32 protein-coding genes and 1 pseudogene (1 of these 33 only partly in view) are annotated in these 57,671 nt (G+C 75.0%); 13 read left to right on the top strand and 20 right to left on the bottom strand.

Features of this window, described 5'->3' with window-relative positions:
• Positions 1 to 128: 128 nt before the first annotated feature.
• Positions 129 to 1,196, bottom strand: a complete 1,068-nt coding sequence (locus ACZ7IF_RS32985; protein WP_470979148.1) for an aldo/keto reductase — start codon at positions 1,194 to 1,196, stop codon at positions 129 to 131.
• 86 nt (positions 1,197 to 1,282) lie between these two features.
• On the opposite strand from ACZ7IF_RS32985, the gene ACZ7IF_RS32990 reads away from it, so the two are divergent.
• Positions 1,283 to 2,869, top strand: coding sequence for an FAD-dependent monooxygenase (locus tag ACZ7IF_RS32990; protein ID WP_470979150.1), 1,587 nt, complete (start codon positions 1,283 to 1,285; stop codon positions 2,867 to 2,869).
• A 69-nt stretch (positions 2,870 to 2,938) separates the two neighbouring features.
• On the opposite strand, the gene ACZ7IF_RS32995 is transcribed toward ACZ7IF_RS32990, so the two are convergent.
• From ACZ7IF_RS32995 to ACZ7IF_RS33005, 3 genes are all read right to left on the bottom strand, one after another.
• Positions 2,939 to 3,949 carry a glutathione S-transferase family protein gene (locus tag ACZ7IF_RS32995; RefSeq protein WP_470979153.1) on the bottom strand — a complete coding sequence of 337 codons (1,011 nt, stop codon included), beginning with the start codon at positions 3,947 to 3,949 and terminating at the stop codon, positions 2,939 to 2,941.
• Between the two features lie 127 nt (positions 3,950 to 4,076).
• Entirely contained in the window at positions 4,077 to 4,925 is an 849-nt protein-coding gene (locus ACZ7IF_RS33000) for a zinc-binding dehydrogenase (RefSeq protein ID WP_470979155.1), read from the bottom strand.
• Between the two features lie 121 nt (positions 4,926 to 5,046).
• On the bottom strand, positions 5,047 to 6,201 hold the full coding sequence (locus ACZ7IF_RS33005) for a hypothetical protein (protein WP_470979158.1): 1,155 nt from the start codon (positions 6,199 to 6,201) through the stop codon (positions 5,047 to 5,049).
• Between the two features lie 354 nt (positions 6,202 to 6,555).
• Here ACZ7IF_RS33005 and ACZ7IF_RS33010 point away from each other — a divergent pair, with 354 nt between their 5' ends.
• Positions 6,556 to 10,464, top strand: coding sequence for a type I polyketide synthase (locus tag ACZ7IF_RS33010; RefSeq protein ID WP_470979160.1), 3,909 nt, complete (start codon positions 6,556 to 6,558; stop codon positions 10,462 to 10,464).
• Between the two features lie 124 nt (positions 10,465 to 10,588).
• Positions 10,589 to 11,215 (top strand): TetR/AcrR family transcriptional regulator, encoded by a 627-nt coding sequence (locus ACZ7IF_RS33015; RefSeq protein ID WP_470979162.1) that lies wholly within the window; start codon positions 10,589 to 10,591, stop codon positions 11,213 to 11,215.
• Between the two features lie 70 nt (positions 11,216 to 11,285).
• On the opposite strand, the gene ACZ7IF_RS33020 is transcribed toward ACZ7IF_RS33015, so the two are convergent.
• The 3 genes from ACZ7IF_RS33020 to ACZ7IF_RS33030 all read right to left on the bottom strand — a co-directional run bounded on the left by ACZ7IF_RS33020 (position 11,286) and on the right by ACZ7IF_RS33030 (position 13,398).
• The gene (locus tag ACZ7IF_RS33020) at positions 11,286 to 11,510 is read right to left on the bottom strand and encodes a DUF5988 family protein (RefSeq protein WP_470979164.1); all 225 of its coding nucleotides are present in this window, start codon (positions 11,508 to 11,510) and stop codon (positions 11,286 to 11,288) included.
• Between the two features lie 107 nt (positions 11,511 to 11,617).
• Positions 11,618 to 11,824 (bottom strand): acyl-CoA carboxylase epsilon subunit, encoded by a 207-nt coding sequence (locus ACZ7IF_RS33025; protein ID WP_470979166.1) that lies wholly within the window; start codon positions 11,822 to 11,824, stop codon positions 11,618 to 11,620.
• Positions 11,821 to 13,398, bottom strand: a complete 1,578-nt coding sequence (locus ACZ7IF_RS33030; RefSeq protein ID WP_470979168.1) for an acyl-CoA carboxylase subunit beta — start codon at positions 13,396 to 13,398, stop codon at positions 11,821 to 11,823. The genes ACZ7IF_RS33025 and ACZ7IF_RS33030 overlap by 4 nt, the downstream gene beginning before the upstream one ends.
• Before the next feature lie 235 nt (positions 13,399 to 13,633).
• Here ACZ7IF_RS33030 and ccrA point away from each other — a divergent pair, with 235 nt between their 5' ends.
• Together ccrA and ACZ7IF_RS33040 are read left to right on the top strand one after the other, a co-directional pair.
• On the top strand, positions 13,634 to 15,016 hold the full coding sequence (gene ccrA, locus ACZ7IF_RS33035; RefSeq protein WP_470979171.1) for a crotonyl-CoA carboxylase/reductase: 1,383 nt from the start codon (positions 13,634 to 13,636) through the stop codon (positions 15,014 to 15,016).
• Positions 15,013 to 16,032 (top strand): AIR synthase-related protein, encoded by a 1,020-nt coding sequence (locus ACZ7IF_RS33040; protein WP_470979174.1) that lies wholly within the window; start codon positions 15,013 to 15,015, stop codon positions 16,030 to 16,032. Before ccrA ends, ACZ7IF_RS33040 begins: the two co-directional genes overlap by 4 nt.
• On the opposite strand, the gene ACZ7IF_RS33045 is transcribed toward ACZ7IF_RS33040, so the two are convergent.
• Positions 15,995 to 17,431: an MFS transporter gene (locus ACZ7IF_RS33045; RefSeq protein WP_470979177.1), complete on the bottom strand. Its 1,437-nt coding sequence runs from the start codon at positions 17,429 to 17,431 to the stop codon at positions 15,995 to 15,997. The genes ACZ7IF_RS33040 and ACZ7IF_RS33045 overlap by 38 nt on opposite strands.
• Before the next feature lie 250 nt (positions 17,432 to 17,681).
• Here ACZ7IF_RS33045 and ACZ7IF_RS33050 point away from each other — a divergent pair, with 250 nt between their 5' ends.
• On the top strand, positions 17,682 to 19,964 hold the full coding sequence (locus tag ACZ7IF_RS33050; RefSeq protein WP_470979180.1) for a helix-turn-helix transcriptional regulator: 2,283 nt from the start codon (positions 17,682 to 17,684) through the stop codon (positions 19,962 to 19,964).
• A 196-nt stretch (positions 19,965 to 20,160) separates the two neighbouring features.
• On the opposite strand, the gene ACZ7IF_RS33055 is transcribed toward ACZ7IF_RS33050, so the two are convergent.
• Positions 20,161 to 20,367 (bottom strand): hypothetical protein, encoded by a 207-nt coding sequence (locus tag ACZ7IF_RS33055; protein ID WP_470979183.1) that lies wholly within the window; start codon positions 20,365 to 20,367, stop codon positions 20,161 to 20,163.
• 214 nt (positions 20,368 to 20,581) lie between these two features.
• On the opposite strand from ACZ7IF_RS33055, the gene ACZ7IF_RS33060 reads away from it, so the two are divergent.
• The gene (locus ACZ7IF_RS33060; RefSeq protein ID WP_470979186.1) at positions 20,582 to 21,571 is read left to right on the top strand and encodes a helix-turn-helix transcriptional regulator; all 990 of its coding nucleotides are present in this window, start codon (positions 20,582 to 20,584) and stop codon (positions 21,569 to 21,571) included.
• A gap of 105 nt (positions 21,572 to 21,676) precedes the next feature.
• Entirely contained in the window at positions 21,677 to 22,669 is a 993-nt protein-coding gene (locus ACZ7IF_RS33065) for an AfsA-related hotdog domain-containing protein (protein WP_470979189.1), read from the top strand.
• Between the two features lie 30 nt (positions 22,670 to 22,699).
• On the opposite strand, the gene ACZ7IF_RS33070 is transcribed toward ACZ7IF_RS33065, so the two are convergent.
• The 8 genes from ACZ7IF_RS33070 to ACZ7IF_RS33105 are packed head-to-tail and all read right to left on the bottom strand — an operon-like array spanning position 22,700 to position 33,737.
• Positions 22,700 to 23,548, bottom strand: coding sequence for a 4'-phosphopantetheinyl transferase family protein (locus ACZ7IF_RS33070; RefSeq protein WP_470979192.1), 849 nt, complete (start codon positions 23,546 to 23,548; stop codon positions 22,700 to 22,702).
• Positions 23,545 to 23,826 carry an acyl carrier protein gene (locus ACZ7IF_RS33075; RefSeq protein WP_470979195.1) on the bottom strand — a complete coding sequence of 94 codons (282 nt, stop codon included), beginning with the start codon at positions 23,824 to 23,826 and terminating at the stop codon, positions 23,545 to 23,547. Before ACZ7IF_RS33075 ends, ACZ7IF_RS33070 begins: the two co-directional genes overlap by 4 nt.
• The gene (locus ACZ7IF_RS33080; protein WP_470979198.1) at positions 23,801 to 25,777 is read right to left on the bottom strand and encodes an HAD-IIIC family phosphatase; all 1,977 of its coding nucleotides are present in this window, start codon (positions 25,775 to 25,777) and stop codon (positions 23,801 to 23,803) included. The genes ACZ7IF_RS33075 and ACZ7IF_RS33080 overlap by 26 nt, the downstream gene beginning before the upstream one ends.
• The gene (locus ACZ7IF_RS33085; RefSeq protein ID WP_470979201.1) at positions 25,774 to 26,814 is read right to left on the bottom strand and encodes a 3-oxoacyl-ACP synthase III family protein; all 1,041 of its coding nucleotides are present in this window, start codon (positions 26,812 to 26,814) and stop codon (positions 25,774 to 25,776) included. Before ACZ7IF_RS33085 ends, ACZ7IF_RS33080 begins: the two co-directional genes overlap by 4 nt.
• Positions 26,815 to 26,819: 5 nt before the next feature.
• Positions 26,820 to 29,807 carry a type I polyketide synthase gene (locus tag ACZ7IF_RS33090; RefSeq protein WP_470979204.1) on the bottom strand — a complete coding sequence of 996 codons (2,988 nt, stop codon included), beginning with the start codon at positions 29,805 to 29,807 and terminating at the stop codon, positions 26,820 to 26,822.
• Positions 29,804 to 30,091 carry an acyl carrier protein gene (locus tag ACZ7IF_RS33095; protein WP_470979207.1) on the bottom strand — a complete coding sequence of 96 codons (288 nt, stop codon included), beginning with the start codon at positions 30,089 to 30,091 and terminating at the stop codon, positions 29,804 to 29,806. The genes ACZ7IF_RS33090 and ACZ7IF_RS33095 overlap by 4 nt, the downstream gene beginning before the upstream one ends.
• A gap of 56 nt (positions 30,092 to 30,147) precedes the next feature.
• Positions 30,148 to 31,935, bottom strand: a complete 1,788-nt coding sequence (locus ACZ7IF_RS33100) for an acyl-CoA dehydrogenase (RefSeq protein WP_470979210.1) — start codon at positions 31,933 to 31,935, stop codon at positions 30,148 to 30,150.
• Positions 31,932 to 33,737: a fatty acyl-AMP ligase gene (locus tag ACZ7IF_RS33105; protein ID WP_470979213.1), complete on the bottom strand. Its 1,806-nt coding sequence runs from the start codon at positions 33,735 to 33,737 to the stop codon at positions 31,932 to 31,934. The genes ACZ7IF_RS33100 and ACZ7IF_RS33105 overlap by 4 nt, the downstream gene beginning before the upstream one ends.
• A 249-nt stretch (positions 33,738 to 33,986) precedes the next feature.
• On the opposite strand from ACZ7IF_RS33105, the gene ACZ7IF_RS33110 reads away from it, so the two are divergent.
• Positions 33,987 to 36,614: an AfsR/SARP family transcriptional regulator gene (locus ACZ7IF_RS33110; protein WP_470979215.1), complete on the top strand. Its 2,628-nt coding sequence runs from the start codon at positions 33,987 to 33,989 to the stop codon at positions 36,612 to 36,614.
• A gap of 77 nt (positions 36,615 to 36,691) precedes the next feature.
• Positions 36,692 to 38,026 carry an AMP-binding protein gene (locus ACZ7IF_RS33115; RefSeq protein WP_470979218.1) on the top strand — a complete coding sequence of 445 codons (1,335 nt, stop codon included), beginning with the start codon at positions 36,692 to 36,694 and terminating at the stop codon, positions 38,024 to 38,026.
• 19 nt (positions 38,027 to 38,045) lie between these two features.
• On the opposite strand, the gene ACZ7IF_RS33120 is transcribed toward ACZ7IF_RS33115, so the two are convergent.
• Entirely contained in the window at positions 38,046 to 38,966 is a 921-nt protein-coding gene (locus tag ACZ7IF_RS33120; protein ID WP_470979221.1) for an ABC transporter ATP-binding protein, read from the bottom strand.
• An 81-nt stretch (positions 38,967 to 39,047) separates the two neighbouring features.
• On the opposite strand from ACZ7IF_RS33120, the gene ACZ7IF_RS33125 reads away from it, so the two are divergent.
• Positions 39,048 to 39,533, top strand: a complete 486-nt coding sequence (locus ACZ7IF_RS33125) for a GbsR/MarR family transcriptional regulator (RefSeq protein WP_470979224.1) — start codon at positions 39,048 to 39,050, stop codon at positions 39,531 to 39,533.
• Between the two features lie 137 nt (positions 39,534 to 39,670).
• On the opposite strand, the gene ACZ7IF_RS33130 is transcribed toward ACZ7IF_RS33125, so the two are convergent.
• Positions 39,671 to 41,437 (bottom strand): 3-hydroxyacyl-CoA dehydrogenase family protein, encoded by a 1,767-nt coding sequence (locus ACZ7IF_RS33130; protein ID WP_470979227.1) that lies wholly within the window; start codon positions 41,435 to 41,437, stop codon positions 39,671 to 39,673.
• A complete protein-coding gene (locus ACZ7IF_RS33135) occupies positions 41,434 to 42,465 on the bottom strand; it encodes a 3-oxoacyl-ACP synthase III family protein (protein ID WP_470979230.1) in 1,032 nt (343 codons plus the stop codon). The genes ACZ7IF_RS33130 and ACZ7IF_RS33135 overlap by 4 nt, the downstream gene beginning before the upstream one ends.
• 312 nt (positions 42,466 to 42,777) lie before the next feature.
• Between ACZ7IF_RS33135 and ACZ7IF_RS33140 the strand changes: the two genes are divergently transcribed.
• On the top strand, positions 42,778 to 57,582 hold the full coding sequence (locus tag ACZ7IF_RS33140; RefSeq protein ID WP_470979232.1) for an SDR family NAD(P)-dependent oxidoreductase: 14,805 nt from the start codon (positions 42,778 to 42,780) through the stop codon (positions 57,580 to 57,582).
• 77 nt (positions 57,583 to 57,659) lie between these two features.
• A pseudogene (locus tag ACZ7IF_RS33145) lies at positions 57,660 to 57,671 on the top strand (SDR family NAD(P)-dependent oxidoreductase); its annotated part runs 11,739 nt beyond the window's last position; the annotation flags it as partial.

Raw genomic sequence — 57,671 nt, forward strand, 5'->3', positions numbered from 1 at the left:
CTTTTTCCTCCCCCCCCCTCCCTCCCCTCCCCCCCCCCTCCCCCCCCCCCCCCCCCCCCCCCCCCCCCCCCCCCCCCCCCCCCCCCCGCGCCGGTCCCGCCGGCGGGGGAGGCGGCGGGGCGGCGGGTTCAGGCCGGGTAGACGTCGCCCGGCAGCTTGCGGTCGGCGCCGACCGTGCCGATGTGCCAGTACGGGTAGGGCGCCGGGGTCTCGCTGACCTTGTCGAGGCGGGCCAGCTCGTCCTCGGTGAGGGACCACTCCATGGCCCGGAGGTTGTCCGCCAGCTGGTGCGGCTTGGTCGCGCCGACCACCGCCGAGGCGATCGCGGGCTTGGCCAGCACCCAGTTGAGCGCGACCTGCGCCACGGTGGCCCCGCGGTCCTCCGCGATCTGCGCCATGGCGTCGACGATGTCGTACGCCTGGTCGGGGTCGGTCAGCGGCGCCGACTCGGCGGCCGTGCGCTGCGAGAGCCGGCTGCCCTCGGGACGGCCCTCGCCCCGGCGGTACTTGCCGGTGAGGAAGCCCCCGGCCAGCGGCGACCAGGCGGTGATGCCGACGTTCTGGTCGACGGCGAGCGGGATGATCTCGCGCTCCAGGTCGCGGGCGGCGATGTTGTAGTAGCCCTGGTAGCAGACGAAGCGGCCCAGGTTGCGGCGCTCGGAGACCGACAGCGCCTTCATCAGCTGCCAGCCGGCGAAGTTGGAGACGCCGATGTAGCGGACCTTGCCGGAGCGGACCAGGTCGTCGAGCACGCGCAGCGTCTCGTCCAGCGAGGTCCGCGGGTCGAAGCCGTGGATGTGGTAGAGGTCGATGTAGTCGGTGTCCAGCCGCCGCAGGCTGGCCTCGACCGCCGCGATCAGGTGGTGGCGGGTGGCGCCGACGTCGTTCGGGTCGTCGGTGATGCGCCAGCGGCCCTTGGTGCCGATGACGACGCGGTCGCGGACCTTCTTCAGGGTGCGGCCGAAGAACTCCTCGCCCATGCCGTTCTTGTAGACGTCCGCGGTGTCGAAGAAGTTGATGCCGGCGTCGAGGGCCTGGTCCATCATCGCCAGCACGTTGGAGTCGTCGACGGTGCCGAACTCGGACCAGTTGCGGTCCTCGGCCCCCAGGAAGCTCGCCGCGCCGCCGAAGGTCATGGCGCCGAAGCACAGTTCGGACACGGACAGGCCGGTGTCGCCCAGGTAGCGGTAGCGCATCTTCTCTTCTCCTGCGATCGGTGTATAAGATTGCGATGAACCATAAGACATCTGATAGTAGTCGTCAATGAGATGGAGGAGCGTTCATGTCCACCACCCCGCCCCCGGAGCCCGAGCCCTACGACGTGCTGGTCGTCGGCGCCGGACCGACCGGGATGACGGCCGCCTGCGAACTCCTGCGCCGCGGCGTACGCGTACGCGTCGTCGACCGGGCCCCCGAGCCCTCACCGCTCCCCAAGGCCCTGCTGGTGTGGCCGCGCAGCCTCGACCTCTTCGAGGACCTCGGCATCCTGGACGACCTGCGCGCCGCCGGCCTCCAGATCAACGCGTTCAGCTACTTCTCCGACCGCAGGCGCCTGGCCACCTTCGACTTCCCCCAGCACCTCGCCCCGCTCTGCCTCCCGCAGAACGAGACCGAGGCGATCCTGCGCCGCCGCATGCTCGCCCTCGGCGGCAAGGTCGAGCACGGCGTACGGCTGCTCACCCTGGAGGACCTCGACTTCGCCGGCCGCATCGACGGGACCGGCCCCGTCACCGCCGTACTGGAACACGCCGACGGCCGCATCGAGCGCACCCGCGCCCCCTTCGTCATAGGCACCGACGGAGCCTCCAGCGCGGTCCGCGCCCAGCTGGGCAGCGGATTCGACGGCAGCACGTACGAGAGCGCCTTCGCCCTCGTCGACGCCCGGATCGAGGGCACCCTCCCGCCCGACCAGGCCCTCTACTACCAGTCGCCCGCCGGAGCCCTCGTCATCGTCGCCCTCCCCGACGGGGTCTACCGGTTCTTCTCCAGCCTCGCCCCCGGCGAGAGCGCGGGCCTGGAGCGGATGCAGCAGATCGTCGACGAACGCGGCCCGCGCGGCGTCCGCCTCGTCGAACCCCTCTGGGAGACCGTCTTCCGCATCCACGCCCGGCACGCGGGCACCTACCAGCTCGGCCGCGTCTTCATCGCCGGCGACGCCGCCCACGTGCACAGCCCGGCCGGCGGCCAGGGCATGAACACCGGGATGCAGGACGCCCACAACCTCGCCTGGAAGATCGCCGCCGTGCTGCGCGGCGAGGCCCCCTCCGGCCTGCTCCAGGGCTACGGAGCCGAACGCTCCGCGGTGGTGCGCCGGGTGGTCCGCGACACCGACATCCAGACCCGCGGCTGGCTGGTCCGCGGCCGGCTCGCCGTCGCCGCCCGCGACGCCGCCTTCCGCGCCGCCGAACGCACCGGCGCCTTCAGGCTCTACGCCCCCGTCATGGCCGGCCGCCGCCTCTCCTACCCCGCGCAGCGCCCCACCCAGCTGCCCGCCGGCCGCGGCGGCTGCGCCGCCCGCGCGAAGCTGCCGGGAGCGCTGGAGGCGGGCGCCGTCTTCCCGCGCGAGCTGGCCCTCGCCCACGGCATCGCGGGCCCGGGCGCACAAGCCCCGAACTGGACCCTCGCCGTCGTCTGCCGGGGCGCGGCCGCCGCCTGGCGCACCCAGCTCCGCGCACTCGCAGCCCCCTGGCCCCAGGTGCGCACCGTGGACCTGGCCGCCGGCTCCGCCCGCCGCCCGACCGGCTGCGGCCGGGCCGGCTACTACCTGATCCGGCCCGACGGGCACATCGCCGCGCACGGCCACGAGCGCGACACCGGGCACCTGCTGGAGGAACTCGCCGAATGGCTGGGCCCGGCCGCGCGGGACTGACACCCCGCGGACGGCACGGAGGGGGCGGCCGCGGGGCCGCCCCCTCCGTACGGTGCCCGGGCCGCCGCCTCAGGTGCGCGACGGCGCGCCCAGGGGCGGGACGGCCTCGGCGGGGGAGGGCGGTCCGGGCGGGGTGCCGTCCCCGAACGGGCGCCCGCCCAGCGCCTCCCGGCCGTGCGGTTCGAGCCAGCCCGACGGGTCGGGGCCGGCGGGAACGATCCCGGACGGGTTGATGTGGCTGTGCACGATGTAGAAGTGCTGCTTGATGTGGTCGAAGTCGACCGTGTCCCCGAAGCCGGGCGTCTGGAACAGGTCCCGGGCGTAGGCCCACAGCACCGGCATGTCCGAGAGCCGCTGCCGGTTGCACTTGAAGTGGCCGTGGTAGACGGCGTCGAAGCGCACCAGCGAGGTGAACAGCCGGATGTCCGCTTCGGTGATCGTCTCGCCGACGAGGTAGCGGGACCGCTCCAGCCGCTCCGAGAACCGGTCGAGACGGTCGAAGAGCGCCGCGTACGCCTCCTCGTACGCCTCCTGGGACTTGGCGAACCCGGCGCGGTAGACACCGTTGTTCACGTCCGTGTAGATCTCCTCGTTGACCGCGTCGATCTCCGCCCGCAGCGCGGCCGGGTACAGCTCCGGCGCCCCGTCGCGGTGGTACGCCGTCCACTCCAGCGACATGTCCAGGGTGATCTGCGCGTAGTCGTTGGTGACCACCTCGCCGCTCGGCACGTCCACGATCGCCGGCACGGTGATGCCCCGGTCGTAGCCGGGGTAGCGGGCGAAGTACGCCTCCTGGAGCCGCTCTATCCCGAGCACCGGGTCGCGGCCGTCCGGGTCGAGGTCGAAGGTCCAGCTGCGCTTGTCGTGCGTCGGCCCGGCGACGGCCAGGGGCAGGGCCTTCTCCAGCCCGAGGAGCCGGCGGACGATCGTGGCGCGGTGCGCCCAGGGGCAGGCGCGGCTCACCACGAGACGGTAGCGGCCGGGCTCCACCGGGAAGCCGTCGCGTCCGTCGGCGGTGATCCGGGTGGTGATGTATCGGCTGTCCCGCGTGTATCCCTTGTCGGGGCGTACGTTGCTCATCCCCGGGGCCTACCCAGGAACCGCGGCGGTGAGCGGCCGCTCCAGCGGCGCTCCATCCTCCCTCGTCCGGACGCCGTCGAGCCCTCCCGCCGCGACCGCGCGCGGCAGGAGGGCTCGGGGACACCCGCTATGCGCTGATCCGCCGGTCCCCGACGGCGGCGGGCCGTCCGAAGGAGAGCTCACCCGTGGTCAGCAGGTCCAGCAGCTGCGCCAGTTCGCGGTCCTCGGGCGTCGCGGTACGGAAGACGAAGTGCCGCAGCCCCGCCTGCTCGGGTCCGCCGAAGAACCGGAAGAAGCCGATGTCGGCGCCCTGCGGGGCGAAGCTCTCGTACAGGAACACCGTCCCGCCGTCGGCGGTCAGCCCCCGCCCGGCGGCGATCAGATCGCCCGCGGCGGCCTCGTACACGATGTCGAAGGAGCCCTCGAAGGCCTCGGACACCGTGTCCGCGGTCACCACCCGGCGGGCGCCCAGCCCCACCAGCTCGGCGGCCTCCCCGGCGTCCCGCACCACGGCGGTCACCTCGGCGTTCAACGCGGCCGCCAGTTCCACCAGCAGCCGGCCGATGCCCCGGCCCGCGCCGGTGACCAGCACCCGGCGGCCGGCCACCGAACCGGCGCCCCGCACCAGGCGCAGCGCGGTCAGCACCGCCACCCGCAGCGCGGCGGCCTGCTCGAAGCTCACGTGGTCGGGCAGGACCACGGCGTACTCGGAGGGCAGGGTCATGTACGAACCCCACTCCGTACCCGTGGCCACGCCCACCACCCGGTCGCCGGGCTGCGGGCTGAACCCCTCGGGGGCGGCCTTGAGGACGACCCCGGCGACGTCCCAGCCCGGCAGCCAGCCCTCGGGGAGCGGCTCGGCCCGGATCATCTCGTCGATCTCGGGGGCCACCGCGCGCACGGCGATCAGGATCTCGTCCTCGGCCTGCTCGGCGGCGCCCTGGGGGGAAGGGAGGGTGTGGGACTGGTAGGACATGGAAGTTCCTCTCGTACCTGGTGGTGTTTCCTCGTACGGCTCGTGATCCGGCGTGTGGTGGGGCGGGTCGGAACTCGGCGGCGGGTCAGAACTCATCGGCGGGTCAGAGCTCATCGACGGGTCAGAACTCCTCGGCTGTCAGGAGCGGGGCCCCGTCCAGGCGGTCCACCGCGACCACGTCGAAGACGTCCGGCTGGTCCAGGACGAAGGACGGCAGGCTCAGCCGGCTCTCCAGCACCTGGTACCTGATCCAGTCGTGGGTGTAGTGGTCGTCCGGCACCCCGGGGGCCAGCACCACCCGAAGCTGCACCCGCTGCCCCCGGCTCACGGCCACCTGGGCGGCCGTCACCTCGCCGGTGGCCAGGGCGGAATCGACCAGTTCCCGGGCCGAGACCCCGCGCCCGTGCAGGCGGAAGTACGGGTCGGCGGGACCGAACAGCCGGACGGCCGGCCCCTCGGCGCCGCAGACGCAGTACGCGTACTCGCCTCGCTCCTCCGTCGCGTACCGGATCAGCGGCGGATCGCGGCGGGCGTCGAGGGTGGTGACCAGCACCTGTCCGTCGACGACCTCGACCAGCTGGTGCGGCAGCGGGTGGTAGAGCCCGGCCAGGCAGTGCGGCCCGTGCCGGGCCACGACCCCGGTGGCCGGGGACCCGTACAGACGCCAGACCCGGGTGTACGGGAAGCGGTCGGCGAGCAGGGCGTCGGCGGTGGTGTCGTGCATGGTCCCGCCCAGCAGCAGGGTGCGCAGCCAGGGCAGGGGCCGTCCGGCGCCGGCGGCGCCCGCGAGCCGGGCGACCGTTTCGGGCGGGGCGCTCAGGGCGGTCACCCCGGTACGGGCGAAGAAGTCCAGCCACGCGTCCTGCGCGCCGTCCGGCAGCGGGCCGAGCGGCAGGCAGGCGGCGCCCGAAGCGGCGGCGAAGCGGTTGAAGAAGTGGTGGTCGGGGCGCAGCCGTTCGCAGGAGTGCAGGTTCGTCAGCACGTCGGAGGGGCCCAGCGGGCTCCACGCGCCGCGCACCCGCTCGGCGAACATGTCGTCCGGCAGCAGGCTTAGCGCGGGCGTGCGGACCGTCCCGCCGTCCGCCCAGATCAGCGAGGCGGGCGCCTGGGTCCCGGAGGCCAGTACCTCCTCCGTCGCCAGCGCCAGCTCCTGCCGGGTCAGTACCGGAAGGTCCGTCAGGCGTACCGGACCGGTGGTCGGGAGAGGGGCGTACTTCGCCCGGAGCGCGGGGATCCGCACCGCCCGGCGCAGCAGGTCCGGCAGTTCGCCGGGCACGTCCGGACCGTCCGGCACGCCGGGTCCGCCGGGACCGTCCGGTGCTCCTGCCCCTGCCTCTGCGCCTGTCCCTGGTAACGCCGTTTGCTGTGACATTCGCGGAGTCAATGGAGTTCACCCCTTCTCGCTCACAGGTCCGACTGGAGTTCATTCTTGGGCTTGGGTCTAACTTTCTACTACAGCCCAACGAGTTTGGGAAGCGGGGTGGGGGCGGGGCAGTTGTGGAGGGATGGAATCCGGATATGGCCCCCGATCCATCATTGTCCTGGGGTACAGACTTGAACTACGCTCGAGGCGCGGTGGAGCTGCGGGGAGGCGGCTCCCTGCGCACTCACACCCATCGAGGGGGCTCTCGTGGCAGCGTGGAACGAAGAGACGACCGTCGCGGTCGTCGGCATGGGATGCAGGTTCCCCCAGGCCAACAGCATCGGGCAGTTCTGGGACAACCTGGTCGCGGGCACCGACTCGGTGACCGCCGTACCGGCGGACCGCTTCGACATCGACGCGTACTACGCGCCCGAGCCGGGCGTCCCCGGCAAGACCGACTCCCGCTACGGCGGCTTCCTGGACGACCCCTTCGGCTTCGACACGGAGTTCTTCGGGATCTCCCCCGCCGACGCCGCCGCCATGGACCCGCAGCACCGGCTCCTGCTGCTCGTCTTACGCGAGGCGCTGGACGAGGCCGGCATCCGGCCCTCGTCGCTCGCCGGCACCCAGGCCGGGGTGTTCATCGGCCAGGCCACCGCCGAGTACACCCGCGGCGAGGACCTCGGCGCCCACACCCTCAGGGAGGTCGCGGGCAGCGGCGTACGCGCCATGGCCGCCGGCCGCATCTCCTACGACCTCGACCTGCGCGGCCCCAGCGTCACCCTCGACGCCGCCTGCTCCTCGTCCCTGGTGGCCGTGCACATGGCCCGCCAGAGCCTGCTGACCGGCGAGAGCGACCTCGCCGTCGCCGGCGGGGCCAACGTCATCCTGTCCCCCCACGAAGCCGTCGCCTACTCGCAGGCCGCGATGCTCTCGCCCGCCGGCCGCTGCCGGTTCGGCGACACCGCCGCCGACGGCTTCGTCCGCAGTGAGGGCGTCGCCGTCGTCGTCCTCAAGCGGCTGCGCGACGCCCTCGCCGCCGGCGACCCGGTCCTCGCCCTGCTCCCCGGCAGCGCCGTCACCAACGACGGCCGGGCCAGCGGCTCCCTGATCCGCCCCGCCGTCCAGGGCCAGACCGCGATGATCCGCAACGCCTGGCGCAGCGCCGGGGCGGACCCCGCCCGGCTGGACTACGTCGAGGCCCACGGCACCGGCACCCCCACCGGCGACGAGGTCGAACTCCTCGCGCTCGCCGAGGCCGTGCGCGGCCACCGCCCCGCCGGCCGGCCGCTGCGGATCGGCTCGGTCAAGACCAACATCGGGCACGCCGAAGCCGCGGCGGGCATCGCCGGCCTCGTCAAGACCGTGCTGATCGTCCGGCACGGCACCGTCCCCGCCTCGCTGCACGCGAGCAGCCCGCACCCGTTGCTCGAAGGGCCCGACGCCCCGCTGCGGCTCGTCACCGCCAACGAGCCCGCCGCCGGCGATCCGGCCGCCCCCGGGGATCCCGCCGCCCCCGTCGTGGCCGGCGTCAGCTCCTTCGGCCTCTCCGGAACCAACGCCCACGTCGTCGTCGCCTCGCCCGCGCCCCGGCCCGCCGAACTCCCGCACGGCCCCGCCGAACTGCCCCCGGCCCGCCCCACCCACCTGCTGGTCCTCAGCGCGCACTCGCCCGCCGCCCTGCGCCGCCTCGCCCTCGCCCACGCCGCCCACCTCGCCCCCGGCGGAGCGGGCCGCGACCACCCCCTGTGGGACCTCTGCGCCACCGCCGCCCTCCGCCGCGACGCCCACCCCCACCGCCTCTGGGCGACCGGCGCCGACCACGACGAACTCGCCCTCACCCTGCGGGCCCTCGCCGAGGACCGCCCCACCCCGGCCGGCGGTACGGGCGAAGCCGGCTTCGCGGGCCCCCGCCGCCCCGTGTTCGTCTTCCCCGGCCAGGGCGCCCAGTGGCCCGGCATGGGCCGCTCGCTGCTGGCCTCCTCACCGGCCTTCCGCGCCGCCCTGGACGCCTGCGACACCGCCGTCCGCGCCGAGACGGGCCGGTCCGTACGCGAGCTCGTGGCCGCGGCCCCCGACACCGACGAATTCCCCGACCGGGTCGACACGCTCCAGCCGCTGCTGTGGTCCGTACAGACGGCACTCGCCGCGCACTGGCGCGACATGGGCGTCGACCCCGAGGTCTGCGTCGGCCACAGCATGGGCGAACCGGCGGCCGCGGCCACCACCGGAGCCCTCTCCCTCGCCGACGCCGCCGCCGTCATCTGCCGCCGGAGCGCCCTCCTCCAGCGCACCACCGGCCAGAACGCCATGCTGGCCGTGGAGCTCCTGCCCCAGCGGGCCCAGGACCTCATCGCGGACGAGCCGGGCGTCTGCGTGGCCGCCGAGAACGCCCCCACCAGCACCGTGCTGGCCGGCGACCGCGCCGCCCTGCGCCGCATCGCCCGCCGCCTGGAGCAGCAGGGCGTCTTCCACCGCCTCGTGCGGACCAACGTCGCCTCCCACTGCCCGGCCGTGGACCCCCTGCGCGAGGACCTGCTCGGCCTGCTCGCCCACCTCGCCCCCCGCCCGGCCGGCACCCCGATGCACTCCACCGTCCGCACCGCCTACCTCGACGGCGGCGAACTCGACGCCGGCTACTGGGCGGACAACCTCCGCCGCCCCGTCCGCTTCGCCGACTCCGTCCGCCACCTGGCCAAGGAGGGCGAGAACGTCTTCGTCGAGATCAGCCCCCACCCCCTGCTGAGCGGCGCCGTCGAGGAGACCCTCCAGGAGCTGGGCGCCCCCGCCGCCGTCGTCACCTCCACCAGCCGCCGCGACCCCGAGGACGAGGCCATGACCCTCGCCCGGTCCCTGGGCGCCTACTTCGCCCTCGGCGGCACCGTCCACTGGGAGCGCTGGTTCCGCGACCGCGCACGCCCCGCCCCGCTCCCCGCCTACCCCTGGGAGACCGAGACCCTGCGCCGCCCCCAGGCCGTCGCGCCCTCCGGCGCCCCCGCCGGCCGGAGCCACGCCGCGGAGATCGCGTACGACCACCGGATCGCCGGGATCCGGCTGCGCGGCCTGACCCCCGTCCCTCCGGTCGCCCACCTCGCCCACCTCCACGACCTGGCCCGCACCGCCGCCCGCGCCGAAACCGTCACCATCACCCGCGCCCTCGTCGGCGAGGAACTCGTCGAAGCCCCCGGCGAGGGCGGGACCCGCACCGTACGGATCCGGCTCGATCCCGCCCGGCCCGGCTCCTTCACCGCCCGCGTCGACACCGCCGGCCCCTCGCCCCTCCCGTGCCTGCGCGCCGACGTCCACACCACCCCCGCCGAGCCCTCCCGCTACCGCCCCGCCGACTTCGACGCCGCCCTGGCCCGCTGCCGCCGCCACCTGACGCCACGGGAGTTCCTCGCCGGCGCGGGCCGCCGCGGGTACGAGGTCCTGCCCGCCCTGCGCACCCTGCGCCACCTGTGGCTGCGCGGCGGCGAAGCCATCGCCCAGATGTCCCGGCCCGGCCCCGGCGTACCCGAACACGGGGCCTGGGAAGCCTGCTTCCTCCCGCTGCTCGCCGCCCTGCCCCACACCCCCGGCGACCACCGCGCCTACACCGCCGAGTCCTTCGGACGGGTCCGCTTCCACGCCGGCCTCACCGAGGAGTTCTGGGTCCACGCCACCGTCACCCCGCTCCTGCGCGGGGACGCGGCCCGGGCCGCCGTCCACGTCATCGGCCCGGACGGCCGGGTGCTCGCCGAGTTCCACGACATCCTCGTGCGCCGCGTCGGCGCGGCCCCCTCCGTGTCGGCCCGGCTGCGTTCCGCCCTCGGGATCGAGCCCCGGCGGCCGCGCCCCGCCCCCGTAGGGCCACCGTACGGAACCGGTCCGGGGCAGGAGGAGTCGTACACGCGGGAGGAGGGAGGGGAGGAGGAGCGCGAGAGACGGCCGGCGGACCGCACCGTCCAGTTCGTCGCCCGCGCGGCGCGGGTGCTGGGCATGACCCCCGAGCGCATCGACGTGCGCCGTTCCCTGCGCGACTACGGGATCGACTCCCTGACGGCCACCCAGCTGAGCCGGGACCTGCGCTCCAGCCTGGACTGGGAGATTCCGGTCCGGCTGCTCCTCGACGACCTGAGCATTCGAGCCATAACCGCAGGTCCGGCTCTGTCATCGGCCGTGGAAGCTGTACTGTGATGCATAAATTGATCGTGATACAAAAGGTATAGGCGCCGGTGCGGAGGCCCATCTCCCACCGCTGACGAGGTCAGTGAGGCCAGCGGCCCTGCGCGCCGGCGGTTGCGCGACAGGAGACCCCCACATGACCAGCAGCAACATCACCGCAGATCCGCCACAAGGCCGCCGTGAGCGCAACAAGCAGCGGGTCCGCGACAGCATCTACTACGCCGCCATCGAGCTCTTCGCGGACCAGGGGTACGACCAGACCACCGTCGACGAGATCGCCGAGAAGGCCGACGTGGCGCGCGGCACCTTCTTCAACCACTTCCAGAAGAAGGAGGACCTCATCACGGAGTGGGGCGCCAAGCGCCGCGACGTGCTGCGCGAGGGCCTCGCCGCCGCCACGGAGACCGACCCCCGCCGGGCCCTCCTGGAGTGCATGGGCCTGCTCGCCGACATCAGCCTGCGCGACCCCGCCCTGACCCGCGCCCTCACCACGGCCTGGGTCAAGGCGGGCTACATCCTCCATGAGGAGCCCTACCTCAGCGACATGCTGGGCGACTTCGTCGTCGAGGCCCGGCGGCGCGGCCAGGTCCCCGACTCCGTGGACCCGCGCCTCGCCGGCCTCCTGCTGCGCGACGTCTACTTCGGCACCGTCTTCCGCTGGGTGCAGCGCCCCGAGGGGGAGAGCGACCTGGCGGCCGACCTGCACACCGCCTGCGAGACCGTCCTCGACGGCATCATGCCGCTCACGGCCGACGGCCCCTGACGACGAGAGCCGCCCGGGCGCTCCGCGCGCCCGGGCGGCTCTCCGCGTCTTCCCGCGTGACCGCTTCCGGCTACTCGGCGATGTAGGTGTGGCCGCTGTAGGCGTACACCAGGAGTTCGAGTTCGAGCTCCGGGTCCACCACGGTGCCCCCGGTGGGCTCGAAGTGTTCGTACCGGTTCCCGTTGAGGACCTTCACCTTCGCGCTCGTGTCCTCCACGTAGCGGATGCGGTCCAGCTCTTCGACAGTGGACACGGGTCCGCCGCTGAGTATGACGTTCGGGCTCTGCGCTGTCATGGTCGTCGTCTCCTTCGGCCGGGTGCGGAGGCAGCAGCCTCACTGCCTGCCCGCACAGAATGGGGGATACCGCTAAAGCCGGTCTTAAAGCGGAGGATCCGCACGCCCTACGACGCCCACGAGCCCGGGGTGCGGAAGTCCCCGTCCCCTGCGGGCCAATGGGCGCGGAGCGGCCGCGGATCGGGCGGGGCGATCTCGGAGCCCACCATCCGGGCGGTGAGCAGGAGCGCGATGGCTGCGACCTCCTCCAGCGTGGGGGACCCGCCGACCACGTGGAAGGCCGCCTGCTGGAGCTGGGCCTCGGCGGGGCTCACAGGGGGAGGTTCCCGTGCTTGCGGCTGGGGCGCGGCGCGTGTTTGCCGCGCAGCATCTCCAGCGCGTCGATGAGCCGGGACCTGGTCTCGGCGGGGTCGATGACGTCGTCCACAAGGCCTCGTTCCGCGGCGTAGTAGGGGTGCATGAGCTCGGTCTGGTATTCCTTGATCTTCATCTGGCGCACCGTGTCGGGATCGTCGGAGGCGGCGATCTCGCGGCGGAAGATGACGTTCGCGGCGCCCTCGGCGCCCATCACGGCGATCTCGTTGGACGGCCAGGCCAGTGCGATGTCCGCGCCGATGGAGCGGGAGTCCATGACGATGTACGCGCCGCCGTAGGCCTTGCGCAGGATCAGCGAGATCCGCGGCACGGTGGCGTTGCAGTACGCGTACAGCAGCTTGGCCCCGTGCCGGATCACCCCGCCGTGCTCCTGGCCCACGCCCGGCAGGAAGCCGGGTACGTCGACCAGCGTCACCAGCGGGATGCTGAAGGCGTCGCAGAACTGCACGAAGCGCGCGGCCTTCTCGCTCGCCTGGATGTCGAGGACGCCCGCCATGCAGGAGGGCTGGTTGGCGACGATGCCGACGGTCTGCCCGCCGAGCCGGGCCAGGGTGCAGACGACGTTCTGCGCCCACCCGGCGTGGATCTCGAAGTGCTCCCCGTGGTCGACGACCTCCTCGATCAGCTCGCGGATGTCGTACGCCTGGTTGGGCCGCGACGGCACCAGGTCGGCCAGCCGCTCGCAGCGCCGGCCGGGCGGGTCGTCGGTGTCGCCGGCCGGCGGCAGCTCGCGGTTGTTGGCGGGCAGCAGCGACAGCAGGTAGCGCACGTCCTCCAGCGCGCTCTCCTCGTCGTCGTACGCGAAGTGCGCGACGCCGGAGGTCCCCGCGTGGCTGTCGGCCCCGCCGAGGGTCTCGCTGGTGACGGCCTCGCCGGTGACCGCCTGGACCACGTCGGGTCCCGTGATGAACATCTGCGAGGTCCCGCGGACCATGAAGACGAAGTCGGTCAGCGCCGGGGAGTACGCGGCCCCGCCGGCGCACGGGCCCATGACCACGGAGATCTGCGGGATCACCCCGGAGCTGCGCACGTTGCGGGTGAAGATGCCGCCGTAGCCGGCGAGCGCGGTGACGCCCTCCTGGATGCGGGCGCCGGCGCCGTCGCACAGGCCCACCAGGGGCGCCCCGGTGGTCTCGGCGAGGTCCATCAGCTTGTGGATCTTCTGTGCGTGGGCCTCGCCCAGTGCGCCGCCGAAGATCCGGAAGTCGTGGGCGTACGCGAAGGCGGTCCGGCCGTGGACCAGTCCCCACCCCGTGATGACGCCGTCGGTGTGCGGCTTCCTGTACTCCAGGCCGAAGCCGGTGGCACGGTGCCGGCGCAGCCCTTCGATCTCGGTGAACGTCCCCTCATCGAAGAGGAGTTCGAGGCGTTCGCGGGCGGTCAGCTTCCCCTTGGAGTGCTGGGCCTCGGTCGCCTTCTCGCTCGGACCCCGTACCACCTCCTCCCGCAGGACGGCGAGCTCCGCCGTGCGCTCCCGCAGTGACGCGTACCGGATCTCCTCCTGGGTGCTCATGAGGGCCCCTTTCGACGCAGACGCGCCGGTCCGGCCGGTGCGCGGCGACGAGCGTCCGGCGGAGGGCTAAAGCCGGGCTTGCACGCGGCCGCCCGGACACCGCCGCCCACCGGCCCCGGAACCCGGGGCACCCCTACCTCGCCCGTGCGGACCCCACTGCATGCGCCGCGCCCGGGACTTCGGGGGCCGGGATGCGTATCAGTGGAACGTCACGTCCGAACCGCCGGAGGCCTCTGTGAAGGAAATCCTCGACGCGATCGCCGCGTCGACCGCATCTGGCAGCGGTTCTCCCGCTGTCACCGCCGCCGACTTCGCGGCCCTGCCGCTGCCCGAGTCGTACCGCGCGGTGACCGTGCACAAGTCGGAGACGGACATGTTCGCGGGCATCGCGACCCGCGACCGCGACTCCCGCAAGTCCCTGCACGTCGAGCGGGTACCGCTGCCCGAGCTCGGGCCCGGCGAGGCCCTGGTGGCCGTCATGGCCTCCTCGGTCAACTACAACACCGTCTGGAGCTCGATCTTCGAGCCGCTGCCGACCTTCGGCTTCCTGGAGCGCTACGGCAGGATGTCCCCGCTCGCCGCGCGCCACGACCTGCCGTACCACATCCTCGGCTCCGACCTGGCGGGCGTCGTGCTGCGCACCGGCCCCGGCGTCAACCGCTGGCACCCCGGCGACGAGGTCGTCGCGCACTGTCTGTCGGTGGAGCTGGAATCGGCCGACGGGCACAACGACACGATGCTCGACCCCGAGCAGCGGATCTGGGGCTTCGAGACCAACTTCGGCGGCCTCGCCGAGATCGCCCTGGTCAAGTCCAACCAGCTGATGCCCAAGGCGCGCCACCTCACCTGGGAGGAGGCCGCGTCCCCCGGTCTGGTCAACTCGACCGCGTACCGCCAGCTGGTCTCCCGCAACGGCGCCGGCATGAAGCAGGGCGACAACGTCCTGATCTGGGGCGCGAGCGGCGGCCTCGGCTCGTACGCCACCCAGCTGGCCCTGGCCGGCGGCGCCAACCCGATCTGCGTCGTCTCCAGCCCCGAGAAGGCCGACATCTGCCGGGCCATGGGCGCCGAGGCGGTCATCGACCGCAACGCCGAGGGCTACAAGTTCTGGAAGGACGAGCGCACCCAGGACCCGCGCGAGTGGAAGCGCTTCGGCAAGCGGATCCGCGAGCTGACCGGCGGCGAGGACGTGGACATCGTCTTCGAGCACCCGGGCCGCGAGACCTTCGGCGCCTCGGTGTACGTCACCCGCAAGGGCGGCACCATCGTCACCTGCGCCTCCACCTCCGGCTTCATGCACGAGTACGACAACCGCTACCTGTGGATGTCCCTCAAGAGGATCATCGGCTCGCACTTCGCCAACTACCGCGAGGCGTGGGAGGCCAACCGCCTGATCGCCAAGGGCAGGATCCACCCCACCCTCTCGAAGGTCTACCCGCTGGAGGAGACCGGCCAGGCCGCCTACGACGTCCACCGCAACCTCCACCAGGGCAAGGTCGGCGTCCTCGCCCTCGCCCCGGAAGAGGGACTGGGCGTCCGCGACCACGAACTGCGCGCGCGGCACCTCGACGCCATCAACCGCTTCCGCGACGGCCGTACGCTGCCGGAAACAGGATGACGGGGACGAGAGCCGCCGGGGCCGCCCTCCCCGGCGGCCAGGTGGCCCTCGCGCACGACGACGAGCTCCCCCCGGGCGGTGAGCTGCGCGCCCTGCTGGAGGACGTCCTCGCGGAGGTGCGCGGCACCTGCCCGCCCCTCGGCCAGCACCCGCCCGCAGTGGTGAGCGGCGCCCACGTCGTCGACCCGCCGTTCTACGGCAGCGGCGACATAGGGCGGGTCGCCGTCTGCGCCGCCGTCAACGAAATCGCCGCCGCCGGCGCCCGGCCCCTTGCCCTGACCCTGTCGGCGGTCGTCGAGGCGGGCCTGCCGCTGGAGCGACTGCACCGGCTGGCCCGCTCCGTGCGCGACGCGGCCCGCGAGGCCGACGTGGTGATCGCCGACGTGGACGTCCGGGTCGTCCGGGCCGGCGAGGCGGACCAGGTCTACCTGCACACCACCGGGATCGGCGCCTTCCACGGCGCCCCGCTGCGCACCCGCGACGCCCGCCCCGGGGACCGCGTCCTGCTGAGCGCCCCGCTCGGCGGACACGGCGCCCACATCCTGTCGGTGCGCCGGGGACTCGGGTTCGAGAGCCTGGTCCCCAGCGGCTGCGCGCCGCTGGCCGGACTGCTGGAGCGGGCCCGCGCGGCCGGGTCCGGCGACGGGATCCGGGCCGTACGGACCGTGGCGCGCGGCGGCCTCGCCGCCGCGCTGCACGCGTACGCCCGCGAACTGGGCCACACCCTGCGCGTCGAGGAGAGCATGCTGCCCGTGCAGTACGAGGCCCGGATGGCCCTGGAGGCCATGGCCGTCGACCCGCTGCACGCCTCCAGCGAGAGCTGCCTGTGCCTGCTCGTCGCGCCGGACGCCGCGGCCGGTGTCCTGGCCGCGCTGCGCACCCACCCCTACGGGCGTTTCGCGGCCGAGATCGGCACGGTCGTCGAGGACGGCGCCTCCCCGGTCGAGCTGGTGCGCTACCAGGGCGGCGCGGTGCCCGTCACACCCGAACCGGCGGCCTTCCCCCGGCTGGCGTGAGCCCCGCCGGGGCCGCCGGAGCGGCAGCCGCGGCGGCGGCCGCCGCCTTCGCCGGACCGGCGGGGGCCGCCGGGGCCGCGGGCCGGAAGCCGCGCAGCAGAACCAGCCCGGCCGCCGTGGCCAGCGCCGGGAGCAGCCCCATCCCCGCCAGGACGCCCCACGTGGCGCCGGAGCTCTGGCCGGTGGCGTGCCCGGTGTCGGAGGAGACGTAGCCGGACGACTGCAGCACCAGCCCCATCAGGAACGGCCCGACGGCCATGCCCAGCGCCTCCCCGGCGCTGAACAGACCCGACATCGCACCGGCCCGGCTGCGCCCGGTGCGGACGGCGTCCCCGGCCGCGCACTCGGCGAGCATCGCGTACAGGAACAGCAGCTGCCCCGCGTGCCCGGTGCCGACGACGAGGAGCGCCACCGGGGCCCAGAACAGCGGCAGCACGGGCGCGGCCGGCAGCAGCAGGGCGCCCCCGGCGAACAGGGCGCAGGAGAGACCGAGCACCCGCCGGTGACCGTACCGGGCGCCCACGCGGGACCACAGGGCCGTGGTGAACAGGTTCGGCAGGACGAACGCGGCGACCAGCACCCCGGTCATCCCGGGCCGCTCCAGGACGTGTTCGGCGTAGTAGGGGCAGCCCGCGAGCAGCACCCCGGTGCCGACGACGAGGACGGTCGCCCCGCGCAGCAGCGCGGCGAAGTGCGCGTTGCCGCGCAGCACGGCGAACCACGCGCGGGGCCCGGCGCTGCCCGGCTTCCCCGCGTCCCGCGGCACGTCCCGCGGGGCGTCCTGCCGGGCGCCGGACGCGGTGGCCCGGGAGGTCCCGAAGAAGACGCCGAGCGTCCCGACGGCGACCACCAAAGCGCCGAACAGCCCGGCCCAGCGGTGCCCGGGCAGGCCCCCGCCGCCCGCCTCGACGACGGCGGGCGCGGCCGCTCCGGCGACCAGGGCGGCGACGGCGATGCCGGCCACCCGGGCCCCCACCAGCCGCACCCGGTCCCGCGCGCTCGTGGCGATCTCGGCGGGCAGCGCGGCGTACGCCACCTGGAAGAACGCGAACGCGCTCGCGGTGAGCAGGAAGCCCGCGGCTGCCCACAGCGCCCCCGCCGACCCCCGCGCGGCACCCGCGAACATCAGGGCGAAGGCGGCGGCCACACCGAGGCCCCCGCCCAGGACGTGGCCCCGCCGCGGGCCCCACCGCCCGTGGGTCCGGTCGCTGATCCGCCCCGCGTACGGGGTGAGCAGCACGTCCCAGACCTTGGGCACGAGGACGACGGCCCCCGCCACGGCGGCGCCGACGCCGAGGGTGTCGGTGAGGTAGGGCAGCAGGAGCAGACCGGGCAGCGTGTTGAAGGCTCCGGTGACCAGGGAGCCGGAGGCGTAACCGAGACGCGTACGGGCGGACATGCCCCGATCGTCGCCGTGCCGGGCCGGGCCCGCCAGTCGGTGCTTCTCCCCTTTTCCGCAGGTCGCGGCGGTCCCCGGGCCGCTGCCCCGGACGGTCCGTCAGGGAACACCCCGACACCCGGCGCCCGGTGCGCCGGTAGCCCTCCGCAGTAACTGACATGCAGGTAGTGACGGTCCGGCGGGGCTGTGCGCGGGGACGCAGGTCGGCGAGGCTGCCCGGAGGGGGAACGCGCACACGAGGGGGATTCCCGTGCTTGACCAGCAGCATCCGTTGACGGCGGCCCGGACGCGGGACCTCGCGGTCCTCTGCCGCGAGCTGCGGCTGGCCGGTGAGGGTCCCCGGTTCGTCCGGCTGACCGGCGAGCCGTGGAGCGGCAAGAGCCGGCTGCTGCGGCAACTGGCCGCCACCGCGCACAAGGAGGGGTGGACGGTGGCGTCCGGGCGGGTGCCCAGGGCGGGCCGGACGCGCCCCTTCGAGGTGGTGGCCGACGCCCTGGACGACCATCTCGCCCGCGCCGACGGCACGTTGTTCGAGCGGCTCGGCGAGGCGCGCACGCGCGCGCTCGCACCCGTCCTCCCCGCCCTCGCCACCCTGCCGGGAGCCGGGGAACCGCCCGACGCCGGTGCGGCGGTCCGCGCCCTGCGCGTCCTGCTGGGGCTGCTGGGGGAGCGCGGGACGCTGTTCGTCCTGGACGACGTGCACCGGGCCGGCCCCGAGGTCCTCGACCTGCTCGACCACCTCGTCCGGCACCCCCCGCAGGGCGCCGTGCTGACCGTCTTCGCGCACCGCGCCGTACCGGGGGGCCGCCACCTGTCGGCCGTGCCCTACGACGCGCCCGGGGTCCGCCACCTGGCCCTGGGCCCGCTGCCCGCGGCCGACGCCCGCGCCCTGCTGCCGGCCGGGACGCCGCCGCTCGCCGCCGAGCTGGTGCTGCGCGACGCGGCCGGGGTGCCGGGGCTGCTGCACGCCCTGGCCCGGGGCGTCACGTCCGGCCCGTCCTTCCACGCGACGGCCGAACTGGCCACGGGCGTACCGCCGGTGCTCGCACCCGACTCGATCGACCTGCACACCCTGTCGTCCCTCGGCTGGCGCTGCGCGTGCGCCGCCGCCCTGCTCGGCGACCCGTTCACCGCCGCCGCGCTCGCGCACACCGCGGGCGTGCCCCTGGAGCACGCGCTGGCCGGACTCGACGAACTGCACGGCGAGGGGCTGGTCCGGCCCGAGGGCACGGCCGGTACGCGGTTCTGCTTCGTCCGCCCGGCGGTACGGGCTCTGATCCACCACGCCTCGGGGGCCGGCTGGCGCAGTGCGGCGCTGGGGCGCGCCCTGGAGGCGCTGAGGGCCGCGGCCGGTACGGGGGCCGGTCCGCAGGACGGCCCGGAGGACGGCGACGCCGACGCCCGCCGGACCCTGGCCGCGCACCTCGAACACGCCGCCACGATCGGCCTGGAGGACGTCCGCGCCCTGGCGCTCAGTGCCCGCGGGGGCCTGTACACCCGGCCCGCCCGCTCCGCCGCCGCCCTGCGCCGGGTGATGGCGACCGGCCCGGTACCGGTGGAGGTCCGCCTCCTGCTCAACAAGGCGCTGCTGCTGTCGGGCCGCCTGGAGGAGGCGGTACGCGGCTACGAGGAGACCGGACCCCGCTCGCACGAGGACCGGCTGCCCGGCGGCCGGACCGACACGGCGGTGTGGCAGGCCCGCGCCCTGCGCTGGAGCGGCCGCCACGCGCAGGCCCGGTCCGTGCTGGACGGGGACGGCGGCCTGCCCCCGTCAGGCGCCGCCGCCGACGCGGAACGGGCGGCGCTGGCGCTGGAGCCGGGGGCGGGGGCGGACCCGGAGGAAGCCCGCGCCGCGGCCGAGCAGGCCCTGCGGACGGCCCCGGCGGACGATCCCGGGGCGCGGGCGCACGCGTACGCGCTGCTGGCCGCCGCCTGTGCGGCGGCCGGTGACGGTGAGTCGGCCAGGGCGGCGGCGGACGGGGCGCACGCGCTGCTGGCGCGGACCGGGGAGCCGGAGCGGGCCGCGCACCTGGAGGCACTGCGCTGGCTGGGGGCGGCCGAGACCGGGCTGGGTGAGCCGGAACGGGCCGGCCGGCACGTCGAGCGGGGCCTGGCGGCGGCCTTGGAGCACGGGCAGGCGCATCTGGCGGGGCTGCTGGCCCTGGGCCTGTCGGAGGTCGCGCTGGCCGTCGGCGACACCGCGGGGGCACGGGCGCGCATCCGGCTGGCGGCCGCGCTCGCGGAACATACCGCCGTGCCCGCTCTCGCCGCCGCCGCGCGGGAGGCGGAGCTCCGCACAGGGGCGAACGCGGGCGGATCCCCCGACGTGAGCCGGCTGTCCCTGCTCAGCGAGCGGGAGCGCATCGTCACCGGGCTGGTGGGAGAAGGCCGTACGAATCAGCAGATTGCGGCCCGGCTGGACATCAGCGTGAAGACGGTGGAGACGTATATGAGCCGGATCTTCAAGAAGCTCGGGATGAATTCCCGCACACAGGTGGCACACGTCGTGGGGTTGAGCGCCAATATCCGCTGACTACTGCGGGACGCAAGTGCCGCGGGCGGTATGTTTCACAGATTTCTCCCGCCTATTCATGCCGAAGCCCCGTTGGTTTTCGGAAAAACTTTTCCGAAAACCAACGGGGCGAACGGCCCGGCTCTACCGGCGGGGGATCCGGGAGCCCGTGCCCCGGATCATGCCCCCGCGCGCTTGTGGCCTGCTAAAGGCCGGGTCACGGGCAGGTGAGCTCCCAGCGGTCGTCCATCGGGCAGTTGACGACCGCCTCGCTCACGCGCAGCTCGGCGAGGTTCTTCGGGGCGGTCACCGTGATCTTGGTAACGGCCTCGGACGCCTGGGCGACATTGGTCCAGGCCATTCCCCACAGGCCGAAGGCGAGAACGATGGCGGTTGTGGCATTTCGGATGGAAGCGCTGTTCATGTCTAACCCCCGTGTCGACAACTTTTGTTTGCAGGGACATCCTGACCAGCGGACACGGCCACTCCAAGCCAAAACGGCAGGCGTAAAGTTGCCTGGCAGCAAGTCCTGTCAGCACATGGGGGTGTCAAACGGGATGTCGGGGAGTTCCCTACACGGGTCCGAGTTCGGCGAGTTGGACGACGCGAGTGCGTCCGCCTATCAACACGCAGTCCTGTTGGGACGTTTCGTCCGTGCTGAGATCGCGTCCGCCCTGCGCATGACGGCGCAGGAGGCCGGGCGGGTGGAGGAGGTGCTCACCACGCTCCGCCTGCTCCGCCCGATGCCCGGCCGCCCGGACGAGCTGGTCCCGATGAGCCCGGACGCGGCGGCGGCGGACCTGGTGGGCCCGGCGGAGGCCGAGATCCGCGAGATGCAGCAAGCGGTGAGCAGCGTGAAGACGCAGATGCTGGGACTGCTGCCCGCCTACTTCGAGACACGCCGCAGGCGCAATCAGGCGGAGGCCTTCGACGTCATCAGTGATGTGGGAGTGCTCCAGTCGATGCTGGACGAATGGGGTACGCGCTGCCGCAGCGAGCTGCTGACCTCCCAGCCCGGGGGCTCCCGCCGGCCCGGCGCCATGGAGACGGCCCTGCCCCTGACCCTGGACCGGCTGCACCGCGGCGTGCACGTCCGGCACCTGTACCAGCACACCGTCCGCAGCGACCTGGCGACGACCGACTACGTCCGCGCGATCACGGCCGAGGGCGCGGACGTGCGCACCACGGACGAACTGGTCGACCGGATGCTCATCTACGACCGCGAGGTCGCCTTCCTGCCCGAGCAGCACGTGGAGGGCCGCTCCCCGGGCGCGATCGTGGTCCGCGAGCCGACGCTCGTCGCCTTCCTGTGCAAGGTCTACGACCACATGTGGGCGGGGGCCGCGCCGTTCACCCCCGGGGAGGAGGACACCGCCGACATCGCCGACGACCTCAAGCGGTCGATCATCCGGCTCATGGCGCAGGGCCACAAGGACGAGATGGTGGCCCGCCGGCTCGGCATGTCGGTGCGCACCTGCCGCCGCCACATCGCCCGGATCATGGAGGAGATGGAGTCCACCAGCAGGTTCCAGACGGGTGTCAACGTCGCGCTCTACGGGCTCCTCGGCGCCGACTTCTCCCCCTCGGGCACGGGTGCGGGGGAGACCGCCGGGGCGGGTACTAGCTGACGGACAGCAACCTGCCAGGTTCCACGGCTGGTTCCCTCCGCCGGACCCCCGGCAGCCTGGTGCGTGCGGCCTCAGCACCCGGTGGGGCCGGAGGGAGGGCCAGCCATGGACACCGCCGTCATCGCCGCGGGACCGACTACCGCCAGGGCTGCCGCACGGCACCTGGTGCACCGTCCGCAGCCCTGGGAGCGGCACAGCGGTGCCGCCGCGCCGCCCGTGGCGGAGGAGTTCGTCCTGCTGGGCGACCTGACGTCCGCCCACCCGCTGTTCGACGACGGCCCGGGGCACTTCCACGACGTGGTGGCGGCGGCCGACATGGTCCGGGAGGTCGGCGAGTTCATCGGCCGCACCCACTTCCGGGTGCCCGCGAAGCGCACGGGGATCTTCTACCAGGTGGGCATCGAGGTGAGCGACATAGGACTGTGGCGCACCCGGCCCGGGGCCGCCCCCGGGCGGCTGGCCACCACGATGAGCGTCCGCCCCGACAAGGTCATCGACGGGGTGCCGCGCGCGCTGGAGTTCCGTACCGCGCTGGAGATCGACGACGTGCCCTGCGGCACGGGCACGGCGAACCTGGTCTTCCTCGCCCCGATGGTGCACCGCAGCCACCGCGAGCACAGCAGGCTGGCCGCGCTCTGCTCGACGGCCGGACAGGACCGCCCGGCGCCCGTCGGCGCCCCGGTCGGCGCAGAGGAGGTGGGGCGCCGCGATCCGGCCAACGTCCTGCTGCACGGCCCCTCCGGACCCCGGGACGGCCGCCTGTCCGTCGGGGTGGCCGTGCCCCCGCACTGGCTCGGCGAGGACGCCGCGCGGGACGGGCACGTGCCCGCGCCGGCACTGCTGGAATCCCTGCGCCAGACGTCCCTGCTGACCGTGGGGCGCGGCCACTGCTTCGAACCCGGGCGCAGTGCCCTCGCCTCGCTCCAGGTCCACGTCCGCGGATACGCCGAGGCCGACCTGCCGCTGCGCTGCGCCGCGGTGACCGGCAGGCCGGGGCGGGACGCCGCGGGCCGGCGTACGGCGCCCCTCACCCTGACGCTCACCCAGGCGGGCCGTACCGTCCTGGAGGCGACCACCGTGGTCGTGGAGGACCACTGACGGGGCCGTCCGCGGCCGCCGAGGGGGCGCTCAGCCGGCGGCGGCCCGCAGCGCCCGCCCCAGGGCCTCGACGGCCTCGGAGTCGAGCATCGTGGTGACCTCGGTGTCCAGCGTGCGGCCCAGCCCCGCGTCGTACACGGCCGCGCTGACGCAGAACGCGACGCCGCCGACGTCGAGGCCGTACGTGCGGAAGGCCCACTCGGCGCCCGCGCCGGGGGTGCCGTCCGGCCGGTGCACGCGGGCCGGACGGTCGTCCGGCCCGAAGCCGAACTCGGTGAACCGGAACTGCATGCCCTGTCCGATGGCCTTGCTGTAGGCCTCCTTCAGGGTCCACAGCCGCACCAGCCGCGGATTGCGCTGCGCCGGGTCCAGCCCGGTGAGGTGCAGGCGCTCGGCCGGGGTGCAGATGTGCCGGTCCAGGCCCTTGCTGTAGATCTGGCGGTCCGCGAGCTCCGCGTCGACGCCGACGAGCCCGCGCGTGGTCAGGCCCACCAGCAGCAGGTCGCCCGTGTGGCTGAGGCTGATGTCGATCTGGTCGCAGCCGCGCAGGTACGGGCGCCCGGTGGGCCCGTAGGTGAGTTCGAGGTCCGCCGCGTCCGCGTGCAGGGCCGCCGCGGCCGCGTGCTTGAGCAGCCTGCGCGAGGCCGCGTACCGCTCCCGGATGTCCTCGTGCGCGATGCCGCTGTAGCGGGCCCAGTCGCGGCCCAGCACGGCGCGCAGCGCGGGCCCGTCGGCGTCCCGGGGGCGCCAGTCCGCGAGGGTGCCGTGCACCAGGGCCGTCCCGTAGGTGCGCAGGTCCGCGCGGACCGCCTCCCAGTCGGCGCCGTCGGCGCGCACCGCGATCGGCTCGCCCGGCGACACGGACGCGGGAGCGTTCACAGCGCACCGCCCCGGGCCGCGGGCAGGGCGCCGGAGGCGGCCAGGACCTCGGTGTGGATCTGCGCGATGCTGCGGGCCCGCAGCACGGCGGAGACGGACACGCGCCGGCCCGTCTCCTGCTCGATCAGCATGACCAGCCGGAGCAGGTGCAGGGAGTCCCAGGACGGCAGGGCGTCCAGGTCGGCGCGGGCCTGCTCCTCGGTCAGCTCCAGTCCGAGTTCGTCGCTGATCAGGGCGAGGAAGCCCGGGAGATCAGCGGGTGGTTCCGGCAGGCTCATCGTCGTCCCCTCCGAGGCGTGGATCTGTGGTCAGGTGGTCGGGTACGGGGGGCAGTTGTGCCAGGTCGTGGCGGTAGTGCAGCGAGCCGTCGGGGTCTGTGGCGGTCTCGGTGAAGCCCAGTGAGGGGTAGAAGCCGGCCGCCCTGGCGTTCTTCGCGGTCGGCCGGTGGCGGGCGTGCACGGCCGGCAGGCCGCGGCTCGCCGCGTGCGCCAGCAGGGTCGCGAGGACGGCCTGCTCGACCCCGCGCGCGAACACCCGGCAGCTGAGCCAGAAGCCGTCCAGGTGCAGCCCGTCGTCCGCGTACCGGCCCAGGACCGCGCCGGCCAGGCCGCTGTCGCCGAACCGGTCGCCGACGTGCACCCCGAGCAGCAGGCCCGCGCGGTCGGCGGCGAGCGCGGCGACGCGGTCCGCGCCGATCCGTTCGCCGGTGAGGTTGAACTGGTTCGTGCGCAGCGACAGCTGGGCGATCCGGTCGCGTTCGTGCGGCTGCGGCGGCGCGATCCGGACGCGGACGCCCAGACCGCGCAGGTACTCCTCGTACGATCCGCTGCCGTGCTCCAGCTCCGCGCGGGCGGCCGCCTCGTGGTAGCGGGCGGTGCGGGCGAGGTCGTCGCCGGTCAGCCGGGGGGTGTCGAACCAGCCGTCGGCCAGCAGCCGGGTGACGTGCAGGGCCGGTTCGGTGCCCAGCGGCACCACGGCGGCGGCGGGGAGCCGGGCCCGCACCAGGGCGCGCTCGGCGGGGGAGTCGTCGGCGAAGACCAGCGCGTCGGTGCCGATGCCGAGGGCGGCGGCGATGTCCCGCAGATTGCCGTCCTTGGGCTCCCAGTTGGCGTGGACGCGTACGAAGTCCCGCTCGCGCAGCACCATGTCCGGGTGGTCGCGGAGCACGCCGAGGACCGGAGCGGCATCGTTCTTGCTGCTGACCGCGAGCAGGACCCCCTGGGCGGCGAGCTGCCTCGCGGTGCGTTGCAGGGCCGCGTGCGGCTCCCCGGCCAGGGTGCCGGCGGCGGCCGTGATCCCCTCGGGGCCGTCGTCGCCGAGGATCCCCGCCCACAGGGTGTCGTCGAGGTCCAGGACCAGGCACTTGCGGGTCATGCCCCGGTGGGCGCGCAGCACGTGCACGGCCTCCCGGGCGTAGGCGGCGAGCAGTTGCTCCGTGTAAGGGGCGTGCGTGTACAGGGCCAGGCGCGGGTCGGAGGCCGGGCCGCCGTCGGCGATCAGCGGCTCCAGGTCGACCACGGCGACCGTCGGGTGCTCGTCGGCCAGCCGCAGCAGCCGGGCGTTGAACTCCCGCCACACCGCTCCGAGCAGGGCCCGCTCCCGCTGCCCGACGAGCTGCTGGAGGCGGATCCGGGGCAGGGGCAGGGTGTTCAGGACGAGCGGACCCGCCGCGTCCGCGGCGTGGGCGGCGGTGGCCGCGCGCAGCCGCTCCAGCAGCCGGGCGCAGCCGGCCTCCACGTCCTGCCAGGTCCACGGATCCGGGAGCGCGTCGAAGACGGCGCCCGCGTCGAGCACGCACAGGGTCAGGCCGGGCCGGTGGCGGCGCAGTTCGCCGCCGCCGTCGAGCAGGTCGCGCAGGTAGGCGCCGTGGTCCCCGGACAGCACCCGGGAGAGCAGCCCGTGCCGGGCCAGCTCGGCGACCAGCGGGTCGGTGAGCTGGGCCAGGGTGGAGTGTCCGGTGACGGCCACCGTGACCAGGGGGGTGTCCGGGTGGCGGGCGAGGACCTCCGCCGCCGGGAGCGCGGCCAGGACCCGGCCGGCCCGCACCAGGTCGGTGCGGACGGCCTCCGGCTCCCGGTCCCCGTGGTCGGTCAGCTCGGCCAGCAGCGGGGCGACGCGGGGCCATTCCCCGGCGAGCCGGCCCGCGCGGTGCAGGGCGCGCAGCTCCCGCACCGGGTCGGGGGGAGCCGCGGGACCGGCGGGTGCGGTCGGGGAGACGGGGGCGGTCATCCGGCGCCGTCCGTTTCCGGGACCCGCTCCAGCGCCAGCCCGCCCTTGATCCACTTGCTGGACTCGACCACCACGGCCAGGGCCCGCTCGCCGTCGCCCAGCTCCTCGGCGAGCCGGTCGAGTTGGATCAGGGGCAGGGCGTTGCCGGTGTTCCCGGTGTCGGACACGCAGGACACCTCACGCAGCTCCGGTACGTCCATGTGCTCGGTGATGCGGGCCGTCATCCGGCCCGAGAGCTGCGGGGGCAGGACGTAGTCGAGGTCCTCGCGGCCCCAGCCGGCGGCGGCCAGCAGCTCCCAGAAGATCTCCGAGGCCATGGCGGGAACGCTCTCCTCGATGGCCTTGTAGTCCTCGAACAGCATCTGCCGGCCGGCGGTGTGGCGGGCCACGCCCTGCCAGTCGACGATCTGGCCGGGGGCGCGGCCCCGCCCGGTGAAACGGTGCAGCAGGCTCCGTACGGCGATGGCCTCGCCGACGGGCTCCGCGGCCACCACGGCCGCTCCCGCCCCGTCGCCGAACAGCACGTAGTTGACGAGCTCCTCGGTGGGCAGGCTGACCGCCTCGCGGCCCGGGTCGAGGAACCGGTCGGTGACGTCCCCGCCGACGACGAGGCCCGCACGGTGGCCGCCCGCGAGCAGCGCGCGGGCCACGTCCAGCGCCTGCACGGCGCCCGAACAGCCCGCCTGGAGCTGGAAGGCGGGCAGGTGGCTGAGGCCCAGCCGGTCGGCCACCACGGTCGCGGTGGTGGGCAGCAGGGTGTCGGGCGTGGCGGTGGCCAGGATCAGGAAGTCGAGGTCGGCGGGGGCGAGCCCGGAGCCCGCCAGGGCACGCCCGGCGGCCTCGGCGCACAGGTCGGCGAGGCTGTGGGTGAGGGTGCCGGTGCCCAGGTCCCAGCAGAAGTGCCGGCTACGGGTCCCCACGAAGAGGTCGATCCACTCCTCGCTGATCCCGAACACCTTGCCCAGCGTGGTGTTGTCCACCGGGTCGCCGGGCAGGGCGGTGCCCGTGCCCACGACGTACAGGGCGGTCTCGGTCACAGGTGTCACGGTCGTACCCCCACACTGATCCACTCGCCGACGAAGTCGGCCAGGGTGCCCACCGAGCGCAGCGCGGGCAGCAGTTGCTGCACCGCGATGCCGCCGGCCTGCGGCAGCGAGGTCTCGATCCGGTCCTTGAGTTGCATGATCATTACAGAGTCGAAGCCGAGGTCCTCATAGAACCTGGAGACCCGGTCGACTCGTTCGGGCGCGTAGCCGCCCACCTCCACCACGGCACGCACGACGGCGGCCAGCACCGGGTCCTCGGACCCGCCGCGCTCGCCCCCGTCCGCGGCGGCCGCGGCCGCGACGGCCGTCGCGGCCGCCGTCGCCTGACCGGAGACGGCCGCGGGCGCGGGCGCGGGCGCGGCCGGGGCCGCGGGGGCCTGCGCGCGGGCGGTCGCCGTGTGCCAGAAGCGGTGCTCGGTGGAGAAGGCGTACGGGGGCAGCCGCTCGGTGGTGCGCCAGGCGGGCTCGTACAGCTCGTCCCACTGCGGCTCCAGCCCCGAGCGGTACAGGGCGGCGACGGTCTCGGCCAGGTCGCGGGCCGCCCCGTCCCGGCCCGGCGCCGGATGCAGCAGCCGGATCCCGTCGGCCAGCCCGGACCGGCCCACCAGCTGGATCAGCTGCGGCGCCGGGCCGATCTCCACGAGCGCGGTCGGGGCGGTCCGTGCCACCAGGTCGGCCAGCGCGTCCGCGAACAGCACCGGCCCGGCCGCCTGCCCGGCCCAGTAGGCGCCGTCCATCGGCTCGTCGGCCAGCAGCCGCCCGTACCGGGTGGAGGCGACGGGGATGCGCGGCGCGGCGGGCGTGATCCCCGCCGCGGCGGCGGCCAGCGGCTCCAGGACGGGATCCATCAGCGGCGAGTGGAAGGCGTGCGAGACGCTGACCGCACGGCAGTGCGTGCCGCGCCCGCGCAGCACGCCGGCGACCCGCTCCAGCGCCGCGAGCCCGCCCGACAGGACGGTGTTCCCCGGGCCGTTGACCGCGGCGAGGGACACTCCCGGACCGGTGGTGAGGAACTCCTCGACCGCTTCGCGCCCCGCCCGCACCGACAGCATGCCGCCGCCCTCGGGCAGCGCGTCCATCAGCCGTGCCCGCTCCGCGACCAGCCGGGCCGCCTCGTCCAGCGTGAGCACCCCGGCGGTCACGGCGGCCGCGAACTCCCCGACGCTGTGCCCGAGCACGACGTGCGGCCCGGCGCCGAGCCCGCTCAGCGTGGCCGCCAGCGCATGGCCGACGGCGAACAGGGCGGGCTGCGCCCAGCGGGTGCGGTGCAGGGCCGGATCCCCGCCGAGGATCAGGTCGCGCACCGAGCCGCCCAGGTGCGGGGCGAGCGCCGCGTCGGCCTCGTCGAGCCGCCGCCGGTACAGCGGCGACTGCCGGTACAGGGCGGCCGTCATCCCGGGCTCCTGGACGCCCTGGCCGGTGAAGAGGAACCCGATGACCGGCGGACGCCAGGCCCGGTCGGCGATCCCGGCGGCGAGCCGCCCGTCCTCGGCCGCCGCCCGCAGCGCCGCCGCCAGCTCGACGGTGTCGGTGGCGGTGAACGCCGCCCGGTAGGGCAGCCCGGTCTTGACCCGGTTGCTGGTCCAGCACAGCGCGGCGGCGTCCCCGCGCGGGCGGGCGGCCACCGCCTCCGCCTGCGCGGCGAGGTTGCGGCGCAGCGCCTCCGGGGTGTCGGCCGAGAGCGTGAACACCCCGGCCGGCGCGGCCGCCGCCCGGCGGCGCCCGGTGCGGGCCGTACGGGGCGCGGCGGCGAGCACCGCGTGCGCGTTGGTCCCGCCCATGCCGAAGCTGCTCACGCCCGCCACGACCTCACCGGCGGGCAGCCGCACGGGGACCTTCAGCAGGGCCAGCCCCCGTTCGGCGAGCCGCAGCTGAGGGTTCTCGCGGTCCGCGAACCGGCTCGCGGGCACGATCCGGTGGTGCAGCGCGAGCGCCACCTTGATCAGCCCGGCGATGCCCGAGGCCCCCTCCGTGTGCCCGAGATTGCCCTTGACGGAGCCGATCGCGCACGGCTCCTCGCGCGGTACGTCGTGCACCTCGCCCAGGGCCCCGCACTCGATGATGTCGCCGAGCGCCGTGCCCGTGCCGTGGGCCTCGACGAACCGCACCTGGTCGGGGGTGACCCCGGCCCGGCGGTACGCGGCCGCGACGACCTCCCGCTGGGAGTGCCGGTTCGGCGCGGTGACGCCGTTGCTGCGCCCGTCCTGGTTGACGGCGGTGCCCCGGATGACGGCGTAGACCCGCTGCCCGTCGGCGAGCGCGTCCTCCAGCCGCCGCAGCACCACCACCCCGACGCCGTCACTGCGCGCGATGCCGTTCGCGTCGGCGCTGAACGGCCTGCACCGGCCGTCCGGCGAGGCCAGCCCCATCTGCGCGTACACCAGCCCGAGCGCCGGGGTCAGGATCAGGTTGACCCCGCCGGCCAGCGCCGTCCCGCACTCCCCGGACAGCAGCGAGTTGACCGCCAGGTGCACGGCGACCAGCGAGGAGGAGCAGGCCGTGTCCACGGACAGGCTCGGCCCCTTCAGGTCGAGGTGGTACGAGATGCGGTTCGCGGCCATGCCGGCACTGGACCCGGCGCCCAGCTGCGGGGTCACGCGCCCGTAGTCGCCCAGGTGCAGCTGGCCCCACTCGCTGCCCATCATGCCGACGAACACCCCGGTGTCGCCGCCCGCCAGGGACCGCGGGGAGCGCCCCGAGTCCTCCAGGGCCCGCCACGCGCACTGGAGCAGCAGCCGCTGCTGCGGGTCCATCGCCGCGGCCTCGCGCGGCGAGACGGTGAAGAAATCGTTGTCGAACACGTCGGCGTCGTCGATGAAACCGCCGCGCACCGGCGTCTCGTACCCCGGCCCGAACCTGCGCGGGCCGGGCTGCTCCCCGGTCGCGTCGCCGCCGCGCATCAGCAGGTCCCAGTAGGCGTCGGGGCCCGGCGCGCCCGGGAAGACGCAGTCGAGCCCGACCAGGGCGACCGAGGCGGAGGTCACCGCGAGACCCCCGCGGCCGGAACCGTCACGCCCCGGGCGCCGAGGTGGGCGACCAGCGCGACGACGGTCGGGTGGTCCCAGGCCAGCGACGGGTCCACGGCGATGTGGAACGTGTCCTCGATGTCCCCGCACAGGCTCAGCGCCCCCACCGAGTCCATGCCGTACTCGGCGAGCGGCACGGTGGGGTCGATGCTGTCCGGCAGCCGGTCGAGGTAGACGGCGAGGCGGTCGGTCAGCCAGTGGTGCAGCGGGGCCGCGCTGTGCGGCGACACGGGCAGGGACATCCCTGGACTCCTTGCGTGCGGGCTAAGGGGGAAGCGGTGGTCGGGGCCGTCGCCCGTCAGCCGGGAAGCGGGGTGTTGTGCAGGTCGTAGCTGCGCCGGTCCCCGAAGCGGGCCAGGACCTCCTGGTGGACGCGCGCCAGGCATTCGGGGGGCAGCTCCACGGGAGCGGTGCCCAGTCTGCACGTGATGCGGTGCAGGGCGGCCGCCGCCCAGGCCGGATCGGCCAGGAACGGGTCGAGGCCGTGGCGGTTGTGGCGGCGGACGCCCAGCACGGCCGCGGCCGCCAGGACCAGGACGTAGCGGTCCGTCAGCGCGAACCAGGCCGGTCCCACCGGCGTCCCGCCGTCCAGCGGCGGCAGCGCCAGCACCCGCCGCCGCAGGTCCCGCAGCTCCTCGACGAGGTGCTCCGTCATCGTGCGCAGGGCCCGCTCCACCGGATCGCGGCCCGGCAGTTCCGCGGCGGCGGCCAGCAGCGAGGCGCTGAGGCTGTCGCGTCCGCTGGCCAGCGCGAGCGCGTCGTAGCGGAACGCCGGCAGGGGCGCGTCGGGCTGGAACAGCGCGGCGGGGGCCTCCTCTTCGACGAACCAGGAGCGGCTCGCCAGCTGCTTCAGCTGCGGGATGACCGTCGCCTGGCAGGCGACGGTCCCCGCGTGGCCGAGGCTGATCACCGGCACGTCCCGGATGTGCTTCTGAAGGACGCCGACGGTGCCGTCCCGCGTGTACAGCTGCGAGCCCAGGACGGTGGACAGGTCGTACATCGTCTCGATCAGCACCCGCGGCAGCAGCAGCTTCACGGCAGCCGAGTACACGCTGGTCTCGGCCGGCAGCAGGTGCAGCGCCCGGGTGGCGACGACCGCCAGGCAGTCGTACAGGAGCAGGTTCACGAAGGCGCCGGTCAGGGTGTTCGCAGTGTGCTGCGGGTCCACCGGCGCCGTGCCGGCCGCGCCGGGCCCCCGCTGACGGTCCACCAGCACGGCCGTGCGCAGGCTCGCGTCCACGGCGGCCACCGACAGCGAGGCCATCAGCGTACGGCTCATCTGGAACGACTGCAGCGAGGTCGCGACCCCGCTGCCGGGCGCGCCGAGCAGGGCGTCGGCGGGCACCGGGCAGTCGTCGAAGCGCACGCCCGAGAAGAAGCAGGACCGCAGGCCCACCGCGGCGGGCCGCCGCTCGGTGCGGTAGCGGTCGGCGGGCAGGGTGCGCGGGTCCAGCAGCAGGGCGCTCTGCGTGCCGCCGGGGAAGTGCTCGCCGGTACGGCAGAACAGCACCAGGGCGTCGGCCCGGTGCAGGTTGTTGACCACCGGCTTGGCCCCGGTGACCGACAGGCCGCCGCCGGGGGCCAGGTCCGCGGAGATCTGGTTGCGTACGAAGTCGTTGGTGTGCGCGGTCTCGTGCTGGGCTATGGCCGCCTTCGAACCGCCCAGCAGCAGGCCTCCCAGCCACGACCGCTGCTCCTCGCTGCCGCGCATCCACACGTCGGAGGCGGCCATGAAGGTGGTCATGCCGTAGCCCATGCCGAGGGACACGTCCCGGCGGAACACCGGCCGCATCACCCGCAGCAGGCCCTCGGGGGAGTCGAAGCGGCCGCCGAGCTCGCGCGGAACGAACTCGCGGTGCATCCCGAAGTCGTCGAGCAGCCCCTCCGCCTCCGGGGACAGCGCTGCCGCCTGGTCGGAGGCGAGCAGCGCGCGGTGCCCGGCCGGGTTGCCGGGCGCCGCCGGGTCGCCGAACAGGGCCTCCAGCGCGGCGGCCCGGACCCGGCCGCTCGTCGACTCCGGGGACGGCGCGGGCCGCCGCACCGGCGCCCGGGGGGCCGGTCCGGCGGCGACGGCGACGGCGCTCACCACGCCGTCTCCGCGGCGGCGCGGGCGGAGGGCCGCAGCAGGTCGTTGCCGAGCAGCGTGTCGCGCGGACGGACCAGGGCGTGCACGGCCGGGTCGAGGACCTCGTACGCGCCGCTGACCTCGCCCTCCAGGAACAGCTTGCGGATCAGGGTCCGCTGGATCTTGCCGCTGGTGGTGCGGCGCAGGGTGCCGGGCCGCACCAGGAGCACATTGGCCGCCGGCACGTCGAAGTCCTGGCCGATGAGGATCTGGATGCGCCGGGCGAGGGCGCGCAGCGTCTCCCAGTCCGCGTTCTCGGGGCGCACCTCGTGCACGACGACGAGCTGCTCGCGGTCCGCGTCCACGGTGAAGACGGCGCCCTGGCCCGCCCCGAGGGCCGGCTCCGTCTCGCGCACCGCCCACTCGACGTCCTGCGGATAGATGTTGCGCCCGTTGAGGATGATCATCTCCTTGAGGCGGCCGGTGACGTACAGCTCGTCCCCGTCGATCACCCCGAGGTCGCCGGTGCGCAGGAAACCGCTGTCCCCGTCGTCCACCATGGCGTGGAAGGTGCGGGCGGTGTCGGTGGGACGGCGCCAGTAGCCCTGGGCGACGCTGTCGCCGCGCACCCAGATCTCCCCGACCCGGCCCGCGGGCACCTCGCCGCCGACCACCGGCTCCACGATCCGTACGGCGAAGTCGCGTACGGTGCCGCTCCCGACCAGGGTCCGCACCGGCCGGCCGGGGCGCGGCGGGCGCAGCTCGTCGTATTCGAGGCCGGCCGCGTCGACGGTCAGGGTGCGCGGGCCCTGACCGGGCGTGCCGCCGGACACGACGAGCGTGGCCTCGGCGAGCCCGTAGGCCGGGAAGAGGCTCCCGCGGCGGAAACCGGCCGCGGCGAAGCGCTCGGCGAAGGCCTCCAGGGTCTGGTGGCGCACCGGTTCGGCGCCGTTGATCGCCAGCCGCCAGCTGCTCAGGTCCAGGCCGGCGAGCTGCTCGTCCGTGATCCGGCGCAGGCACAGGTCGTAGCAGAAGTTGGGGCCGCCGCCGATGGTCACCCCGTACTCGCCGATCGAGCGCAGCCAGCGCACCGGCCGCTTGACGAAGGCGGTGGGGGACATCTGCACCGACGTGGTGCCCAGCCACAGCGGGTGCAGCAGATGGCAGATGAGCCCCATGTCGTGGTAGTGCGGCAGCCAGCTGCCGAACACGTCCTCGGCGGTGGACCCCAGGACGTTTCGCATGGCCTCCATGTTGGCGAGGAGGTTGCGGTGACTGACCATCACCCCGCGCGGCCGGGAGGTCGAACCCGAGGTGTACTGGAGGAACGCCAGGTCGTCCGGGCGGGTGCGGGGCGGCTGCCAGGCCTCGGCGTTCAGCCCCTCCTCCACGTCGGTGGCCAGGCACACCGTCTCGCCCCGGCCCGCCATGGCGAGCCACAGCGATACGTCGGGGGCGTGCGCGGAGTCGGTCAGCACCAGCTGCGCGCCGGTGTCGCGGATGATCCCCGAGACGCGCTGCAGCCGCTCGCCCCGGTCCCCGGGGAGCGGGGCGGGCACGGCGACGGCGCCGGCGTACAGACAGCCCGCGAACGCCTTCAGGAACCCGGGGCCCGGCGGGTACAGCAGCAGCACCGGCTGCCCCAGGGCGCCGTGCTCGCGCAGCCGCACCGCGATGGCCCGGGCCGCCCGGTCCAGCTCCCCGTACGTGAGGTGCTCGGCGGCGGCGCCCGGGGCGTCACCGAGGAACACGTGAGCGTCGCGCTCGCCGAGTGCCGCGGCCCGGCCGCGGAGCACATCGGTGAACGTAGCGAATCCAGTCAACGTCAGCCCCCTTCTGGCGCACCCGGGGCAACTGCCGAACGCCCGGCGCCCCTGCCGCCAACGCCTCGGCATGCTCCACACCGCGCCTAAAGCATGGCTTGCGGGTCCCGGGCCAGGGTGCGCGGCGCCGGATCAGGGGTCCGGCTGTCCGAAGCCGGGGGTGCACCCGGCCCTAGGGTGACGAGGGCCGGGCAGCTGGGGGAGTCTGCCGCCACCCGTGCCACCGGAGTGCCGACGAACGGGGGCTGCATGCGATTTCGGGTGTTGGGGCCACTGGAGGTGGACGCGGCCGGCCCGGACGCGCACCGCGTGACGCCCCGCGCGGCGAAGATCCGCGTGGTGCTCGCGACGCTGCTCGTACGGCCCAACGAGATCGTGTCCGTGGGCAGCCTCATCGACGAACTGTGGGGCGAGGACCCGCCGCGCACCGCGACGACCACGCTCCAGGTCTACATCTCGCAGCTGCGCAAGCTCCTGCACGCCGCCGACCCCGACGCGGGCCGCGACTGCCTGGTCACCCGGCCGCCCGGCTACCTCATGCGGCTGGACCCGGACCGGCTGGACCTGACCGCCTTCGAGGACCTGCACGCCCGGGGCCGCGCCGCCATGGCCCGCCATGACGCCGGGGACGCCGCCGACCTCCAGCGCCGCGCGCTCGCGCTCTGGCGCGGCCCCCTGCTGTCCGACACCCCCCACGGGGCGCTGCTCGACAGCACCGCGATCCGCCTCGGTGAACTGCGCACGGCCGCACTGGAGCAGCGCATCCGGGCCGATCTGCAACTGGGCCGCCACCACGACCTCGTCGGTGAACTCCGGGCGCTCGCCACCGAGCTGCCCATGCGCGAGGAGTTCCACGCCCACCTGATGGTGGCGCTCTACCGCACCGGCCGGCAGGCCGACGCGCTGGAGGCCTTCGCCCGGCTGCGGCGCACCCTCGTCGACGAACTGGCGATCGAGCCGGGGCCGCCCCTGCAGCAGCTCCACGGCCGGATCCTCGACGGGGACACCGCACTGCTGCGCCCCTCGGGCGCCGGACCGTACCGGGCGGACCCGGCGCGGTCCGTGGTGACCGCGGGCGGCCGCACCACGGCCGCCCCCGCCGCGGCGCCGACCGCGGGGCAGGACCCCACAATGCCGCCGGACACCGGGCCGCTCGATGAACTCCCCGCGTCCGACCCGCTGTTCACCGGGCGCGACGAGGACCTCGCCGCGCTTCGGACGCTCCTGCGGGACGTCCCCGCGGGCGGCTGCGTCGCGCTCACCGGTCCCGCCGGCGCGGGAAAGACCGCCCTCGCCCTGGCCGCCGCGCACCGCGCCGGCGACCTCTTCCCCGACGGCCGGGTGTTCCTGACCCTGCGCGACGACACCGGCGAACCGCTCGCCCCCGCCGCCGCCCTCGCCCTGCTGCTGCGCCGCTGCCGGGTCACCGGGCCGCTGCCCGACGACCTCGACGGGCTGCGCCGCACCCTGGACCGGCTCACCCTGGGCCGCCGGATGCTGTTCGTGCTCGACGACGCGGCCGGCGCGGAGCAGGCCGGCCCCCTGCTGCCCACGACCCCCGGCAGCACCGCGCTGCTGACCGGCCGTCGGACCCCGGCGGTCCCGGTCACCCGGGTGCACCTGCTGGACGTCCTCGCCCCGGCGCCGGCCCGCCGGCTGCTGCTGGCCGCGTCGGGCCGCGACGGGGAAGGGGAGGACGACGGGCCCGACGGGGCCTGCGCCGCCGTCGTCGAGGCCTGCGGGCGGCTGCCGTCGGCCGTACGGGCCCTCGCGGGCCGGCTGGCCGCGCGCCCGCACTGGAGCGTGGCCTCCCTGGCCGCCCGGCTGTCCGGCGAACACGCCCGGCTCGCCGAACTCCGCTCCGCGCAGCCCGGCCTGGACGCGGCCCTGCGAGGCGCGTACGACGAGGCCGGCGAACCGTTGAGGCGCGCCTTCCGGCTGCTCGGGCTGCTGCCCGCCGGCCCCTTCCCCGCCGCCGACGCGGCCGCCCTGTTCGGCACGCCCGAACCGGCCGCCGAAGCCGTGCTGGAGAGCCTCGTGGAAGCCCGGCTGCTGCGGGCCGAACCCCGCGGCGCCTACCGCCTGCACGTGCTGTGGCGGCTGCTGGCCGGCGAGCTCCTCAACGCCGAGGAGCCCCCCGGCGAGGCGGCGCGGGCCGTGGCCCGGCTCGCCGACGCCCTGGCCGCCGAGGCACGGGAGGCCGACGGACTGCCGCACGCCGCCGAGTGGTTCGCGCACCGCCGCACCGCACTGACCTCGGCCCTTGACCGGGCACACGCCGCCGGACTCTGGGGCCACACCGTGCGCCTCGCCGACGGCCTCACCGCCCCCCTGGAGGCCCACGCGGCCTGGGACGACTGGGAACGCGCGCACACCCGGGCCCTGGACGCGGCCGAACACTGCGGCGACCTCGGCGCCCAGTCCCGGCTGCTGTGCTCGCTCGGCGACCTGGCCTGGCAGCGCCGCCGGGCCGACGTGGCCCGCGGGCTCTACCGGCGGGCCCTGAGGGCCGCCGACGGCGCCGACGCCCGGCCCGAGCGCGACCGCGCCCTGACGGGCCTGGCCGAACTGAGCCTGGACTCCTCGGCCGTCACGGAAGCGGCCCGGCTGATCGGCCAGGTCCTCGACACGGCGCCCGCCGACCCCCGCGACCACTACGAGGCCCGCCGGGTCCGGGCCCTGCTCGCCCTGGAGACCGAGGGCCCCGCCGCCGCGGAGCCGCACTTCGCGCAGTGCCTGGCCCTGGCGGCGCGGCTCGGCGACCGGCGGCGCGAGGCGTACGCGGTCCGCTGGCTGCGCCAGGTGCGCGGCGGCCTCCCGCTGCCGGACTGGACGGAGACCCGGCCCGGGGTGTGGCGCCTGCGCGCCGCCGCCTGAGCCGCACGCCGCCGTACCGCCGAAGGACCGACCGACGCGCCACGCGTCACCACGTACCGACGTAAGGAGAGACATCCGTGCTCACGGCACTGCAAGGGGCGTACGGGGACCGTGCGGACGCGGTCACCGTCGCCGGCCGGACCGCCTCGTACGAGGAACTGCTGGGCGCGGCCGGAGCGGTGGCCGCCGACGTGGCCGGCGCCCCCGCCGTCGCGGTCGAGGCCACGGCCTCCCTGGAGACCGTCGCCGCGGTGGCCGGCTGCCTGCTGGCCGGAGTGCCCGTGGTGCCCGTACCGCCCGACGCGGGCGTCGCCGAACGCGAGCACATCCTGCGTGACTCGGGCGCCTGCCCCGTCACGGTGGACTTCGCCCGCCGGGCCGCCTGGAGCGGCCCCGCACCCGCGCCCGACGCCCCCGCGATGATCCTCTACACCTCCGGGACCACCGGCGCTCCCAAGGGCGTCGTCCTCGGCGGCGCCGCCATCGCCGCCGGCCTGGACGCCCTCGCCGAGGCCTGGCAGTGGAACGCCGAGGACACCCTGGTCCACGGGCTGCCGCTGTTCCACGTCCACGGCCTGATCCTCGGCGTCCTCGGCGCGCTGCGCACCGGCAGCCGCCTCCTGCACACCGGCCGGCCCACCGCGGCCGCGTACGCCGAGGCGGGCGGCAGCCTGTACTTCGGGGTGCCCACGGTGTGGTCCCGCGTCGTGGGCGAGCCGGAGCGGGCCCGGGCGCTGCGCTCCGCGCGGCTGCTGGTCTCGGGCAGCGCCCCGCTGCCGGAGCGGGTCTTCCGCGGCCTGGAGGAGCTGACGGGGATCCGGCCGGTCGAGAGGTACGGGATGACGGAGACCCTGATCACGGTGAGCGGCCGCGCGGGCGGCCCGCTGCGGCCGGGTGCGGTGGGGACGCCGCTGCCCGGCGTCCGTACGCGGATCGCGGCCGGGCCCGGGGAGGAGATCGGTGAACTCCAGCTGACCGCGCCCACGTTGTTCTCCGGCTACCTGGGGCGTCCCGAGGCCACGGCGGCCTCGTACACCGAGGACGGCTGGTTCCGTACGGGCGACATCGCGGCGATCGACGCGGACGGCACGCACCGCATCGTGGGCCGGGCCTCTGTCGACATGATCAAGTCGGGTGGCTACCGGATGGGGGCGGGCGAGATCGAGAACGCGCTCCTGGACCACCCGCGCGTGGCCGAGGCCGCCGTGGTCGGGGTCCCGGACTCCGACCTGGGCCAGCGTGTCGTGGCGTTCGTCGTGGCCTCGGAGGTGACCGGGGCCGAGCTCACCGACTTCGTCGCCGCACGCCTCTCGGTGCACAAGCGGCCGCGCGAGGTGCGGTTCGTCGCCGCGCTGCCGCGCAACGCGATGGGCAAGACCCAGAAGCGCCTGCTGCTGTCGGGTGAGGGGTGAGGCGGCGCCGGCGCGGCCCTCAGCCCGGCCCCGGGGACCCGGCGGGCGCCGGCTCGGCCTCGGGGCGGTAGTGGCGCAGGAACAGCTCTTCGAGGGTCGGGGGCCGGCTGACGAGGCTGCGCACGCCCGTCCGGGACAGCACCCGCAGGAACGTGCCGAGGTGCTCGTGGTCGACCTCGGCGGTGACCTCCGCGCCGTGCACCTCCAGGCCGTGGACGCCGGGGAGGTCCGCCAGGCCCTCGACGGGGGCGGCGAGTTCGGCCGTGACGTAGGTGCGCGACAGGTGCCGCATCCGGGCGAGCGTGCCCGTCTCGACCGTGCGCCCGTCCCGGACGATGCTGACACGGTCGCACAGTGCCTCGACCTCGGTGAGGACGTGGCTGGAGAGCAGCACCGTACGGCCCTCGTCGGTGGCCTCGCCGACACAGCTCTGAAAGACTTCCTCGGCCAACGGGTCGAGGCCCGAGGTGGGTTCGTCGAAGACGAGCAGCTCGGCGTCGGCGGCGAAGGCGGCGACCAGGGCGAGCTTCTGCCGGTTGCCCTTGGAGTACGTGCGGCCCTTCTTGCCCGGGTCGACTTCGAAGCGGTCCATCAGCTCTTTGGCCAACCGGGGGTCGGTGTTGTCGCGCAGCCCCGTGAGGAAGCCGACGGCGTCCCCGCCGGAGAGGTTGCGCCACAGGTTCACGTCGCCGGGCACGTACGCGATCCGCTGGTGCAGCGCGACCGCGTCGCGCCAGGGGTCGCCGCCCAGCAGCCGCACGTGGCCGCGGTCGGCGCGGATCAGGCCGAGGAGGATGCGCAGGGTGGTGGACTTGCCGGCGCCGTTGGGGCCGAGGAAGCCGTGCACCTCGCCCTTCTCGACGGTCAGGTCCAGGCCCTTCAGCGCGTGCGTGCGGCCGAACGACTTGTACAGTCCGGCAATCTCGATTGCCTTCGTCACATGTCGGAAGATACCCGAGTTTCAGAATATCGTGAAGACAGCGAAGAATATCGTCTGACGATCGATCACGGGGGAGACGGTATGGACACCAGTGCCAGCGAACAGCGGGGCTACAGCGAGGGGGTCTCGGCCTTCGTCGAACGGTTCGCCGCCGACCTGGTGGCCGCCGGGATGCCCCGGATGCCCTCCCGGGTCTTCGCGTGCCTGCTCGCCGAGGACGCGGGCGCGCTGAGCGCCGCGGAGCTCTCGGAGCGCCTGAAGGTCAGCCCGGCCGCGGTCTCGGGCGCGGTCCGCTACCTCGCCCAGATGCACATGGTCGGCCGGGAACGGGCGCCGGGCGAGCGGCGGGAGATCTACCGGGTCCACGCCGACCTCTGGTACGAGACGGTCACCAACCGGGACCAGATGCTCAACCGCTGGGCGGCCACCCTCAAGCAGGGGGTGGAGGTGCTGGGTCCCGATACACCGGCGGGCCTGCGGGCCGAGGAGACGGCCGACTTCTTCAACTTCGTGAAGGCGGAACTGGACTCGCTGATGGACCGCTGGCGCGCTCACCGGGGCGGGTGACCGTCCGGGCGGCGTTCCGGGCCGGGGCCGCCCGCCAAGGACGCGGCGGCCACCGCGAGGACCGTGCGGCACCGAGGAGACCCGGTGCCGCACGCTCCCGGAGGCACCTCCCGGCGGTAACCGGGGGAGGGACTCTTCTAGTACGTGTGGAAGCCCCGGCCGCTCTTGCGGCCCAGGTACCCCGCGTCCACCAGGTGCTCCAAGTGCCGGGCCGGCACCAGCGACGGCTCCCGGAACGAGGCGTGCAGGCTGTTCTGGATCTGAAGCGACACGTCCAGGCCGATCGTGTCCAGCAGCGTCAGCGGCCCCATCGGATAGCCGCAGCCCCGCGTCATCACCGCGTCGATCTCCCCGGCCACCGCCCGGCGCTCCTCCAGCAGCCGCACCGCGCTGTTGAGGTACGGGAACAGCAGGGCGTTGACGATGAACCCGGCCCGGTCGTCGATCCCGACCGGGTGCTTGCCCAGCCGCGCGCACACCTCGTGGACCGTCCCCAGCGCGTCCTGCGCCGTCAGCACCGTGCCGACCACCTCCACCAGCCGCATCACCGGAGCCGGATTGAAGAAGTGCATGCCGAGCACGTCCTCGGGCCGCGAGGTGACCGCCGCGCACTCCACCACCGGCAGGCTCGACGTCGTCGTCGTCAGTACCGCACCCGGACGGCACACGGCGTCCAGCCCCCGGAAGACCTCCCGCTTGACGGCGAGTTCCTCGGCGACCGCCTCGACCACCAGGTCGCAGTCCGCCACCGCCTCCAGCGAGTCCGCCGGAACCAGCCGCTCCAGCGCGGCCCGGCCGTCCTCGGCGCTGATCCGGCCGCGCTTGACCCCGCGCTCCACGGAACCCGCGACCTTGTCCAGCGCCTCCTTCGCGCGTACGTCCGTACGGGCCACCAGCCGCGTCGCGTACCCGGACCGGGCGAACACCTCGGCGATGCCCGACGCCATCGTGCCGGACCCGATCACCCCGACGCTGCGCACCGGCCGCGACGGCCGCGCGGAACCTCCCGCCCGGCCCCCCTGCGGGACGGCCGCGGCCCGGGGACCCGCCGGGCCCTCGGGCCAGGTGTGGAACCCCCGGCCCGCCTTCGCGCCCAGCAGCCCCGCCGTCACCATGTGGTCCAAAAGCGGCGGCGGCAGGAACTGCGCCTGCCCCGTCTCCTCGTACAGGCCGCGCAGGGTGTCGCGCGCCGTGTCCAGACCGATCAGGTCGAGGTGGGCCAGCGGCCCCAGCGGCAGCCCGCAGCCCAGCATCATCGCCGCGTCGATGTCGTCGCGCGACGCGTAACGGCGCTCGTACATCGCGACGGCGCCGTTCAGGTAGGCCATCAGCAGCCCGCCGCCCGTGAAGCCCGGCTGGTCGCTGGAGCACAGGGCCGTCCGGCCCAGCGCACCCACCAGCTCCTCGGCGGCCCGTCCCACCGACGGCTCGGTCAGGGGCGTGGTCACCACCTCGACCACACCGCCGTCCGGGGCGTGCCCGACCGGGTGCAGGCCGACCGTGCGCGGCAGCCGCCCGCACGCCGCCGCCACGCGGGTCACCGACAACGAGGTCGTCGTCGCGAACACCGCCTGAGGACCGCACAGTCCGTCGGCCCGCCGCAGCACCTCCGTCTTCAGCGCGAAGTCCTCCGGCACCGCCTCCACGACCAGCTCGCTGCCCGTGACGGCCGCGAGATCGGCCGTGTACGTGATCCGGGCCCGGGCCGCCGGATCCTCCAGCCCGCGCTCGACGCGCTCCCGGCCGCCGGCCAGGGCGTCACCGTCGGCCTCCACCGCCACCACCCGGGCGCCCGCCGAGGCGAGCGAGCGGGCCAGCGCGGATCCGACCGTACCGAGGCCGATCACCGCGACCGCGGTGAAGGGCAGGGCACCGGGAAGGGGTGCCGCGGATGCTGCCGTCATGCTGCTGAGTCCTTTCGGGGAGCGGGAGCCGCCTCCTCGTCCCAGCGGACGAGAACCGTGCCCAGGGACATGCCGCCGCCGAAACCGGCGAGCAGCACGACGTCCCGGTCCCGGAACGCCCCGGACCGGTACGCCTCGTCGAGGGCGAGGGGAATGGAGGCGGCGCTGGTGTTTCCGTGCTCGGCCACGGTGAGGTGCGTACGGGCGCGGGGCAGACCGAGACGGGGCACGGTCTCGCCCAGCATCACGCCGTTGGCCTGGTGCGGGACGAAGTGGTCGACCGCGGAGCGCTCCAGACCGTGCCGGTCCAGCACCTCACCGACCGCGCGCGGCAGTTCGGCGGCCACGAAATCGCGCACGCCGCGCCCGTTCATCCTGAAGTGGTGCAGCCCCTCCGCGACCGTCTTCTCCGAGGCGGGCAGCCGGCTGCCGCCGGCCTCGACGTGGATCAGTTCTGCCTGGTCGCCACGGCTGGCCAGGTACGAGCCGAGGACCCCGTAGCCGGACCGCACCGGACCCAGCACCACGGCACCCGCACCGTCACCGAACAGGACGGCGGTCCGCCGGTCCTCGCGGTCGATGATGCGCGAGTACACGTCGGCGCCGATGACCAGGGCGTGACCGCGGACCCCGCCGTCCTGTCCCGGCAGCAGCCGGGCCGCCGTCACCAGACCGAACACGAAACCGCTGCACACCGAATTCAGGTCGAAGGCGGCCGCGTTCACCGCACCGATCCGGTGCTGTACCAGACAGGCCGTGGCCGGCTGCGGGGAATCCGGCGTGGACGTCGCCACCACGATCCACGACAGCTGCGCCGCCGAGATCCCCGCCGCGTCCAGTGCGGCCCGCGCCGCCTCGACCGCCAGATCGGAGGTGGCCTCGGACTCGGCCGCGTAGCGGCGCTCCCGGATGCCCGTCTTCTGCAGGATCCAGTCCTCCGTGACCCCCGCCCGTTCCGCGACGAGCCGATTGGAGACCGTGTCGGCAGGCAGATACGACCCGGTGCCCAGAATTCCGATTGCTGTCATGACGGGCGGCTCCTCACCGTGGCGGTGGGCAGAAAGCGCGGGAAAGTGCGGGAAATGCATTCACCGCGGGGTGCTCGAATGGGACATTCAGCAATGGTTCTCGGAGCCCGAGCCGGGCGGTAACCCTTGCTCCGCCCCCTAGCCGCCCCTAGTGGTCCGGCAGGCCGGTGACCAGGAGCTGTTTTTAGCCGACCTTTAGAGCTGGACGTCAGCGTCTCGACGGTCTGCATGGAATTCCCCCGGTCCTCGGTCCGCCCGCGCGCCCGGCGGATCCCTGAAGACGCATCAGGCAAACAGGCGAAGGGGGAGATCGTGGCTGACCCGCTGAATTCGGCACGGCAGACGACGGCGGCTCCGGAGGAGTCCGGTACACCAGGCCGTACCACCGGGCCGATCGCGGTCATCGGCATCTCCTGCCGGTTCCCGCAGGCCGACGGCCCCGCCGCGTACTGGCGGCTGCTGCGCGACGGGACGGACGCCGTCACCGACGCGCCCGATGCGCGCCGCGAGGTCGTCCCCGCAGGGGCCGGTCCGGCCGCCGCCCGCGGCGGCTACCTCGACCGCGTCGACACCTTCGACGCCCGCTTCTTCGGCATCTCGCCCCGCGAGGCCGCCGCCATGGACCCGCAGCAGCGGCTCGTCCTCGAACTCGCCTGGGAGGCCCTGGAGGACGCCGGCATCCTGCCGGGCACCCTCAAGAACAGCGGCACCGGCGTGTTCGTCGGCGCCATCTGGGACGACTACGCCGACCTCGTACGCCGCTCCGGCGGCGCGGGTACCGGCCAGCACACCTTCACCGGGCTCAACCGGGGCGTCATCGCCAACCGGGTCTCCTACACGCTCGGCCTGAACGGGCCCAGCCTGACCGTCGACACCGCCCAGTCCTCCTCCCTCGTCGCCGTGCACCTGGCCTGCCAGGCACTGCTCAGCGGGGAGGCCGACCTGGCCATCGCCGGTGGCGTCAACCTGCGCGTCACGCCCGCCAGTTCCGAGATCACCGCCGGGTTCGGGGCGCTGTCGCCCGACGGCCGCTGCCACACCTTCGACGAGCGCGCCAACGGCTTCGTCCGGGGCGAGGGCGGCGGACTCGTCCTGCTCAAGCCCCTCGACCGGGCCCTCGCCGACGGCGACCGCGTCCACTGCGTCCTGCTCGGCAGCGCCGTCAACCACGACGGGGCCACCGACGGCCTCACCGTGCCCAGCCCCACCGCCCAGGCGGACGTCATCCGCCGGGCCCTGGAGGCCGCCGGCACCGACCCCGCCGAGGTGCAGTACGTCGAACTGCACGGCACCGGCACCCCGGTCGGCGACCCCGTCGAGGCCGCCGCGCTCGGCACCGCCCTCGGCGCGGCCCGCGACGCGGCCGACCCGCTGCCCGTCGGCTCCGCCAAGACCAACATCGGCCACCTCGAAGCCGCCGCGGGCATCGCCGGTCTCATCAAGGCGGCACTCGCCGTCGGCCACCGCGAACTGCCGGCCAGCCTCCACCACCGCACCCCCCACCCCGCCATCGACCTCGACGCGCTGCGGCTGCGGGTGCAGACCGAGGCCGGCCCCTGGCCGCACCCCGCCCGCCCCCTCGTCGCGGGCGTCAGCTCCTTCGGCCTCGGCGGCGCCAACTGCCACGTCGTCCTCGCCGAGGCCCCGGCCACCGCCGAGACCCCCGCGCCCGCCCCCGATGGCGGCGGGGACCGGGACGCCGGGACCGGCCGGACACTGCTCTTCCCGCTCTCCGGCCGCGGCGAGCAGGCCCTGCGCGCCCAGGCCGCCCGGCTCGGCGCGTACGCCGCCACCCACACCGGGACGGCCGCGGACCTCGCGCACGCCCTGGCCGCCACCCGTACCGCCCACGAGGACCGGGCCGTCGTCCTCGCCGAGGACCTCACCGGCCTCACCGCCGGACTCGACGCGCTCGCCGCCGCAGCCGCCTCCCCGCACCTGGTCCGCGGCCGGGCCGGCTCCGGCGCCACCGCCTTCCTCTTCTCCGGCCAGGGCAGCCAGCGCCCCGGCATGGGGCGCGAACTGCACGCCGCGCAGCCCGCGTTCGCCGCCGCCTTCGACGAGGTGTGCGCCGCCTTCGACGCACACCTGCCCCGCCCGCTGCGGGAGATCGCCTTCGCCGCCCCCGGCACCGACGCGGCCGCCCTCCTCGACCGGACCGCCTGGACCCAGCCCGCGCTGTTCGCCTTCGAGGTCGCCCTCCACCGGCTGCTCGGCCACCTCGGCGTCCGCCCCGACTTCCTCGTCGGCCACTCCATCGGCGAACTCGCCGCCGCGCACGTCGCCGGCATCCTCACCCTGCCCGACGCCGCCGCGCTCGTCGCCGCCCGCGGCCGCCTCATGGACGCCCTCCCCGAGGGCGGCGCGATGGCCGCCCTCCAGGCCGACGAGGCCGAGGTCGCGCCGCTGCTCGCCGGGCGCACCGACCGGGTGTGCGTGGCCGCCGTCAACGGCCCCCGCTCCGTCGTGGTCTCCGGCGACGAGGACGCCGTCGACGCCCTCACCGAGCACTTCGCCGCGCAGGGCCGCAAGACCAAGCGGCTGCCCGTCAGCCACGCCTTCCACTCCCCGCACATGGACGGCATGCTCGACGCGTTCCGCACCGTCGCCGCCTCCGTCTCCTACGCTCCGGCCCGCATCCCCCTCGTCTCCAACCTGACCGGGCGGATCGTCACCGACGAGGAGATCGGCACCGCCGACTACTGGGTGCGACACGTCCGCGAGGCCGTCCGCTTCGCCGACGGCATCCGCGCCCTCGACGCCGCCGGCGTCACCACGTACGTGGAACTCGGCCCCGACGGCGCCCTGTCCTCCGCCGGACGCGAGTGCGCGGGCGAGGACGCCGCGTTCGTGCCCGTCGCCCGTACCGGCAAGCAGCCCGAGCCGGAGTCGCTCACCACGGCCCTCGCCCGGCTGCACACCCTGGGCGCGGCCCCGGAACTCCAGTGGGAGACCCTCCTCGGCACGGCCGGCCCGGCTCCCCGGCTGGACCTGCCGACCTACGCCTTCCAGCGCCGCCGCCACTGGATCGACGCGGCGCCCGCCGCCCCGGTGGCGTCCCCGGCGGCCGCCCCCGCCGCCGCCTCCGCCGCCGACGACGCCCTGGACGAGGCGACGGACTCCGGCGCCGGAGCCCTGCGCGCCCGCCTCACCGCGCTCCCCGCCGCCGGCCGCGAGCAGGCCGTCCTCGACCTGCTCCGCGCGGACATCGCGGTCGTCCTGCGCCACGACGACGCCCGCGACATCGACCTGCGCGAGACCTTCCACGAGCTCGGCTTCGACTCCTGGACCGCCGTCGAACTGCGCGACAGCCTCACCCGCAGCACCGGACTGGCCCTGCCCAGCAGCCTGCTGTTCGACTACCCCACGCCCGTCGCCCTCGCCCGCAACCTCGTGGAACGCGCCCTCGGCCACCTCGCCGACCCGGCCGCGGCAGCCCGGCGCACCGGCGCCGCGGCCGCCGACGAACCGATCGCCGTCGTCGCCATGGCCTGCCGCTTCCCCGGCGGCACCGACTCGCCCGAGGCCCTGTGGGAGGTCCTCGCCGCCGGCCGGGACGTCACCGGCCCCTTCCCCAGCGACCGCGGCTGGGACCTGGAGGGCCTCTACGACCCCGAGGGCCGGCCGGGCACGCACTACGTGCGGGCGGGCGGCTTCCTCGACGGCGCCACCCTCTTCGACCCCGCCTTCTTCGGCATCTCGCCGCGCGAGGCCGCCGCCATGGACCCGCAGCAGCGGCTGCTGCTGGAGACCTCCTGGGAGGCCCTGGAGCGCGCCGGCTTCGACCCCCTCGCCCTCAAGGGCACGGACACCGGCGTGTTCATCGGCGCGACCTTCCAGGACTACGGCCCGCGCCTGCACGAGGGAACGGAGTCCACCGAGGGCTACCTGATGACCGGCAGCACGCCCAGCGTCGCCTCCGGCCGCATCGCCTACACCCTCGGCCTCGAGGGCCCCGCCGTCACCGTCGACACCGCCTGCTCCTCCTCGCTGGTCGCCCTGCACCTGGCCGCGCAGTCCCTGCGCCAGGGCGAGTGCACCCTCGCCGTGGCGGGCGGCGTCACCGTCATGCCCACCCCCGGCCTCTTCGTCGAACTCACCCGCCAGCGCGCCCTGTCCGCCGACGGCCGCTGCAAGTCCTTCTCCGCCGACGCCGACGGCACCGGCTGGGCCGAGGGCGCGGGCGTCCTGCTGCTGGAGAAGCTCTCCGACGCGCACGCCAACGGCCACCAGGTGCTCGCCGTCATCCGGGGCTCCGCCACCAACCAGGACGGCGCCAGCAACGGCCTCACCGCCCCCAGCGGCCCCTCCCAGCAGCGCGTCATCCGCCAGGCCCTGGCCAACGCGGGCGTCACCGCCGACACCGTCGACGCCGTCGAGGCCCACGGCACCGGCACCAGGCTCGGCGACCCCATCGAGGCGCACGCCCTGCTCGCCACCTACGGCCAGGGCCGCGACGCGGACCGGCCGCTGTGGCTCGGCTCCCTGAAGTCCAACACCGGCCACACCCAGCAGGCCGCCGGTGTCGCGGGCGTCATCAAGATGATCCTGGCCCTGCGCCACGGCGTCCTGCCCAAGACCCTGCACGCCGAAGAGCGCTCCCCGCACATCGACTGGTCGACGGGCTCCGTCGAACTGCTCACCGAGGCCCGTCCGTGGCCCGCCGCCGAGGAGACGGGCCACCCGCGCCGCGCGGGCGTCTCCTCCTTCGGGATCAGCGGTACGAACGCCCACCTCATCCTCGAAGAGGCGCCGGCCCAGGCGTCGCCCGAGCCGGAAGCGGCACCCGCCGACGGCCCCGTGGCATGGCTGCTGTCCGCCAAGACCGAGGACGCCCTGCGCGAGCAGGCCGCCCGGCTGCGCACGCACGCGGCCGAGCACCCCGACACCCCCGCCTCCGCCGTCGCGGCCGCCCTCGCCGGGCACCGCTCCGTCTTCGGCCACCGGGCGGCGGTCCTGGGCTCCTCCCGCGCGGAGCTGCTGGCGGGCCTGGAGGCCCCGCTGGTGTCCGGTGTGGCGGACGCGGGCGGCAAGACGGTGTTCGTCTTCCCGGGCCAGGGTTCGCAGTGGGCCGGGATGGGTGTCGAACTCCTGGACTCGTCGCCGGTGTTCGCGGCCCGGTTCGCGGAGGTCGCGGCGGCCGTGGAGGCGCATGTCGACTGGTCGGTGGAGGAGGTGCTGCGCGGGGACGGGGACGGCCTGACCCGGATCGAGGTGCTCCAGCCGGTCCTGTTCACCGTGATGGTCTCCCTGGCCGAGCTGTGGCGGGCGGCGGGCGTGGTGCCGGACGCGGTCGTGGGTCACTCGCAGGGTGAGATCGCGGCCGCGGTCGTCTCGGGTGCGCTGTCGCTGGAGGACGGCGCCAAGGTCGTCGTGCTCCGCTCGCAGCTGTTCGCCGACGAGCTGGTGGGCCGGGGCGCGGTCGCCTCGGTGTCGCTGGGCGCGGACGCGGTCCGGGAGCGTATCGCCCGGTACGGGGACGCGCTCTCGATCGCCGGGATCAACGGTCCGGGTACGGTCACCGTCGCCGGCGAGGTCGCCCCGCTGGAGGAACTCGTCGCCGCCCTGGAGGCCGAAGGCGTCCGCGCGAAGGTCATCCCGTCCACGGTGGCCTCCCACTGCGCGCAGGTCGACCGCCTCCGGGAGCGGGTCCTGGACCTGCTGGGCTTCGTGGAGCCCCGGACGGGTTCGGTCCCGCTGTACTCCACCGTCACCGGCGAGGCCCTCGACGGCTCCGAACTCACCGCCGCCTACTGGTACGAGAACTGCCGGCAGCCCGTCTCCTTCGAACCCGTCGTCCGCACCCTCCTCGCCGACGGCTTCCGGGCCTTCGTGGAGTCGAGCGCGCACCCGGTCCTCACGTACGGGCTGGTGGAGACGGCCGAAGCGGCGGGCGCGGAGATCCTGGCGACGGGCACGCTGCGCCGTGGCGAGGGCGGACTCACCCGGTTCACCACCTCCCTCGCCACCGCCTGGACCCGCGGCGTCGACGTCGACTGGACCTCCGTCCTCACCGGCTCCGGCGCCCACGCGGCGACCGAGCTGCCCACCTACCCCTTCCAGCGCGCACGCCACTGGCTCGACGCACCGGACACCGGCGGCGCCGACGTGTCCGCGGCCGGCCTGGCCGAGGCCCGGCACCCGCTGCTGGGCGCGTCCGTACGGGTCGCCGACGGTGACCGCTTCCTGCTGACCGGCCGGATCTCCCTGGGCAGCCACCCCTGGCTCGCCGACCACGGCGCGCTGGACACCGTCCTGCTGCCCGGCACCGCCTTCGTCGAACTGGCCGTCCGTGCCGGTGACGAGGCCGGCTGCGCCCACCTCGAAGAGCTCACCCTCGAAGCCCCGCTCGTGCTCCCGCCCCGCGGAGCCGTCCAGGTCCAGGCCGTCGTCGGAGCCCCCGACGGCTCCGGCCGCCGCTCCGTCGCCGTCTACGCACGGCCCGACGACGCCGGCACCGACACCGCCTGGACCCGCCACGCCACCGGCTTCCTGGCCCCCGCCGCCGCCTCCGCGACCGGCGCGGACCTGGCGGTGTGGCCGCCGACCGGGGCCCGGCCCGTCGACGTGGAGGGGTTCTACGGGCGGGCTGCCGAGGCCGGTTACGCGTACGGGCCCGCCTTCCAGGGTCTGAAGGCCGCCTGGGCCGTGGACGGGACGGTGTACGCGGAGGTGGCGCTGGATTCCGCGCAGCGCGAGGAGGCGGCCGCCTTCGGCCTGCACCCCGCCCTCCTCGACGCCGCCCTGCACGCCGAGCAGCTCGTCCGCGCCGCCCGCGGCGAGGACTCCGGCGTCCGGCTGCCGTTCGTGTGGAGCGGCGTGTCCCTCCTCGCCACCGGGGCCGCCTCCCTCCGCCTGCGCATGACCCCCCTCGGCACCGACACGGTCGCGCTGGACGTCGCCGACGCCGAGGGCCGCCCCGTGGCCCGCGTCGAGTCGCTCGTGCTGCGGCCCGTCGCCGCCGGAGCCCTGCGCGGCGCACACCGCGACGGACTCCACCGCGTCGAGTGGTCGGCGGTCCCCGCCACCGGGGACGCCGACGCGCTCCCCGACCGGACCGAGCTGGGCGGCGCCGCCTACCCGCGCCTCGCCGACCTCACCGCCGCCCTCGACCAGGGGCTCGCCGTCCCCTCGACGGTCGTCTTCTCCTGCCCGCCCGCCACGGGTGCGGACACGGACGGAGCCGGGACCGCCGAAGCCGCCCGCGCGGCGACGGCCGCCGCCCTCGGCCTCGTCCGGGACTGGCTCGCCGAGGACCGGCTGGCCGCCGCCCGGCTGGTGGTCGTCACGCGCGGCGCCGTCTCCGTACGCGCCGGCGAGGACGTCATCGACCTCGTGCACGCCCCGCTGTGGGGTCTGCTGCGCTCCGCCCAGACGGAGAACCAGGACCGCTTCGTCCTGGTCGACCTCGACCCGTGGGACAACGGCAGCACCGACCTGGCCGCCGCACTCGCCACCGGGGAACCCCAGCTCGCCGTCCGCGACGGCTCCCTGCTCGTCCCGCGCCTGGTCCGGGCCACTGACGTGTCCGCCAAGGGCGCCGTCTGGGACCCGGAGGGGACGGTGCTGGTCACCGGCGGTACGGGTGCGCTGGGTGCGTTGGTCGCCAAGCACCTGGTCACCACGCACGGCGTCCGGCACCTGCTGCTGGCCGGCCGTCGCGGCCCGGACGCCTCAGGTGCGGCCGAACTGGTCGCCGAGATCGCCGAGCTGGGTGGTACGGCCGAGGTCGTGGCCTGTGACGCCGCCGACCGGGAGGCGCTGGCTTCCGTGCTGGCGCGCGTCCCGGCGGACCGTCCCCTGAGGGGTGTGGTCCACGCGGCCGGGGTGCTGGACGACGGGCTGGTCGGCTCGCTGACGGACGAGCGCCTCGACGCGGTGATGCGCCCGAAGGCGGACGCCGCGTGGAACCTGCACGAGCTGACCCGCGACCTCGACCTCACCGCCCTCGTCTTCTTCTCCTCCATCGCGGGTGTCTTCGGAAACCCCGGCCAGGCCAACTACGCGGCCGCCAACGCCTTCATGGACGCCCTCGCCCACCGCCGGCACGCCCAGGGCCTGCCCGCCACCGCCCTCGCCTGGGGCCTGTGGGAGCAGTCCAGCGGCATGCTCGCCCACCTCAAGGACGGCGACCTCGGCTGGATGACCCGCGCCGGCATCCTGCCGCTGGCCTCCGACCACGCCCTCGCGCTGCTCGACTCCGCGCTGCGCGCCCCCGGCGACCCCCTGCTGGTCCCGGTACGCCTGGACGCGGCGACCCTGCGCACCCGCGCCGCCTCCGGGATGCTGCCCGCACTGCTGCGCTCCCTGGTCCGCACCACCGCCCGGCGCGCCGTCGAGGCGGCCGCCCCGGAGGCCGAGGTCTCCTCGCTGGTCCGCCGACTCGCCGCCCTCGACGCTGCCGAGCGGGAACGCGAACTCCTCGACCTCGTGCGCGGCCGGGTCGCGGCGGTGCTCGGCCACGCCGACCCGTCGGCGATCCGCCCCGACAAGGCGTTCAAGGAGCTCGGCTTCGACTCCCTCACCGCCGTCGAACTGCGCAACCAGCTCGGCGCCGCCACGGGCCTGCGGCTGCCCGCCACCATCGTCTTCGACCACCCCACGATCAACGCGGCCGCCCGTTTCCTGCTCACCGAGCTGCTCGGCGCACAGGACGGAGCACCGGCCGCCGGCACCGACGGACCGGCCGCCGCCGCCCCGGCCGCCGCCGCCCATGACGAGCCGATCGCGATCGTCGGGATGGCCTGCCGCTACCCCGGCGGGGTCGGCTCGCCCGAGGACCTGTGGCGGCTCGTCGCCGAAGGCCGTGACGCCGTAGCCGGCTTCCCCACCGACCGCGGCTGGGACCTCGCCACCCTCTTCGACTCCGACCCCGAGCGGCTGGGCACCACCTACGCCCGGGAGGGCGGATTCCTCTACGGAGCGGGCGACTTCGACCCCGTCCTCTTCGGGATCTCGCCGCGCGAGGCCCTCGCCATGGACCCGCAGCAGCGGCTCCTGCTGGAAGCCTCCTGGGAGGTCTTCGAGCGGGCCGGGCTCGACCTCGACACCGTGCGCGGCAGCCGCACCGGCGTGTTCGCCGGAGCCATGCACCACGACTACGCCTTCCGCGTCGAGGAGAACCCGCAGCGCGTCGAGGGATACGGCCTGACCGGTACCCAGGGCAGCGTGGTCTCCGGCCGCGTCGCCTACACCTTCGGGCTGGAGGGCCCGGCCGTCACCGTCGACACCGCCTGCTCCTCCTCGCTGGTCGCCCTGCACCTGGCCGCGCAGTCCCTGCGCCAGGGCGAGTGCACGATGGCGCTGGCCGGCGGCGTGGCCGTCATGGCCACCCCCAGCGTGTTCGTCGAGTTCAGCCGCCAGCGCGGCATGGCCGCCGACGGCCGCTGCAAGTCCTTCTCCGCCGACGCCGACGGCACCGGCTGGGCCGAGGGCGTGGGCGTGCTCCTCCTGGAGAAGCTCTCCGACGCCCGCCGCAACGGCCACCGCGTCCTCGCCGTGGTGCGCGGTACGGCGACCAACCAGGACGGCGCCAGCAACGGCCTCACCGCCCCCAACGGCCCCGCCCAGCAGCGCGTCATCCGTCAGGCCCTCGCCAACGCCCGGCTCGCCCCGCAGGACGTGGACGCGGTCGAGGCCCACGGCACGGGCACCACCCTGGGCGACCCCATCGAGGCCCAGGCCCTGCTCGCCACCTACGGGCAGGACCGGCCCGAGGACCGGCCGCTGCTGCTCGGCTCCCTGAAGTCGAACATCGGGCACGCCCAGGCCGCCGCGGGCGTCGCCGGGGTCATCAAGATGGTCATGGCGATGCGGGAGGGCGTGCTGCCGCGCACCCTCCACGTCGACGAGCCCACCCCCGAGGTCGACTGGTCGGCCGGTGCCGTGGAGCTGCTCACCGAGTCCGTGGAGTGGCCGCGGACCGGCCGCCCGCGCCGGGCCGGCGTCTCCTCGTTCGGCATCAGCGGCACCAACGCCCACGTGGTCATCGAAGAGGGCCCGCAGGAGCCCGCGCCCGCCACGGAGCAGGAGCCCGCCCGGCTGCTGCCCTGGGTGGTCTCGGCGCGCAGCGCCGGAGCACTGCGCGGCCAGGCCGCACGGCTGCTGGACCTGGACGGCTCCGTCCCGGCCGCGGACGTCGCCACCGCGCTGCTGACCACCCGGTCGCCGCTGGAGCACCGCGCGGTGGTGCTCGCCGAGGACCGCGACGGCTTCGCGGCCGGACTCCGCGCCCTCGCCGAGGGCACGGGCGCGCCCGGCGTGACGCAGGGCCTCACGGGCACCGGCGAGCGGATCGCCTTCCTGTTCTCGGGTCAGGGTGCGCAGCGTCCGGGCATGGGCCGTGAGCTGTACGAGGCGCAGCCGGTGTTCGCGGCCGCGTTCGACGAGGTGTGCGCGCACTTCGACCTGCCGCTGGAGGACCTGGTGTTCGGCGGCGGGGACGAGGTCCACCGCACCGAGAACACCCAGCCCGCCCTGTTCGCCATCGAGGTGGCCCTGTACCGGCTGGCGGAGTCCTTCGGCCTGCGTCCGGACTTCGTGGCCGGTCACTCGATCGGTGAGATCGCCGCCGCGCACGTGGCAGGCGTCCTCTCCCTGGCGGACGCGGCTCGTCTGGTGGCGGCCCGCGGTGCCCTGATGGGCGCCCTGCCGGAGGGCGGCGCGATGGTGTCGATCCGTGCCACCGAGGAGGAGGTACGCCCGCTGCTGTCGGCCGGTGTCGACATCGCGGCGGTCAACGGCCCGGAGTCCGTGGTGGTTTCCGGTGCCGAGGACGCCGTCCTGGCCGTCGCCGCCACGCTCGCGGACCGGGGCCGCAAGACCAAGCGCCTGACCGTCTCGCACGCCTTCCACTCGCCGCTGATGGAGCCGATGCTGGAGGCGTTCCGCGAGGTGGCCGAGACCCTGACCCACGGGACCCCGGCCGTCCCGGTGGTCTCCAACGTCACCGGTGAGCAGATCACCGAGTTCACGGCCGACTACTGGGTCGAGCACGTCCGGGGAGCGGTCCGGTTCGCCGACGGCGTCGCCCACCTGGCCGGGCAGGGCGTGGGCCACTTCCTGGAGCTGGGTCCGCAGGGCGTTCTCGCCGCGATGGCGGGGGAGAGCCTTCCCGAGGCCTTCTCCGGGCTGCTGACCCCGGTGCTGCGCAAGGACCGCCCCGAGCCGGAGGCCTTCCTCGGCGCCCTCGCCGAGGCCTGGACCCGCGGCCTCCCCGTCGACTGGGCCCCGCTCCTCGCGAGCCGCCCGGCCCGCCGGGTGGACCTCCCGACGTACGCCTTCGATCACGAGCGGTTCTGGCTCGCCCCCTCCCGTACCGCGAACGGCGCGGCGGCCGGACTCGGCCTGACCTCCGCCGCCCACCCCCTGCTCGGCGCCTCGGTCGACCTGGCCGACGGAGACGGGCTGGTCCTCACCGGCCGGCTGTCCGCCGACACCCTTCCGTGGGCCGTCGACCACGCGGTGGCCGGCACGGTCCTGCTGCCCGGCACCGCCTTCGTCGAACTCGCGCTCCGCGCGGGCGACGAAGTGGGCTGCGGCCGCCTGGAGGAGCTGACCCTGGAAGCCCCGCTCGCGCTCCCCGAGCGCGGCGCGGCCCGCCTCCAGATCGCCGTGGGCGCGCCGGACGAGGAGTCGGGCTCCCGCAGCGTCGTGATCCACTCGCGGCCGGAAGGCGCCGAGGCGGCCCTGCCGTGGACCCGGCACGCCACCGGTACCCTCACCGCCGCCGCGCCCGCGCCGACCGGTGCGGAGTTCGCGGTGTGGCCGCCGGCCGGGGCGCGGCCGGTCGACCTGCGCGGGTTCTACGAGGGCCTCGCCGAGGCCGGTTACGCCTACGGGCCCGCCTTCCAGGGCCTCAAGGCCGCCTGGCGGTCCGGCGAGGAGGTCTACGCCGAGGTCGTCCTCGACCCGGCCCGGCAGGAGGAGGCCGCCGCGTTCGGCGTGCACCCGGCCCTGCTCGACGCCTCCCTGCACGGCATGCTGCTCGACGTCGCGTCCGGTGCCGACAGCGGTCTGCGGCTGCCCTTCGCCTGGAGCGGGGTGACCGTGCACGCCGAGGGGGCCTCGGCCGTACGGGTCCGCCTGGTGCCCGCGGGCGCCGACGCCGTGGCGGTCACCGTCGTGGACCCGGCCGGGCTGCCGGTCGCGACCATCGACTCCCTCACCCTGCTGCCGGTCTCCCACGACCAGCTGCACCGGGCGAGGTCGGCCGACCAGGACGCCCTGTACCGGGTCGACTGGACGACGGCCACCGCCGCGGACGCACCGCAGCTGAACTGGGCGGTGCTCGGCTCCCCGGCCGACGACCCGGACGAGGGGGGCCTGCCGGCCCACGCCGACCTCCAGGCGCTGGCCGCCGCCATCGCGGGCGGCGCCCCGGCCCCCGACGCGGTGCTGCTGCCGGTCGCCCGGACGCGCACCGCCGTACGCGCGGACGGCGTACGGGAGGCCACCGCAGGTTTGCTGAGCACGCTCCAGCACTGGCTCGCCGAGCCCGCGTTCGCCTCGTCCCGCCTGGTCGTGGCGACGCGCGGCGCGGTCGCGGCCCGCCCGGGCGAGGACGTCACCGACCTGACGCACGCCGGGCTCTGGGGCCTGGTGCGCTCCGCACAGGCCGAGAACCCCGGCCGGCTCGTGCTCATCGACACGGACACCGCCGTCGAGGACGCCCCGGTGATCCCGGCCGTCGCCACCGGCGAGGGCCAGATCGCCGTCCGCGACGGGGAGTTCCTCGTCCCGCGCCTCGCCCGCGCCGACGCGGGAGCCCTGCTCGCCCCGCCGCAGGGCGCCCCGCACTGGCGGCTCGACACCACCGGCGGCGGCACCCTGGAGAGCCTGGCCCTCACCCCGTTCCCGGAGGCGGCCGAGCCGCTGGCCCCCGGACAGGTGCGGATCGCGGTCCGCGCCGCCGGTCTGAACTTCCGTGACGTCCTGATGGCGCTCGGCATGTACCCGGACAAGATCGTCCTGGGCAGCGAGGCCTCCGGCGTCGTCACGGAGACGGGCCCGGGCGTCACCCACCTCGCCCCCGGCGACCGGGTGATGGGCATGGTCCCGCACGCCTTCGGCGAGGTGGCCGTCGCCGACGCGCGGATGGTGGCGCGGATGCCCGAGGGCTGGTCCTTCGAGCAGGCCGCCTCCGTGCCCGCGGTGTTCCTGACCGCCTACTACGCGCTGGTCGACCTGGCCGGGCTGAAGGCCGGGGAACGCGTCCTCGTGCACTCGGCGGCCGGCGGCGTGGGCATGGCCGCCGTCCAGCTGGCCCGCCACCTGGGGGCCGAGGTGTTCGGCACGGCCAGCGAGGGCAAGTGGGGCGTACTGCGCCGGCAGGTCAGGCTGGAGGGCGCCCACTACGGGTCCTCCCGCTCGACCTCCTTCGAGCAGCGGTTCACGCACGCGACCGGCGGCCGGGGCATGGACGTGGTCCTGGACTGCCTGGCCGGGGAACTGGTGGACGCCTCGCTGCGGCTGCTGCCGCGCGGCGGCCGCTTCATCGAGATGGGCAAGACCGACATCCGCGACCCGCAGGACGTGGCCCACGCCTACCCGGGCGTGCGCTACCGGGCCTTCGACCTGATGGAGGCCGGTCCGGAGCGGATCGGCGAGATGCTCGCCGAGCTGGGCCGGCTGTTCGAGGCGGGTGTGCTGCGGCCGCTGCCGGTCCGCGCGTGGGACATCCGGCGGGCGCCGGAGGCGTTCCGGTTCATGAGCCAGGCCAAGCACACCGGCAAGATCGTGCTGACGGTTCCGCAGGGCTGGGACCCGGCCGGTACGGTCCTGGTCACCGGTGGCACCGGGACCCTGGGCGCGCTGGTCGCCAAGCACCTGGTCACCACGCACGGGGTACGGCACCTGCTGCTGGCGGGCCGGCGCGGCCCGGACGCCCCCGGCGCGGCCGAACTGGTCGCGGAGATAGCCGAGTTGGGCGGCACGGCCGAGGTCGTGGCCTGCGACGCCGCCGACCGCGACGCGCTCACCGCCCTCCTCGCGGCCGTCCCCGCCGGCCGGCCGCTGCGCGGGGTGGTCCACACCGCCGGAGTCGTGGACGACGGGGTCCTCGGCTCGCTCGACGCCGACCGGCTGGCCCGCGTACTGCGGCCCAAGGTCGACGCCGCCGTCAACCTGCACGAACTCACCCGCGACCTGGACCTCACCGCCTTCGTCCTCTACTCGTCGGCGGCCGGCGTCCTCGGCAACGCGGGCCAGGCCAACTACGCGGCGGGCAACTCCTTCCTGGACGCCCTCGCCCAGCACCGGCGCGCCCACGGACGGCCGGGCGTCTCCCTCGCCTGGGGCCACTGGGCCGAGTCCAGCGGCATGACCGCCGGACTCGACACCACCGACCTCGCCCGCCTCGGCCGGTCCGGCTTCCTGCCCATGACCAACGAGCAGGGCCTGGCCCTCCTCGACGACTCCCTGCGCCAGGACGAGCCACTGCTCGCCCCCGTCCGGCTGGACCTGGCCGGACTGCGCGGGCAGGCCCGCGACGGCTCCCTGCCCGACGTGCTCAAGGGCCTCGTACGCGCCCCGGCACGCCGCATCGCCGGACCGGCCGTCGCCGAGGGCGCCGAGCCGTTGGGCCGGCGGCTCGCCGCCCAGCCGGAATCGGAGCGGGAGCACCTGCTGCTGGACCTGGTGCGGACCAACGTCGCCACCGTCCTCGGGCACGGGGCGCCCGCCGCCGTCGGCGCGGACCGCACCTTCAAGGAGCTCGGCTTCGACTCGCTGACCGCCGTCGAGTTCCGCAACCGGCTGGGGGCCGTCACCGGACTGCGGCTGCCCCCCACGCTGATCTTCGACTACCCGACGGCCGGCACGCTCGCCAAGCACCTGCTGAACGAGCTGGTGCCCGAGGAGGCCGCCGCCGCCCCCGGCGCCGACCTGCTCGCCGAACTCGGCCGCTTCGAAGTGGCCGTGCTCGCCGCCGACCCGGAGGCACCCGGACACGACGAGGTGACCGGCCGCATCGAGGAACTCCTCCAGCGCTGGAAGGCGGCGGCGTCCGCCTCCGCGCCGACGGCATCCGCCGGCGGGGAGGACGTGGCGGACCGGCTCCAGTCGGCCTCGGCCGACGAGGTACTCGACTTCATCCAGAACGAGCTCGGGGTCTCCTGATCCCCGGCGACCGCGAGAACAGGGAAGGACACGCCGCGATGGCGAACGAGGACAAGCTGGTCGAGTCCCTCAAGCGAGTGGCCGCCGAG

This window comes from Streptomyces sp. NPDC037421 (assembly GCF_055602105.1).

What these genes read in the sequence shown, in the direction of transcription:
- ACZ7IF_RS32985 (WP_470979148.1), bottom strand. Translation starts at nt 1,196, where the DNA reads ATGCGCTACCGCTACCTGGGCGACACCGGCCTGTCCGTGTCCGAACTG.
- ACZ7IF_RS32990 (WP_470979150.1), top strand. Translation starts at nt 1,283, where the DNA reads ATGTCCACCACCCCGCCCCCGGAGCCCGAGCCCTACGACGTGCTGGTC.
- ACZ7IF_RS32995 (WP_470979153.1), bottom strand. Translation starts at nt 3,949, where the DNA reads ATGAGCAACGTACGCCCCGACAAGGGATACACGCGGGACAGCCGATAC.
- ACZ7IF_RS33000 (WP_470979155.1), bottom strand. Translation starts at nt 4,925, where the DNA reads ATGTCCTACCAGTCCCACACCCTCCCTTCCCCCCAGGGCGCCGCCGAG.
- ACZ7IF_RS33015 (WP_470979162.1), top strand. Translation starts at nt 10,589, where the DNA reads ATGACCAGCAGCAACATCACCGCAGATCCGCCACAAGGCCGCCGTGAG.
- ACZ7IF_RS33020 (WP_470979164.1), bottom strand. Translation starts at nt 11,510, where the DNA reads ATGACAGCGCAGAGCCCGAACGTCATACTCAGCGGCGGACCCGTGTCC.
- ACZ7IF_RS33030 (WP_470979168.1), bottom strand. Translation starts at nt 13,398, where the DNA reads ATGAGCACCCAGGAGGAGATCCGGTACGCGTCACTGCGGGAGCGCACG.
- ACZ7IF_RS33040 (WP_470979174.1), top strand. Translation starts at nt 15,013, where the DNA reads ATGACGGGGACGAGAGCCGCCGGGGCCGCCCTCCCCGGCGGCCAGGTG.
- ACZ7IF_RS33045 (WP_470979177.1), bottom strand. Translation starts at nt 17,431, where the DNA reads ATGTCCGCCCGTACGCGTCTCGGTTACGCCTCCGGCTCCCTGGTCACC.
- ACZ7IF_RS33055 (WP_470979183.1), bottom strand. Translation starts at nt 20,367, where the DNA reads ATGAACAGCGCTTCCATCCGAAATGCCACAACCGCCATCGTTCTCGCC.
- ACZ7IF_RS33065 (WP_470979189.1), top strand. Translation starts at nt 21,677, where the DNA reads ATGGACACCGCCGTCATCGCCGCGGGACCGACTACCGCCAGGGCTGCC.
- ACZ7IF_RS33075 (WP_470979195.1), bottom strand. Translation starts at nt 23,826, where the DNA reads ATGAGCCTGCCGGAACCACCCGCTGATCTCCCGGGCTTCCTCGCCCTG.
- ACZ7IF_RS33080 (WP_470979198.1), bottom strand. Translation starts at nt 25,777, where the DNA reads ATGACCGCCCCCGTCTCCCCGACCGCACCCGCCGGTCCCGCGGCTCCC.
- ACZ7IF_RS33095 (WP_470979207.1), bottom strand. Translation starts at nt 30,091, where the DNA reads ATGTCCCTGCCCGTGTCGCCGCACAGCGCGGCCCCGCTGCACCACTGG.
- ACZ7IF_RS33110 (WP_470979215.1), top strand. Translation starts at nt 33,987, where the DNA reads ATGCGATTTCGGGTGTTGGGGCCACTGGAGGTGGACGCGGCCGGCCCG.
- ACZ7IF_RS33125 (WP_470979224.1), top strand. Translation starts at nt 39,048, where the DNA reads ATGGACACCAGTGCCAGCGAACAGCGGGGCTACAGCGAGGGGGTCTCG.
- ACZ7IF_RS33130 (WP_470979227.1), bottom strand. Translation starts at nt 41,437, where the DNA reads ATGACGGCAGCATCCGCGGCACCCCTTCCCGGTGCCCTGCCCTTCACC.
- ACZ7IF_RS33135 (WP_470979230.1), bottom strand. Translation starts at nt 42,465, where the DNA reads ATGACAGCAATCGGAATTCTGGGCACCGGGTCGTATCTGCCTGCCGAC.